45 protein-coding genes (2 of these 45 running past the window's edge) are annotated in these 57671 nt (G+C 64.5%); 33 read left to right on the forward strand and 12 right to left on the reverse strand.

The features are described from left to right. Nucleotides 1-319 carry the 3' portion of a hypothetical protein gene (locus Q0316_RS04240; protein WP_298670086.1) on the forward strand. The gene continues 164 nt to the left of window position 1, outside the view, so 319 of the gene's 483 nt are visible here — the last part of the coding sequence; its start codon lies off the left edge, out of view; the stop codon is at nt 317-319. Nucleotides 320-400: 81 nt separating this feature from the next. On the opposite strand, the gene Q0316_RS04245 is transcribed toward Q0316_RS04240, so the two are convergent. Then, entirely contained in the window at nt 401-1621 is a 1221-nt protein-coding gene (locus Q0316_RS04245) for an NADP-dependent isocitrate dehydrogenase (RefSeq protein ID WP_298670088.1), read from the reverse strand. A 141-nt stretch (nt 1622-1762) separates the two neighbouring features. Between Q0316_RS04245 and Q0316_RS04250 the strand changes: the two genes are divergently transcribed. The 15 genes from Q0316_RS04250 to Q0316_RS04320 all read left to right on the forward strand — a co-directional run bounded on the left by Q0316_RS04250 (nt 1763) and on the right by Q0316_RS04320 (nt 15625). Then, nucleotides 1763-2497 carry a phosphatidylserine decarboxylase gene (locus Q0316_RS04250; RefSeq protein ID WP_298670090.1) on the forward strand — a complete coding sequence of 245 codons (735 nt, stop codon included), beginning with the start codon at nt 1763-1765 and terminating at the stop codon, nt 2495-2497. 37 nt (nt 2498-2534) lie between these two features. After that, on the forward strand, nt 2535-3326 hold the full coding sequence (locus tag Q0316_RS04255; RefSeq protein ID WP_298670092.1) for a phosphatidylcholine/phosphatidylserine synthase: 792 nt from the start codon (nt 2535-2537) through the stop codon (nt 3324-3326). Between the two features lie 424 nt (nt 3327-3750). Further along, entirely contained in the window at nt 3751-4518 is a 768-nt protein-coding gene (rpsB, locus tag Q0316_RS04260; protein WP_298670094.1) for a 30S ribosomal protein S2, read from the forward strand. Nucleotides 4519-4655: 137 nt separating this feature from the next. Continuing rightward, a complete protein-coding gene (gene tsf / locus Q0316_RS04265; RefSeq protein WP_298670096.1) occupies nt 4656-5603 on the forward strand; it encodes a translation elongation factor Ts in 948 nt (315 codons plus the stop codon). A 259-nt stretch (nt 5604-5862) separates the two neighbouring features. Next, nucleotides 5863-6594 (forward strand): UMP kinase, encoded by a 732-nt coding sequence (gene pyrH / locus Q0316_RS04270; RefSeq protein WP_298670098.1) that lies wholly within the window; start codon nt 5863-5865, stop codon nt 6592-6594. After that, on the forward strand, nt 6594-7151 hold the full coding sequence (gene frr, locus Q0316_RS04275; RefSeq protein WP_298670102.1) for a ribosome recycling factor: 558 nt from the start codon (nt 6594-6596) through the stop codon (nt 7149-7151). The genes pyrH and frr overlap by 1 nt, the downstream gene beginning before the upstream one ends. 37 nt (nt 7152-7188) lie before the next feature. Further along, nucleotides 7189-7920, forward strand: a complete 732-nt coding sequence (locus tag Q0316_RS04280) for an isoprenyl transferase (protein WP_298670104.1) — start codon at nt 7189-7191, stop codon at nt 7918-7920. Next, nucleotides 7917-8708 (forward strand): phosphatidate cytidylyltransferase, encoded by a 792-nt coding sequence (locus Q0316_RS04285; protein WP_298670106.1) that lies wholly within the window; start codon nt 7917-7919, stop codon nt 8706-8708. Before Q0316_RS04280 ends, Q0316_RS04285 begins: the two co-directional genes overlap by 4 nt. Further along, entirely contained in the window at nt 8705-9862 is a 1158-nt protein-coding gene (locus Q0316_RS04290) for a 1-deoxy-D-xylulose-5-phosphate reductoisomerase (RefSeq protein WP_298670108.1), read from the forward strand. The genes Q0316_RS04285 and Q0316_RS04290 overlap by 4 nt, the downstream gene beginning before the upstream one ends. Beyond that, the gene (gene rseP / locus Q0316_RS04295; RefSeq protein WP_298670110.1) at nt 9859-10992 is read left to right on the forward strand and encodes an RIP metalloprotease RseP; all 1134 of its coding nucleotides are present in this window, start codon (nt 9859-9861) and stop codon (nt 10990-10992) included. Before Q0316_RS04290 ends, rseP begins: the two co-directional genes overlap by 4 nt. Nucleotides 10993-11101: 109 nt before the next feature. Continuing rightward, nucleotides 11102-13789: an outer membrane protein assembly factor BamA gene (bamA, locus tag Q0316_RS04300; protein ID WP_298670192.1), complete on the forward strand. Its 2688-nt coding sequence runs from the start codon at nt 11102-11104 to the stop codon at nt 13787-13789. Then, nucleotides 13789-14436, forward strand: coding sequence for an OmpH family outer membrane protein (locus tag Q0316_RS04305; RefSeq protein WP_298670112.1), 648 nt, complete (start codon nt 13789-13791; stop codon nt 14434-14436). The genes bamA and Q0316_RS04305 overlap by 1 nt, the downstream gene beginning before the upstream one ends. Then, nucleotides 14433-14915 (forward strand): 3-hydroxyacyl-ACP dehydratase FabZ, encoded by a 483-nt coding sequence (fabZ, locus tag Q0316_RS04310; RefSeq protein ID WP_298670114.1) that lies wholly within the window; start codon nt 14433-14435, stop codon nt 14913-14915. Before Q0316_RS04305 ends, fabZ begins: the two co-directional genes overlap by 4 nt. Before the next feature lie 102 nt (nt 14916-15017). Further along, a complete protein-coding gene (rpmE, locus tag Q0316_RS04315) occupies nt 15018-15248 on the forward strand; it encodes a 50S ribosomal protein L31 (RefSeq protein WP_298670116.1) in 231 nt (76 codons plus the stop codon). 44 nt (nt 15249-15292) lie between these two features. Next, nucleotides 15293-15625, forward strand: a complete 333-nt coding sequence (locus tag Q0316_RS04320) for a PilZ domain-containing protein (protein WP_298670118.1) — start codon at nt 15293-15295, stop codon at nt 15623-15625. Between the two features lie 121 nt (nt 15626-15746). Here the strand turns inward: Q0316_RS04320 and Q0316_RS04325 are convergent, their stop codons facing one another. Continuing rightward, nucleotides 15747-16211, reverse strand: coding sequence for an Hsp20 family protein (locus Q0316_RS04325; protein WP_298670120.1), 465 nt, complete (start codon nt 16209-16211; stop codon nt 15747-15749). 210 nt (nt 16212-16421) lie between these two features. Between Q0316_RS04325 and Q0316_RS04330 the strand changes: the two genes are divergently transcribed. The 4 genes from Q0316_RS04330 to Q0316_RS04345 all read left to right on the forward strand — a co-directional run bounded on the left by Q0316_RS04330 (nt 16422) and on the right by Q0316_RS04345 (nt 21699). Beyond that, nucleotides 16422-18851: a TonB-dependent receptor gene (locus Q0316_RS04330; RefSeq protein ID WP_298670122.1), complete on the forward strand. Its 2430-nt coding sequence runs from the start codon at nt 16422-16424 to the stop codon at nt 18849-18851. A 346-nt stretch (nt 18852-19197) separates the two neighbouring features. Next, nucleotides 19198-20448: a lipoprotein-releasing ABC transporter permease subunit gene (locus tag Q0316_RS04335; protein ID WP_298670124.1), complete on the forward strand. Its 1251-nt coding sequence runs from the start codon at nt 19198-19200 to the stop codon at nt 20446-20448. Then, nucleotides 20441-21124, forward strand: coding sequence for an ABC transporter ATP-binding protein (locus Q0316_RS04340; RefSeq protein ID WP_298670126.1), 684 nt, complete (start codon nt 20441-20443; stop codon nt 21122-21124). Before Q0316_RS04335 ends, Q0316_RS04340 begins: the two co-directional genes overlap by 8 nt. Nucleotides 21125-21219: 95 nt before the next feature. Continuing rightward, nucleotides 21220-21699: a glutathione peroxidase gene (locus Q0316_RS04345; RefSeq protein ID WP_298670128.1), complete on the forward strand. Its 480-nt coding sequence runs from the start codon at nt 21220-21222 to the stop codon at nt 21697-21699. Nucleotides 21700-21702: 3 nt separating this feature from the next. Here Q0316_RS04345 and Q0316_RS04350 read toward each other — a convergent pair whose 3' ends face one another. Next, a complete protein-coding gene (locus Q0316_RS04350; protein WP_298670129.1) occupies nt 21703-22245 on the reverse strand; it encodes an HdeD family acid-resistance protein in 543 nt (180 codons plus the stop codon). A gap of 89 nt (nt 22246-22334) precedes the next feature. Between Q0316_RS04350 and dnaE the strand changes: the two genes are divergently transcribed. Further along, nucleotides 22335-25832, forward strand: coding sequence for a DNA polymerase III subunit alpha (dnaE, locus tag Q0316_RS04355; RefSeq protein WP_298670131.1), 3498 nt, complete (start codon nt 22335-22337; stop codon nt 25830-25832). 9 nt (nt 25833-25841) lie between these two features. Here dnaE and Q0316_RS04360 read toward each other — a convergent pair whose 3' ends face one another. Genes Q0316_RS04360 through Q0316_RS04375 form a run of 4 tightly spaced genes read right to left on the reverse strand, consistent with a single transcriptional unit; the run spans nt 25842 to nt 32393 of the window. Then, nucleotides 25842-26519 (reverse strand): peptidylprolyl isomerase, encoded by a 678-nt coding sequence (locus tag Q0316_RS04360; protein WP_298670132.1) that lies wholly within the window; start codon nt 26517-26519, stop codon nt 25842-25844. A 52-nt stretch (nt 26520-26571) separates the two neighbouring features. Then, nucleotides 26572-28002, reverse strand: coding sequence for an efflux transporter outer membrane subunit (locus Q0316_RS04365; RefSeq protein ID WP_298670194.1), 1431 nt, complete (start codon nt 28000-28002; stop codon nt 26572-26574). After that, nucleotides 28002-31226 carry a multidrug efflux RND transporter permease subunit gene (locus Q0316_RS04370; RefSeq protein WP_298670134.1) on the reverse strand — a complete coding sequence of 1075 codons (3225 nt, stop codon included), beginning with the start codon at nt 31224-31226 and terminating at the stop codon, nt 28002-28004. Before Q0316_RS04370 ends, Q0316_RS04365 begins: the two co-directional genes overlap by 1 nt. A gap of 3 nt (nt 31227-31229) precedes the next feature. Then, a complete protein-coding gene (locus tag Q0316_RS04375; RefSeq protein ID WP_298670195.1) occupies nt 31230-32393 on the reverse strand; it encodes an efflux RND transporter periplasmic adaptor subunit in 1164 nt (387 codons plus the stop codon). Between Q0316_RS04375 and Q0316_RS04380 the strand changes: the two genes are divergently transcribed. After that, complete coding sequence (locus tag Q0316_RS04380; protein WP_298670201.1) at nt 32386-32532, forward strand: hypothetical protein; 147 nt, start codon at nt 32386-32388, stop codon at nt 32530-32532. The genes Q0316_RS04375 and Q0316_RS04380 overlap by 8 nt on opposite strands. 50 nt (nt 32533-32582) lie before the next feature. Here the strand turns inward: Q0316_RS04380 and Q0316_RS04385 are convergent, their stop codons facing one another. Next, nucleotides 32583-33356: an enoyl-CoA hydratase/isomerase family protein gene (locus Q0316_RS04385; protein ID WP_298670136.1), complete on the reverse strand. Its 774-nt coding sequence runs from the start codon at nt 33354-33356 to the stop codon at nt 32583-32585. Between the two features lie 233 nt (nt 33357-33589). Between Q0316_RS04385 and Q0316_RS04390 the strand changes: the two genes are divergently transcribed. From Q0316_RS04390 to Q0316_RS04440, 11 genes are all read left to right on the forward strand, one after another. Further along, on the forward strand, nt 33590-35587 hold the full coding sequence (locus Q0316_RS04390; RefSeq protein ID WP_298670197.1) for an autotransporter assembly complex family protein: 1998 nt from the start codon (nt 33590-33592) through the stop codon (nt 35585-35587). Beyond that, a complete protein-coding gene (locus tag Q0316_RS04395) occupies nt 35587-39804 on the forward strand; it encodes a translocation/assembly module TamB domain-containing protein (protein WP_298670138.1) in 4218 nt (1405 codons plus the stop codon). The genes Q0316_RS04390 and Q0316_RS04395 overlap by 1 nt, the downstream gene beginning before the upstream one ends. Before the next feature lie 69 nt (nt 39805-39873). Then, a complete protein-coding gene (locus tag Q0316_RS04400; protein ID WP_298670140.1) occupies nt 39874-41352 on the forward strand; it encodes an NAD(P)/FAD-dependent oxidoreductase in 1479 nt (492 codons plus the stop codon). A 779-nt stretch (nt 41353-42131) separates the two neighbouring features. After that, complete coding sequence (locus Q0316_RS04405) at nt 42132-43346, forward strand: EAL domain-containing protein (RefSeq protein ID WP_298670142.1); 1215 nt, start codon at nt 42132-42134, stop codon at nt 43344-43346. After that, complete coding sequence (locus Q0316_RS04410) at nt 43343-45733, forward strand: ATP-binding protein (protein ID WP_298670144.1); 2391 nt, start codon at nt 43343-43345, stop codon at nt 45731-45733. The genes Q0316_RS04405 and Q0316_RS04410 overlap by 4 nt, the downstream gene beginning before the upstream one ends. 53 nt (nt 45734-45786) lie before the next feature. Beyond that, nucleotides 45787-46173 (forward strand): response regulator, encoded by a 387-nt coding sequence (locus tag Q0316_RS04415; protein WP_298670146.1) that lies wholly within the window; start codon nt 45787-45789, stop codon nt 46171-46173. Between the two features lie 121 nt (nt 46174-46294). Next, the gene (locus Q0316_RS04420; RefSeq protein ID WP_298670148.1) at nt 46295-46627 is read left to right on the forward strand and encodes a hypothetical protein; all 333 of its coding nucleotides are present in this window, start codon (nt 46295-46297) and stop codon (nt 46625-46627) included. Nucleotides 46628-46752: 125 nt separating this feature from the next. Beyond that, nucleotides 46753-48171: an MATE family efflux transporter gene (locus tag Q0316_RS04425; RefSeq protein WP_298670150.1), complete on the forward strand. Its 1419-nt coding sequence runs from the start codon at nt 46753-46755 to the stop codon at nt 48169-48171. Between the two features lie 125 nt (nt 48172-48296). After that, on the forward strand, nt 48297-48584 hold the full coding sequence (groES, locus tag Q0316_RS04430; protein WP_298670152.1) for a co-chaperone GroES: 288 nt from the start codon (nt 48297-48299) through the stop codon (nt 48582-48584). Between the two features lie 50 nt (nt 48585-48634). Further along, entirely contained in the window at nt 48635-50272 is a 1638-nt protein-coding gene (groL, locus tag Q0316_RS04435; protein ID WP_298670154.1) for a chaperonin GroEL, read from the forward strand. Nucleotides 50273-50495: 223 nt separating this feature from the next. Continuing rightward, nucleotides 50496-52283: an ABC-F family ATP-binding cassette domain-containing protein gene (locus Q0316_RS04440; protein WP_298670156.1), complete on the forward strand. Its 1788-nt coding sequence runs from the start codon at nt 50496-50498 to the stop codon at nt 52281-52283. On the opposite strand, the gene Q0316_RS04445 is transcribed toward Q0316_RS04440, so the two are convergent. The 4 genes in view from Q0316_RS04445 to prsK are tightly spaced (at most 38 nt apart) and all read right to left on the reverse strand, a layout consistent with a single transcriptional unit that may run on beyond the window. Beyond that, nucleotides 52280-53089 carry an ATP-binding protein gene (locus Q0316_RS04445; RefSeq protein WP_298670158.1) on the reverse strand — a complete coding sequence of 270 codons (810 nt, stop codon included), beginning with the start codon at nt 53087-53089 and terminating at the stop codon, nt 52280-52282. The two genes, Q0316_RS04440 and Q0316_RS04445, sit on opposite strands and share 4 nt — an antisense overlap. A gap of 38 nt (nt 53090-53127) precedes the next feature. Next, the gene (locus tag Q0316_RS04450) at nt 53128-55206 is read right to left on the reverse strand and encodes a tetratricopeptide repeat protein (RefSeq protein WP_298670161.1); all 2079 of its coding nucleotides are present in this window, start codon (nt 55204-55206) and stop codon (nt 53128-53130) included. A gap of 28 nt (nt 55207-55234) precedes the next feature. Next, nucleotides 55235-56581, reverse strand: a complete 1347-nt coding sequence (gene prsR / locus Q0316_RS04455; protein WP_298670163.1) for a PEP-CTERM-box response regulator transcription factor — start codon at nt 56579-56581, stop codon at nt 55235-55237. Continuing rightward, nucleotides 56578-57671, reverse strand: partial view of an XrtA/PEP-CTERM system histidine kinase PrsK gene (gene prsK, locus Q0316_RS04460; protein WP_298670165.1) — the 3' portion only. Its footprint extends 961 nt past the window's final position; only the last 1094 of its 2055 coding nucleotides appear in the window; its start codon lies beyond the right edge, outside the window — the gene reads right to left on this strand; it ends in the stop codon at nt 56578-56580. The genes prsR and prsK overlap by 4 nt, the downstream gene beginning before the upstream one ends.

The following is a 57671-nucleotide window of genomic DNA, read 5'->3' on the forward strand; positions in this document are numbered from 1 at the left end:
GGCCTTGTGGGTGTCGCCGCGCGGCCCGGCGAGTTGGCGACAGAATATGATGGAGGCGCCGGCCGATGAATGCGTGCCGCAAAACGCATTCCGGAGCACCACCTCGAACGAACTGAATGTGCAATTGAATGTCCTGCCATCGGCTGATCCTGCCGGCGACGGGCGAATATCGGTGAGCGTGCGATGGAGCCGGCCGGGTTCGTCGCCATGCGGCGGAATCCGCACGGTCGAGTTGCAGGAGCAGGCCCGGCTCGATCGGCGTGGGCCGACGATCCTGAAAGGGGATGGCGGCCTAGTGGTGGAATTGCGCCGGGATTGATCCGGCGGGCCTCAACGAAAAAGCCGGCGCCCACGATCGTGTGAGCACCGGCCTTTTCCTGATTTATCATGTGGTTGGCGATCAGGCCCAGCTGGCCATCTTCGCTTCGAGATTCTGGCGAACCTTCTCGAAGAACTGCTCGGTGGTCATCCACTTCTGATCCGGGCCGATCAGGATCGCGAGATCCTTGGTCATGTCGCCCGCCTCGACCGTCTCGACGCAGACCTTTTCCAGCGTCTCCGCGAAGCGCGTCACATCCGGCGTGTTGTCGAACTTGCCGCGATACTTGAGGCCGCCGGTCCAGGCAAAGATCGACGCGATCGGGTTGGTCGAGGTCGCCTTGCCCTGCTGATGCTGGCGATAGTGGCGCGTGACGGTGCCGTGCGCCGCTTCCGCCTCGATCGTCTTGCCGTCCGGCGACATCAGCACCGAGGTCATCAGGCCGAGGCTGCCGAAGCCCTGCGCGACCTGATCCGACTGCACATCGCCATCGTAATTCTTGCATGCCCAGACGAACTCGCCGTTCCACTTCAGCGCGCTGGCGACCATGTCGTCGATCAGGCGATGTTCGTAAACGATGCCAAGTTCCTTGAACTGATCCTTGAATTCATTTTCGAAAACGTCGGCGAAGATATCCTTGAAGCGCCCGTCATAGGCCTTGAGGATGGTGTTCTTGGTCGACAGATATACCGGCCACTTGCGGTTGATGCCGTAGTTCATCGAGGCGCGGGCGAAATCGCGGATCGATTCGTCGAGGTTGTACATGCCCATCGCGACGCCGGCGCCGGGGAAATCGAAGACTTCCTCCTCGATCACGTCGCCGTTCTCGCCTTCCCACTTCATCGTGAGCTTGCCCTTGCCGGGCACGAGGAAATCGGTGGCCTTGTACTGATCGCCGAATGCGTGGCGACCGACGACGATCGGGTGGGTCCAGCCGGGGATCAGGCGGGGCACGTTGCGCATCACGATCGGCTCGCGGAACACCACGCCGCCCAGGATGTTGCGGATCGTGCCGTTGGGCGATTTCCACATCTTCTTGAGGCCGAATTCCTCGACGCGGGCTTCGTCCGGCGTGATCGTGGCGCACTTCACGCCGACGCCATATTTCTGGATCGCCTTGGCGCTGTCGATCGTCACCTGATCGTTCGTCGCGTCGCGATGCTCCACGCCGAGATCGTAATAATCGAGATCGATATCGAGATATGGCTTGATAAGGCGCTCACGGATCCATTCCCAGATGATCCGCGTCATTTCGTCGCCGTCGATCTCCACGACGGGGGTTTTCACCTTGATCTTCGCCATGCCCAGTTCCTTGTAAGGGGAGGTTTGGCGAGCGCGATAGGGGGAAGGGCGCGGGGGATCAACCACCGCGCGCCGCGATCGGCCATGCAAAATGCGCACGTCTGCGTTGTGCGCGACGACTCGCGCGGCTACATCGCGGCAATGCCATCACTAGATAAACCGGAAGGCCAGGGCCTTCCCGTCACCACCACCGTCAAATGGCGCTTTCCTGCCGTTCATCCCGAGGGGCAGAAATTCGTCGCGATCGCGTTCGCGCTCACGCTGTTGCTGACGATCCTTTCCAATATCTTTTTCTGGCCGATGCTTGGGCTCACTGTGTGGGTCGCGGCATTCTTCCGCGATCCGGTGCGTACCACGCCGCGCGGCGACGATCTGGTCGTCGCCCCCGCCGACGGGCTGATAACGATGATCCAGCGCGTGCCGGTGCCGCGTGAACTGGTTGGCGAGCTTGGCACCGATCCGATGGTGCGGGTGTCGATCTTCATGTCGGTGTTCGACGTGCATATCAATCGCGCCCCGATCGCCGGAACGATCAGGCAGGTCGTCTATATTTCGGGCAAATTCCTCAACGCGGATCTCGACAAGGCGTCTGAAGACAATGAGCGCCAGCATTTCGTGGTCGAGGGGCATGACGGCCGCCGCGTCGGCTTCACGCAGATCGCCGGGCTGGTTGCGCGCCGTATCGTCGGTTTCGCCAAGGTGGGCGATATCGTCACCGTGGGGCAGCGTGTCGGGCTGATTCGCTTCGGCAGCCGCGTCGATGTCTTCCTGCCCGACGGGTGCGAGCCGCAGGTCGCGCTCGGCCAGCGCTCGGTTGCCGGGGAGACGGTGATCGGCCGCTATGGCGTTTCGGCTGTTACCGGGATCGCGCAATGACGTTTCTTGCCCCGGCCTCCTGGCGAGGCGCCTTCGGATGAGCTTGCCGCCTCGCCGGTTGCGCGGTTTGCCGCTGCGCGCGGTATTGCCCAATGCGGTGACCGCGCTCGGGCTTTGCGCTGGCCTTTCGGGCATCAGGTTCGCCATTTCCGGCTGGTGGGAACTCGCGGTGGCGATGATCCTGCTGGCGGGCGTGCTCGACGGGCTCGATGGCCGCATCGCCCGCATGGTGCGTGGGCAAAGCCGGTTCGGTGCGGAACTGGATTCGCTGGCGGACGCGATTTCGTTCGGCGTTTCGCCCGCACTCATCCTCTATCTCTGGTCGCTCTCCGCGTTGCCGCGTTTCGGCTGGACGGCGGCGTTGATGCTGGCGGTGTTCTGCGCGCTCCGCCTCGCGCGCTTCAACGCGAATATTGATGTGGCGGAACAACCCCATAAGTCGGCGGGCTTCCTCACCGGGGTGCCCGCGCCGGCTGGCGCGGGGTTGGCCCTGCTGCCGATGTTCCTGTGGTTCTGGACCGGGGAGCCGCTGCTGCGCTCCCCTTATATCGTCGCGCCATGGACCGCGCTGGTGGCGGTGTTGATGGTTTCGAGTCTGGCGACTTACTCTTGGGGGTCGTTGCGTTTGCGCCGGAACATCCGGTTCGAGGCGCTGGCCGTGGTGGTGATCTTCGGCGCGGCGGCGATTTCCGCGCCGTGGCACGCCCTTACCGCCTTGTGCGGCGCCTATCTGCTAGCGATCCCGTTCAGCATGGCGAGCTACGCGCGCGTCAGGCGGCTGCGCGCCACGATGCCGCCGATCGATCCCGAGGTGTCGCCTGAGGTCTGACCCGGATGCGGCGCTCTCCTCGCGCCATTTCGGGGGCGGGGACGAACGGCATCGGCGACTGCCCGATCAGGGCGAGCCGGATCCTGTGCAGGTTCGGCCCGACCGTTTCGGCGATGGCATAGGCCGAAATGCCCAGCGCGGCGCCAAACGTCGCGATTGCGAGCAGAAACATCATCTTCGCCTCCTGTCCGGTCGGCGTGCCTGGCGGCGCGTGGACCCGTTCACGTGCTGGAGGGGTGTTCGCCCTCCGTTCTCGTGATATGTTCCATATATGTTCCGGCGCGTCAAGCGATTGCTTTTCGTCTGCGCTTGCGCTATCGGCGCGCCCTCAACCCCGCATGGGAAGCATCATCACCGGTGCGCAGGCTTGCAGCCCTAGCGTCATTCCCGCTTCCCAGAGGCTTAACCGGAAAGGAATTATCCTATGGCGGCACCCGTCGTCACCATGCAGCAGCTCATCGAAACCGGCGCGCACTTCGGCCACCAGACTCACCGCTGGAACCCGAAGATGAAGCCCTACATCTTCGGTGACCGTAACGGCGTCCACATCATCGACCTGTCGCAGACCGTGCCGCTGTTCGCGCGCGCGCTGGAATTCGTCTCGTCGACCGTTGCCGCTGGCGGCAAAGTTCTGTTCGTCGGCACCAAGCGCCAGGCGCAGGAGCCGATCGCCGATTGCGCGCGTCGCGCCGGCCAGCATTTCGTCAACCACCGCTGGCTGGGCGGTATGCTCACCAACTGGAAGACGATCTCGAACTCGATCAAGCGTCTCAAGAGCCTTGAGGAGCAGCTCTCGGGCAACACCGCCGGCCTCACCAAGAAGGAAGTGCTCCAGCTCACCCGCGAGCGCGACAAGCTCGAGCTGTCGCTCGGCGGCATCCGCGACATGGGCGGCATCCCGGACGTGATGTTCGTGATCGACGCCAACAAGGAGGAGCTGGCGATCAAGGAAGCCAATACGCTTGGCATCCCGGTCGTCGCGATCCTCGATTCGAACGTGTCGCCGGACGGCATCGCCTTCCCGGTGCCCGCGAACGACGACGCGAGCCGCGCGATCCGCTTGTATTGCGAAGCGGTGGCGATCGCCTCCACGCGCGGCAATCAGGAGCAGCAGCGCCGTGGCGGCGCCGATATCGGCGCCATGGCGGAGCCGCCGGTCGAGCAGGCGGTGGCTGTCGAAGCTGAAGCGTAATTGAAACATGGCCGGCCTACGGGCCGGTCTTCTTCTCCGTTTAGCTGAGCTTGTCGGCGCGCCGTGCGACCCCATTTTGGGTGGAGCGCCCGTCGACCGGAACGGGCGAAACGGATTCATAAATCGAGGACACGAACATGGCCGATATCACGGCTTCGATGGTCAAGGATCTGCGCGAGAAAAGCGGCGCGGGCATGATGGATTGCAAAAAGGCGCTCGGCGAGACCGGCGGCGACATGGAGGCGGCGCTTGACTGGCTGCGCACCAAGGGGCTCGCCGCGGCTGCCAAGAAATCCAGCCGTACCGCAGCCGAAGGGCTGGTCGGCATCGAGGTGAGCGGCACCAAAGGCGCCGCGGTCGAGGTGAATTCCGAGACCGATTTCGTCGCGAAGAACGATCAGTTCCAGACCTTCGTGCGCGATGTCACCTCGGTCGCGCTCGAACTGGGTGACGATCTGGCGACGATCAAGGCGGCGCCGCTGGGCGGCAAGACCGTCGAGGACGTGCTGACCACTAATATCGCGACGATCGGCGAGAATCAGAACCTGCGTCGCGCGAAGCGGCTTGAGGTGTCGAAGGGCGCGGTCGTGGGTTATGTCCACAATCAGCAGTCGCCGGGCCTCGGCAAGATCGGCGTGCTCGTCGCGCTCGAGAGCGATGCGGCGGACGACGTGTTGCAGAGCCTCGGCAAGCAGCTTGCGATGCATGTCGCGGCGGCTTTCCCGAAGGCGCTGAACGAGAACGATCTCGATGAGGAGGAGATCGAGCGCGAGCGCGCGATCGCGACCGAGAAGGCGGCCGAGAGCGGCAAGCCGGCAGACATCATCGCCAAGATGGTGGAAGGCTCGATCGCCAAGTATCGCAAGGAGCACGCGCTGGTCAGCCAGCTATTCGTGATGGATGGCAAGACCAAGATCAGCGACGTTGTGGCCAAGGCCGGCAAGGATGCCGGCGCGACGATCGTGCTGAAGGATTATGTCCGCTTCCAGCTCGGCGAAGGCATCGAGAAGGAAGAGTCTGACTTCGCCGCCGAAGTGGCCGCCGCATCGGGCGTGCCGCAGAAGCAGGCCGAGCCGACCGCATAACTTTTGAACAAAGGGGAGGGCGAGGGCCTTCCCCATTTGTCGCCCCGGTTTCGTGTCGGGGTTCATCGCGAAGCGAGCCCGTGGGCAGGGGATTCCTGCCGTCGCGTTCGTGGCGCGTGGACCCTGCACGATGCCGGGGTGACGCTTGTGTGGGGGCTGCGGCCCACCCGCACATTCGACGCCTGTGCCATTCGGCGGTTGCGACCGCCCCACGCCCCGCCTAAGGTTCGGCGCCTTGTCTCCAGCAGCTTCGGAACGCATGACCCGCCCACACTATAAACGCATCCTCCTGAAACTTTCGGGCGAAGTCCTGATGGGAGAGGGAGGCAAGACGATAGACCCGGAAGTCACCGCGCGCGTGGCGGAGGAGATCGCGGGCGTTAAGGCTGAGGGATACGAATTGTGCGTCGTGGTCGGCGGCGGCAATATCTTTCGCGGGCTTGCCGCTGCGGCGCAGGGCTTCGAGCGCGGCACCGCGGATTATATGGGAATGCTCGCCACGGTGATGAACGCGCTCGCCGTGCAGAACGCGCTGGAGCAGATCGGCGTCGATACGCGCGTCCAGTCCGCGATCCCGATGCAGTCGGTGTGCGAGCCTTTCATCCGCCGCCGTGCCGAGCGACATCTGGAAAAGGGCCGGGTCGTGATCTTCGCGGCGGGCGTCGGCTCGCCGTTCTTCACCACGGACAGCGGCGCTGCCTTGCGCGCGGCGGAATTGAATTGCGACGCCTTGTTCAAGGGCACCTCGGTCGATGGCGTCTATGATGCCGATCCCAAGAAGGTGAAAACGGCAAAGCGTTATGAAACCGTGAGTTATGACACGGTGCTTTCAAAGAATCTGAAAGTTATGGACGCAAGCGCGGTCGCGCTGTGCCGAGACAGCAATATCCCGATCGTCGTCTTCAACATCCGCGAGCATGGCAATTTCGCCGCCGTGCTGCGCGGTGAGGGCGTGTCGACGGTCGTTCGCAACGAACAGGAGACAAAGTGATGGCGGCCTATGACAAGGCGGATCTGGAACGCCGTATGCACGGCGCGGTGGAATCGCTGAAGGGTGATCTCAGCGGTCTGCGGACTGGCCGCGCCTCCGTTTCGTTGCTCGATCCGGTGACGGTTGAGGTCTATGGCGCCCATATGCCGCTCAATCAGGTGGCGACCGTTTCCGCGCCGGAACCGCGCATGTTGTCGGTGCAGGTGTGGGACAAGTCGAACGTCGGCCCGGTCGAAAAGGCGATCCGCTCGGCGGGGCTTGGCCTCAATCCGATCAACGACGGGCAGACGCTGCGCCTGCCGATCCCCGATCTGACCGAGGAACGCCGCAAGGAACTTGCGAAGCTTGCCGGGCAATATGCTGAAAAGGCGCGCGTTGCCGTGCGCAACGTGCGTCGCGACGGGATGGATGCGCTCAAGACCGACGAGAAGAAGGGCGTGTTCGGCGAGGACGATCGCAAGCGCCACGAAACCGAGGTGCAGAAGCTGACCGACAGCACGATCGCCGATATTGATGCGACGGCGGCGTCGAAGGAAAAGGAAATCCTCGGCAAGTGATCGTGCGTTCCGGCCCGGTTTCAATCAGGTGGTTTCGGTGAGCAGCGCCCCTGCTCTCGCGAGCGGCGGCGCCGTGCTGCCCCGCCATGTCGCGATCATCATGGACGGCAACGGGCGCTGGGCGAAGAAGCGTTTCCTGCCGCGCGTCGCCGGGCACCGCGCGGGCGTGGAGGCCGTGCGCGCGGTCAGCCGCGCCGCGCGCGCGATGGGGATCGAGGCGCTGACGCTTTATGCCTTCTCCAGCGAGAACTGGCGGCGGCCGGAGGAGGAGGTGGGCGACCTCATGGGTCTGCTGCGCCTGTTCATCCGCTCCGATCTGGCGGAGCTGGTGCGCGAGAATGTCCGCCTGCGCGTGATCGGCGATTTCCGGCGCTTTCCGGGCGACGTGGTGAGCCTGATCGACGATGCGATCGGGCGCACCGCGGGGAATACCGGCCCGTTGCTGGTGATCGCGCTCAATTATGGCGGGCAGGCGGAATTGACCGCCGTGGCGCAGCGGCTGGCCGCGCGCGCGGTCGCGGGTGAACTCGATCCAGCGGCGATCGACGTGGGCACGATCGAGGCCGAACTGGAGACGCGCGAGCTTCCCCCGCTCGATCTGCTGATCCGCACTTCGGGCGAGCATCGTCTCTCCAATTTCCTGCTGTGGCAGGCGGCCTATGCCGAATTGCTGTTCGTCGATGCGCTATGGCCTGATTTCGGCGCAACCGAGCTTGAGGCGGCGGTGGCCGATTTCGGGCGGCGCCAGCGGCGGTTCGGGGGCTTGTGACGGCGGGCAACTCCGACCTGCCGAAGCGGGCGCTGGCCGGCGTCGTGATGATCGGTGTCGCGCTTGGCGCGCTGCTGCTTGGAGGCATCGCCTTCTGGTTGCTGGCGGTGATCGGCGCGCTGGTGATGCTGTCGGAATGGGGCGGGCTCCACGGCGCCTCGGCGCGCGAGACGCGGCTGGCGCAATTCGCGCTTTCCGTGCCGCTTGCGACCATGGCGCCGGCATCGCTGACGATCGTGCCGCATGACTTTTTCTCGCTTGGCCTGATCGGCGGCGCGGCGTTTTTCATCATCATCGTCACGCGGCGACCGCAATTGGCGACCGGCGTGATCTATTGCGGCCTCCCGGTGCTCGCGCTGGTGTTCATCCGCCACCAGCGTGAAGGGATCGTCTTCACGCTCTGGGCGCTGGCGCTGGTCTGGGCATGCGACATCGGCGCCTATTTCGCGGGGCGCGCGATCGGCGGGCCGAAGCTCGCGCCCGCGATCAGCCCGAACAAGACCTGGGCTGGCCTGATCGGTGGCGTCGTCGCCGCGAGCGCGTTGGCGATCTTCATGCACTGGCAATATGGCCTGCCCTGGCGGATGACGCTCGCCACGCCGGTGCTGGCGGTGTTGGCGCAGGGCGGCGATCTCTATGAAAGCTGGCTCAAGCGGCGCGCGGGCGTGAAGGATTCGGGCACGCTCATTCCGGGGCACGGCGGGGTAATGGATCGTCTCGACGGGCTGGTGCCGGTGGCGCCGGTCGCCGCCTTCCTCATCGCGCTGCCGCGCTTTTATCCGTCATGAAAAAGGTCACGATCCTTGGCGCGACAGGCTCCGTCGGCACGTCGACGCTGGACCTGATCGAGCGAGCGCCCGAGCAGTTTCACGTCGTGGCGCTGACCGCCAATCGCGACGTGGCGAAGCTTGCCGCCGCAGCGATTCGCACCCGCGCCGAACGCGCCGTCGTCGCCGACGAAGCCTGCCTGCCCGCGCTGCGCGAGGCACTGGCCGGCACGGGGATCGTCGCGGCGGGCGGCGCGGCGGCGGTGTGCGAGGCGGCGTCGCTGGGGGCGGACGTTACGGTCGCGGCGATCGTCGGTTGCGCGGGGCTGAAACCCGTGATGGCCGCGATCCGCGCTGGCGGCACGATCGCGCTCGCCAACAAGGAAGCGCTGGTTTCCGCGGGTGACGTGATGAAGGCGGCGATCGCCGATCATGGCGCGACGCTGCTGCCGGTCGATAGCGAGCATAACGCGATTTTTCAGTGTTTCGACGCGCGGCTGGCGCACCGGGTTCGCCGCATCATCCTGACCGCGAGTGGCGGCCCGTTTCGGGACCGTTCGCTTGCCGAAATGGCCGCGATCACCCCGGCGCAGGCGGTGGCGCACCCCAATTGGTCGATGGGCGCGAAAATCTCGGTCGATTCGGCGACGATGATGAACAAGGGGCTGGAACTGATCGAGGCGTTTCACCTCTTTCCGCTCTGGCATGAGCAGATCGACATCGTGGTACATCGCCAGTCCGTGATCCACTCGATGGTGGAATATGTCGACGGGTCGACACTGGCGCAGCTCGGCACGCCCGATATGCGCACGCCGATCGCCTATGCGCTGGCTTGGCCGGATCGGATGGCGACGCCGGGCGAACCGCTGGATCTGGCGCGGATCGGGCGGCTCGATTTCGAAGCGCCTGATGTCGCGCGATTTCCCGCGCTCGCGCTGGCGCGCCTGGCGCTGGAGGCGGGCGGCGCACGCCCGGCGATCCTCAACGCGGCGAACGAAGTGGCCGTTGCGGCCTTTCTCGATGGCCGTGCCGGGTTCCTCGAAATTGCCGCAATCGTTGACGATACGTTGCAACGCTTCGATCCGCCCGCGCCTGAAACGCTCGACGCGGTGCTTGATATCGACCGCGAGGCGCGGCGATTGGCGGTGGAGCGGGTGAGGGAACGCGTCGCTTGATCCAGACTCCGGGCTTCCTGCTGACGCTGCTGGCATTCGTGCTGGTGATCGGGCCGCTCGTGTTCGTGCACGAGATGGGGCATTATCTCGCGGCGCGCGTCTTCGGTGTGAAATCGGATGCGTTTTCGATCGGCTTCGGTCGGGAAATCGCCGGCTGGACCGATCGGCGTGGCACGCGCTGGAAGATCGGCTGGCTGCCGCTTGGCGGTTATGTCCGCTTCGCGGGAGACATGAGCGTGGTCAGCCAGCCCTCGGTCGAGTGGCTGGCGTTGCCGGCGGAGGAGCGTCAACGCACCTTTCAGGCCAAGCCGGTGTGGCAGCGCGCGATCATCGTCGCCGCCGGGCCGTTCGTGAATTTCCTCGCCGCGATCCTGATCCTCGCCGGATTCGCGATGGCTTATGGCGATAGCGTGACCCCGACGACCGTGGGCGCCACGGTGCCGGGATCGGTCGCGGCGAAGGCGGGGCTGGCGCCCGGCGATCGCATCACCGCGCTGGGCGGTCGTTTCGTCGAAACCTTCGACGACATGGTCCGCTATGTGAAGATCCGCCCCGGTGAGGCGATCCGCGTCGATTTCGTTCGCGATGGCGCGGCGCGTTCCATGGCCGTGACGGTTGGCGAGTTGCATCAGCGTGATCGGTTCGGCAACGATTTTCGTGTCGGGCTGCTCGGCGTGGTGCCGACCACCCCCGTTTTCCGGCAGGTCGGCCCGCTGGAGGCGCCGCTGGTCGCTGTGCGGCAGACGCGCGATATCGTTTCGATGATGGTGGAAACGGTCGGGCAGGTCGTGTCGGGCCGCCGCTCGGTGAAGGAACTGGGTGGTCCGCTGTCGATCGCAAAGGTTTCGGGCGAGCAGATCACGCTGGGGCCGGAGGCGTTTGTTTTCCTGATCGCGCTCGTGTCGATCAATCTAGGGTTCATCAATCTGCTGCCAGTTCCGATGCTGGATGGCGGACACCTGCTTTTCTATGCCATCGAGGCGGTGCGGCGCAGGCCGGTGGAACCGGAGGTGCAGGAATGGGCCTATCGTGGTGGACTGGCGGCGATTCTTGCGCTGATGCTGCTGGTTACGTTCAATGATCTGGGCAATTTGGGCCTGTGGCGCAGCCTCGCCGGCTTGATCGGTTGACCAAGGTGGGGCAGGGCGCGCGGCACGCGGTCGATAAGGGTGTGGATTGGTGACGGCTTTGACTATTACTCTGCGCCCGCAATCGGTGGCGTTGCTCCTCGCCGGGTCGATGCTCGCGGGAGTGCCGATCGCGGCGTCCGCGCAAGCCGCGTCGCCCAAAGCATCGGCGGCCAAGCCGGCGCCCGCGGCAAATGCGCCCGTCGCAGCGCCGACGGTGACGACCGCTCCCGCCGCCACGCCGCCGGTGGTACGCACGATCCGTTCGTTGCGGGTCGATGGCTCGCAGCGCATCGAGCCCGAGACCGTGCTGAGCTATACCAAGCTTCGCATCGGTGAGCCTTATACAAACGAGACGCTCGATCAGGCGATCAAGGATCTCTACGCCAGCGATTTGTTCGCCGACGTTACCGTGGCGGGTGCTGAGACCGGCGATATCGTGCTGCGCGTGCGCGAAAACCCGATCATCAACCGGGTGATCCTTGAAGGCAACAAGCGCCTGAAGGAAGACAAGATCACCAAGGAGATCAAGCTCAAGCCGCGCCAGATATTCACCCGCACTGCCGTGCGGCAAGACGTGGCGCGGATCATCGAGCTTTATCGCCGTCAGGGTCGCTTCGCGGCCAGCGTCGATCCGAAGATGGTCAACCTCGACCAGAACCGCGTCGATGTCGTGTTCGAGATCAGCGAGGGGCCGAAATCCAAGGTCCGCCAGATCAACATCATCGGCAATGAGGTGTTCTCGGACGACAAGCTTCGGTCGCAGATGGTGACCAAGCAGTCGCGTTTCTTCCGCTTCATGTCGTCGAACACATCCTACGATCAGGATCGGATGGCGTATGACCAGCAGAAGCTGCGCCAGTTCTACCTGACCAACGGCTATGCCGATTTCCGCGTCACCAGCGCGGTGGCCGAACTGACGCCGGATAAGCGCGATTTCATCATCACCTATGTCATGGAAGAAGGCCCGCGCTACAAGTTTGGCGACGTGACGGTCGACAGTGATATCCGCGATTTCGACAACAAGCGCATGGCGAGCACGCTCTCGATCAAGAAGGGCGATTGGTATGACGCGAAAAAGGTCGAGGACACGGTCGACAGCCTGAGCCAGACGGCGGGCCTGTTCGGCTATGCCTTCACCGACGTGAACCCCGAATTCCAGCGCGATCGCGACGCGCTGACCATGTCGATCAATTTCCACATCGGCCAGGCGCAGCGCACCTATGTCGAGCGGGTGGAGATCACCGGCAATACGCAGACGCAGGACAAGGTGATCCGGCGCGAGGTTCGCCTTGCGGAGGGCGATGCGTTCAACAGCTTCCAGGTGAAGCGTTCGACGGACCGCATCAACAGCCTGGGCTATTTCCAGGACAAGTTCGAGATCAAGCAGACGCCGGGCTCCGTATCCGATCGCGTGGTGCTTGAGGCGAACGTCGAGGAAAGAGCCACCGGTCAGTTGCAGCTTTCGGCCGGTTATTCGAGCCTTGAACGGTTCATCATCCAGGCGAACATCACCCAATCGAATTTCCGCGGCAAGGCGCAGGAGCTTCGCGCGGGCGTCAATTATTCGGCTTATTCCAAATCGGTGGAGCTTGGCTTCACCGAGCCATATCTGTTCGACAAGAATATCGCGCTGGGCGTGGACCTGTTCCGGCGTGATTATAACGCGTTCAATTATCTCGGCACCAATCGCCAGACGACCTATAGCCAGACATCGACCGGCTTCCAGGTGCGCGCGGGCGTGCCGCTCACCGAATATTGGTCGCTCTCCGGGCGTTATGGCCTGTCCTACGATCAGGTGGGGCTGGATCAGACGACCTTCTATACGAACGGCGTGTGCGATCCGCTGAAGGCGGGGCGCTATCTTTGCGATTCGCTCGGCAACCGGCTCACGTCGTCGGTCGGCTATTCGCTGATCTACAACAGCCTCAACAGCCGCCTGCGCCCGACGGCGGGCACGCGCTTCTCGTTCAGCCAGGATTTTGCCGGGCTGGGCGGTGATGTGCGCTATATCCGCACGCGGGCGGAAGGCGCGAAATATTGGGGTGTCGGCAAGGGCTTCGTCCTGTCGGTGGTCGGCGAGGGCGGCTTCATCAAGTCGCTGGAAAAGAGCCGTGGGCCGGGCATTGATTCGGTGCGCATCACCGATCGCTTCTATCTGGGCGAGCCGCAGTTCCGCGGCTTCGACATTCGTGGCGTCGGCCCGCGCGTGCTGCGGCAATATTATACGACCGATTCCAGCGGCAAACAGGTGCTGGTCACCGACAGGAATCAGGTCGTCGACGATGCGCTGGGCGGCAATGCTTATTATCTCGGGCGGCTTGAGCTAGAGCTTCCGCTCGGTTCCGGCGCGCGCGAACTGGGCTTGCGCCCCTCGATCTATATTCAGGCCGGCAGCCTGTGGAGCATCAAGGAGCCGCTGAAAACCGCGACCTTCCCGGTCGCGCCGGACGGCACCGTGCTGCCGCTGCCGCAGATGGACGCCAATCAACATGCGCTCTACAGCTACACGCTGGCGAGCGGCGCCGTCGCCACCACCACCTGCGCGGCTGGCCTGCCGGGGCCGAGCGGGAAGTTCGGCGATTGCAACGGCATCATCCCGAACAGCGCGCTGATCGCGTCGCAGCCGTTCCTGGAAACCTTTTATGGCGGGTCCGCCAAACCGCGCCTGTCGATCGGTTTCGGCGTGAACTGGACTTCGCCGTTCGGCCCGCTCCGCATTGATGTTGCCAAGGCGCTGGTTACCCAGCCCGGCGACGACAAGAAGCTCGTAACTTTCAACGTAGGGACCCAGTTCTGATGAATAGCACGAAGATCATGTTGATCGCCGCGTCGCTGGTGGCGCCGGGCGCACTTCTCGCGGGCGCGGCCCAGGCACAGGTCGGCGGGGTCGCGGTTGTGGATCCCGATGGCGCGGTAGCGGGCAGCAACGCGTGGAAAACGGCTGCCGGCCAGCTCCAGACCACCTACAAGGCCACGCTGGATCAGGCCGAAGCGCGTCGTCAGGCGATCTCGAACGAGCTTCAGCCGCTGGTGACCAAGCTGCAGAACGACCAGAAGGCGAATGTGGCGCAGGCGCAGCTTCAGACGCAGGTGCAGTCGATCCAGAGCAAGGAGCAGGCGGGGAACGCCGAGCTTCAGCGGATCACCATGCCCTATGCCCGCGCGCGCGCTTATGCGATCGAACAGATTCAGCATCAGTTGAAGGCGGCGATCGACGCAGCCGCGACGCGCAAGAAGGCCAGCATCGTGCTCGCCCCGAACGATGTGGTGCATCTCGATCCGGCGGGCGACCTGACCGCTGACGTGACGACCGAGCTTAATCGCCTTGTTCCGAGCGTGAGCATCGCGCCGCCGGCGAACTGGCAGCCGGGCCAGCAGGGCCAGGCAGCGGCACCCGCCCCGGCGCCGGCGCCCGCCAACACGAAGCAGCCGCAGGGCCGGTGAGCCAGGCGGACGCAACGGGCGGGCCGATCGGCCCGCTCGATATCGGCCGGGTGATGGCGGCACTGCCGCATCGCTACCCGATGCTGCTGGTCGATCGCGTCGAGGAACTTGTCCTCGATCGGTCGATCGCGGCGATCAAGGCGGTGACCTTCAACGAAGGCTTCTTTCAGGGGCATTTCCCCGGTCGCCCGATCATGCCGGGCGTGCTGATCGTCGAGGCGCTGGCGCAGGCCGCCGGTGTTCTCGCGGTGGAAAGCCTCGGCCTCGCGGGATCGGGCAAGCTCGTCTATTTCATGGCGATCGAGAATGCGAAGTTCCGCAAGCCGGTCGAGCCGGGCGTGCTGCTCCGTTTAGAGGTGGAATTCGTACAGAAGCGCAGCAGCGTGTGCAAATTCGCTGGCGTCGCGAAGATCGACGGCGCCGTTGTCGCGGAAGCGAATTTCACCGCGATGATCGCGGACCCGCCGAAAGCGGCCTGAGCCTCGGCGAGCCGTGATTTTGACTTTGCGGCGCGCCTGCGCTAGGCGCGCCGCTTCCTTTTTCGGCTGGTCGGTAACCAGCCAAGCCCAAGGACGGATGACGTGAAGAAAGATATCCACCCCGACTATCACATGATCAAGGTGCAGATGACCGACGGCACCGTGTTCGAAACCCGCTCCACCTGGGGCAAGGAAGGCGACACGATGCAGCTCGACATTGATCCGCTGGCGCATCCGGCATGGACCGGCGGCCGCGGCCAGATGCTCGATAGCGGTGGCCAGGTCGCGCGCTTCAACAAGCGTTTCGGCGGCGGGCTTACGCTGCGCAAGTAACGTCGTTAACGCGGCATTAGGCATGTCGGGCTAACCTGCCCGGCATGTTTGCAGCCGAGTTCGAACCCGCTCCCAATGATATCCGGCGCCGCGGCCCGCGTGCGCCGGTTTCGTTTGATTCCGCCGTTGAACCGGGCGGGATCGCCCGCGCCTTGTGCAAGGTGATAGATCTTTCGATCCATGGCGCGCGGCTCAGCACTTATTCCGCCCTGCGAAAGGGCATGGCGATCTGGCTGACGCTTCCTGAAATCGGGCGCGTCGGCGCGGATGTGATGTGGGCTGACGATTTCGCCGCCGGCTGCCGCTTTCACGCGCCGCTCGATCCGGACACGTTCGAACAATTGCTGCACCGCGACGGCCATTTGGCCGCGCATTGAGCCGGCGGCATGTCGCCCGCCGTTCGCGATCCCTCAATTACGAAATTGGCGCCCGGACCTTTCGGTCCGGACGCCCGACGCCTCGGAAAGGGAGCAAGGAGGCGCCGATCTTCTCTGGCAGTTACGCCGCTTTGGCGCTGCCCCCATCGGATTCGACCGCGGCTAGCGGCGCGCCCGATTTGATCGCGATGGATTTCGGCTTCATCGCCTCGGGCACCTCGCGCACCAGATCGATCACCAGCAACCCGTCGTTCAGCCGCGCATCCTCGACGAACACGAAATCGGCGAGTTCGAACCGCCGTTCGAAGCTGCGATTGGCGATGCCGACGTGCAGGAAATGCGCGCCATCGTGCGTTTCGTTCTTCCGCCCCGCGACGAGCAGCAAATTCTGGTGCGCGGTGATTTCGATCTCGTCGCGGCTGAACCCGGCGACCGCGAGGGTGATGCGGTAACGATCCTCGGCGAGCCGTTCGAGGTTAAAGGGGGGATAATTGTCCGCAGCCGAGCGGGCATTGGTTTCCAGCAGATCGAACAGCCGATCAAAGCCGATCGTCGAGCGGCGATAGGGGGTAAGGTCGAGTCGCATATCAAAGCCTCCAGTATGAGCGAATTGACGACATGAAACGCCCGGTAACCGCGGCGTTCCGCGCGGCCCGATCAGTGGCGCCGCGCAACCCGAAGATGGTATGGGGTATGAAGTTTTCAAGCAGGTGGCCTTAAATCCTACTTTCTTGGTCGGAATTAGGGTGTGGATTAGCATCGGTATCGACAACCAGCTCCGGTTGAGGGGAAAACCATGTCGATCACGTTCGCTTTGCTAGCTGTCGCCGCGCAGGCCGTTCCGGCCACCGATCAGTCGCTTCCCGTCCCCCCGGCGGCGGACGAGCAGCAGGATGAGCCGGGGCGGCTCGGCCCGGCGCAGCAGGGCGGCGGCGATATCGTCGTCACCGCGCGCCGCCGCGCGGAGACGGTGCAGCGCGTGCCGATCGCCATATCGGTGATCGGTGGTACGGCGCTCGCCGATACCGGCGCCTATAACGTCGGGCGGCTGACGCAGCTTCAGCCCTCGCTGCAATTCTATTCGAGCAATCCGCGCAATTCCGCCGCGAACATCCGCGGCCTTGGCGCGCCGTTCGGGCTGACCAACGATGGGATCGAACAGGGCGTCGGCATCTATGTCGATCAGGTTTATTACAGCCGCATCGCCTCCGCGACCTTCGACTTCACCGATACCGAGCGGATCGAAATCCTGCGCGGCCCGCAAGGCACGCTGTACGGCAAGAACACTACCGCCGGCGCGATCAACATCACCACGCGCAAACCGAGCTTCGACACCGAGGCGCGGTTCGAATTGACCGGCGGCAATTACGATTTCCTTCAGGCGAAGGGATCGGTTTCCGGCCCGCTGGTCGGCGATGTGGTCGCGGCGCGCTTTTCGGCTTCGTTCACCACGCGACGCGGCACGATCTGGAACAGCGCGCAGAACCAGTGGCAGAACAGTCAGGATAATCTCAGCCTGCGCGGGCAGATGCTATTTCAGGCAGCGCCAAGCCTCGATATCACGCTCTACGCCGATTATAACCGGCAGGCGCCGAATTGCTGCGTGCAATATTATGCGCGCGTCGCGCCGACACAGCGCCCGCTCAACCGACAATATGCGGCGCTGGCGGCGGCGGCAGGCTATACCGTGCCGTCGACCGACGCGTTCGATCGGGTGACCGATGCCGATACGCCGCTACGTGCCGAACAGAAGCTGGGCGGCGCCTCCGCCGTGGCGAATTGGGATCTGGGGCCGGCGACGCTAACCTCGGTCACGGCGTGGCGCTTCTGGAACTGGAATCCGTCGAACGATCGCGATTTCACCGGCCTGCCGATCACCACGGTTTCGGCCAATCCCTCGCAGCAGGATCAGTATAGCCAGGAATTGCGGCTCGGTTCGAACGGCAGGCACGCGGTAGATTACACGGTCGGCCTGTTCTATTTCCACCAGAAGATCGACACGCAGGGCCTGCAGGTGCAGGGGCCGGCGGCGAGCGCCTGGCTGCTCAACCCCACCGGCGCGGGTGCGAAAAATCCGGCGACGCTGAACGGCCTGACCGCGCGCAACACGATCCGGTTCACGAACACGTCGGCGGCGTTGTTCGGCAAGTTGACATGGCATGTGTCGGATCGCTTCCATCTCTCGCCCGGCGTGCGGCTGAATTATGATCGGAAGGAAGGTTCCTATATCTCCGTCGTCACGAACGGGCAGGGGAGCCCGAACCTGACCGTCGACCAGCTAAGCGTGCTTGCCCCGCAGAGTTACGCGCCGAAATTCGATAACTGGAATCTCTCCGGCGATATCACCGCGGCTTATGATTTCACGACCGATATCCACGGCTATGCGACCTATGCGCGCAACTATAAATCGGGCGGGATCAACCTGTCCGGCCTGCCGCTGGACAAGGATAACAATCCGATCCTTTCCACCGAGACGGTGAAGCCGGAAAAGGTCAATCACTTCGAACTTGGGCTGAAGACGCAATTGTTCGATCGCCGCGCGACGATCAACCTTGCCGGTTTCTGGACCGACATCACCGATTATCAGGCGACGGTGAATAATTATCAGCTTGCCGTGCTGCGCGGTTATCTCGCCAATGCCGGGAAAGTGCGGACGCGCGGGATCGAGCTGGACTCGGCCTTCCGCCCCACCGCCGGGCTGAACATCTATGCCAATGCGGCTTTCACCGACGCGAAATACGTCAGGTTCACCAATGCGCCGTGCGCGCCCGAATTGTCCGGCGGCACCGCGCTGCCGATCGTGAACGGTCAGATCGTCGGTACACCGGCGGCGCCCGGAACGCCGGGCAGCAGCAGGCCCTATTGCGACATTTCCGGCCAGCGACTGCCCGGCGTATCGAAATGGGCGTTCAGTTATGGCGTGGAATATAACCTGCCGGTTGGCGATGGGCAGGTCTATTTCGGTTATGATGGCAGCTATCGCTCTGATTTTTCGTCCAATCCGTCGCCGTCGCCCTATACCGACATCAACGGTTATTCGCTGTCGAACTTTCGCCTCGGCTATCGCAAGGGCGACAGGCTCAACCTGTTCGCCTGGGTGCGCAATGCGTTCGATCAGAATTATTACGAACTGCTCGCCACCCAATCGGGCAGCACGGGCCTGATCGTGGGGCAGCCGGGCGATCCGCGCACTATCGGCCTTACCCTGTCGCTGGGGGTGAAATGAGAGCGCATCGCCTGCGGTTCGGGCGGTGCGCTGAAGGGAACTGAGCGCGCTGCCCGCCACAACGGCAAACGCCCGGATCGGTATTCCGACCCGGGCGCCTGCGTGACGATCGCTCGTCAGCCCCCTCATCCAGTCGCTGCCGACATGCTTCGATAACGAAGCGAGGCTGCGACATTCCCCGAACCACGGCCGTATTCGCCTGTGTGCCAGTGCCCGTACTGCTACCGGCTAAGCACAAGGGGTGTCGATGAAAATGAACCTCAGTTAAACAGATTGTCCATCCCCTGTTGTGATTCCGCCACAGCCCCCGTTGCAAGCCATGCGATGGGCGGATAGATGACCGGCCATGATGCTGTCGCGTTACGAACGGATGATCGCGCGGCGCTATCTCCTCCCCGGCAAGGGCGAGCGGTTCATCGTTCTCGTCGCGGGCTTCAGCCTTGGCGCGGTGATGCTGGGCGTGGCCGCACTGGTCATCGTGATGAGCGTGATGAACGGTTTCCGCGCCGAATTGTTCGACAAGATCGTCGGGCTGAACGGCCACGCAGTCGTGCAAAGCGTCGACGGGCGCCTCGCCGATTGGCAGCAGGTGGCGCGTTGGGCGAAGGAGACGCCGGGGGTCACCAGTGCGGTGCCGCTGATCGAGCAGCCGCTGATGTCGTCATATAATGGCCGGGTCGAAGGGGTGCTGGTGCGCGGGATGCGCGTATCCGATATCCGTTCCAATGCCACGATCGGGCAGAAGGTCGTCGCGGGGTCGCTCGCCGAGCTGAAGCCGGGCAGCAACCGGGTGGCGATCGGCGCCCGGCTGGCGGAGGCGCTGGGCGCCACGGTCGGCTCCGAGATCACCCTCATCAATCCCGCCGGCCAGTCGACACCTTTCGGCACGGTGCCGCGCTATGTGAATTATACCGTGGCCGCGATCTTCGAGATCGGCGTGTACGATTATGACAAGGCCTATGTGATAATGCCGATGGAGGATGCGCAGACGCTCCTCCTGATGGGCGACAATGTCGGCATGATCGAATTGCAGACCGACAATCCCGACAAGGTGGGCCAGATTCTCGCTCCGCTGGCGAAGAAGATCGGCCATCTGGCGGTGATTTCGGACTGGCGACAGATGAATGCGCAATTGTTCGACGCGCTGGCGGTAGAGCGGGTCGCGATGTTCACGGTGCTGTGCATCATCATCCTTGTCGCGGCATTCAATATCGCCAGTTCGCTCATCATGCTGGTGCGTGCCAAGACGCGCGACATTGCGATCATGCGCACGATGGGCGCGACGCGGGGCGCGATGATGCGCATTTTCATGACGGTGGGCGTGACGATCGGCGCGCTGGGCATCGTTGCCGGCCTGGTGCTCGGCGCGATCTTCCTGTTCTACCGGCAGGCGGTGGTGAATTTCGTGCAAATGGTTACCGGGCAGAATTTGTGGGATCCCTCGATCCGCTATCTCACCGAACTGCCGTCGAAGCCCGATCCGGTAGAGATCGTCGCGATCGTGCTGATTACGGCGCTGATGACGCTGCTGGCGACGCTCTATCCGGCGTATAAGGCGGCGAGCACGGATCCGGTCCAGGTGCTTCGCTATGAGTGAGGCGGGGGGAGCGATCCTCGAAACGCATGGCCTTGCCCGCAGTTTCACGCAAGGCGACCAGACCATCCATGTGCTGCGCGGCGTGAACCTGAGTGTGGCGCCCGGCGAGATCGTCGCGCTGCTCGGCCCTTCCGGCTCGGGCAAATCGACCTTGCTGCAGGCGGTTGGTTTGCTCGAAGGCGGTTTCGAGGGCTCGATCCGCATCGCCGGAGAGGAAGCGGCAAGGCTTGATCCGCATGGGCGCACCGTCGTGCGGCGCGATCACCTCGGCTTCGTCTATCAGTTTCACCATTTGCTGCCCGATTTCGATGCGCGCGAAAATGTCGTGTTGCCGCAATTGATCCATGGCGCGACGCAGGCGGCGGCGGAGGCGCGCGCCAATGCGCTGCTCACCGCGCTTGGCCTCGGGCACCGCCTTACGCACCGGCCAAGCCAGCTTTCGGGCGGCGAGCAACAGCGGGTCGCCGTCGCCCGCGCGCTCGCCAATCGCCCGGCGCTGGTGCTGGCCGATGAACCGACCGGCAATCTCGACGAGCATACCGCTGATGTCGTGCTGGTCGAGTTCCTGCGGCTGGTCCGCGAGGAAGGCTCGGCCGCGCTGGTCGCCACGCACAATGAACGGCTGGCGGCGAAGATGGATCGCGTCGTCCGCCTGCATGACGGGCTGTTGCGGTGAATCCTGGGCGCGATCGCGCTTGCGAATGGCCCGGCGCGCGTGTCAATCTGAAGCACCTGCTGGCGCGCCATCAGGCTTGAGCAAAGGAGCGGGCGATGGGGGCGATCACCGATTTCGAGGTCAAGGCCGCGGATGGGGGTGTCGCCCCGCTCGATACCTGGCGCGGCAAGGTTCTCCTGATCGTCAACACGGCATCGAAATGCGGGTTCACCCCGCAATATGAGGGGCTGGAGGCGCTGCACCGCAAATTCGGCGAGCGCGGGTTCGAAGTACTGGCGTTCCCCTGCAACCAGTTCGGTGGGCAGGAACCGGGGGACGCCGCGGAGATCGCGAGTTTCTGCTCGCTCACCTATGACGTCACTTTCCCGGTTTTCGCGAAGATCGACGTGAACGGCCCGAACGCCGATCCGCTGTTCGAGCGGTTGAAAGGCGATGCGCCGGGTCTGCTCGGGTCAAAGGCGATCAAGTGGAATTTCACCAAGTTCCTGATCGACCGCGATGGCCGGGTGGTGGCGCGCTACGCGCCAACCACGAAGCCGGACGACATCGCCGCCGATATCGAAAGGCTGCTGTAGCCTTTAGAGATCAATCCGCACCCTCTCGCCACGATGCTCGATCGCGAACATCGTCCAGGTCGCGCCCGAGAACAGAAAGCTTATGCCGAGCACGATCCCCGGCAGCGTCAATGCGGATAGCGGGATGGTGTAGATGATATAACCGGCGAGCAGCAGGTTCACCACGCCAAGCGCGATCATCAATCCGCGCCGGTGGGTGAAGCGAACGCCCCAGATAAGTTCCAGCACCCCGCGCGCGATCAGCCAGATCACGAGGATCAGCGTAAGCGAAAGAGCGCCGGTCGCCGGCTCGAACACCATGATCGCGCCGGCGATCAGCGAAATCGCGCCGAACAGGATCACATAACCACGACCGTGGTGCCCCTGACCGAACACGCCGGCGAGCAGCGAGAATATGCCCGCCGCGATCAGATAGGCGCCGGCCACGAGCGTCGCGGCGAACGTCGCCGGAACCGGCATGAAGATCGCCAGCGCGCCAAGGATCAGGCTTGCGATGCCATAGGCGAGAATCCAGCCCCAGCCGATCCCGCGTGCCGAACCCGCCATGCTCGTCTCCTCGCTTCAAGAGCGTAACGAGTTGCGGGAGTCCCGGTTCCGCACTGGTCGAATCATGTGGCAGCGATTAGGTTTGACGGATGCCGCATTCAGGTTTCGTGCCGCTCCGTATCTTCTCCTCATACACGATGCTGGATGGGGCAATCGAGCCGAAGGTGATCGCCAAGCGCGCCGCCGCGCTCGGTTTTCCGGCGGCGGCGCTTACCGATCGCAACGGGCTGTATGCGGCCATGTCCTATTCCGATGCCGCGTGCGATGCGGGTATCCAGCCGGTGATCGGGGTGATGCTGGGGATTGCCCGGCCCGATCTGCCAGATGGCGTGGCGCCAATCGTCGACTGGCTGGCGCTTTATGCGCAGAATATGGCCGGTTATGACAATTTGTGTGCGCTGGTCAGCGCCGCGCATCTCGATCGCCCGATCGAGCAGGCGCCGCATGTCGATTTCGCCGTGCTCGAAAGGCACGCCGAAGGGCTGATCGCCCTGACGGCTGCGGGGGAGGGCGCGCTCGCCCGCCTATATGCCGAGGATCAGCCCGATCGCGCCAATGCCTATGCCGCGCGATTGCAGACGATCTTCCCCGATCGTCTGTATATCGAGCTTGTCCGGCGGCTGGACGAGGTGGAAGGCCGCGCGGAGCCGCATCTGCTGGATCTCGCTTATTCACAGAACCTGCCGCTCGTCGCGACCAATCCGTGCTGCTTTGCCGAGCAGGACTTCGTTGAGGCGCATGATGCGATGCTATGCATCGCCAATTCGACCTATGTGGAAAGCGTCGATCGTCCGCGAAGCTCGCCCGATGCGTGGATGAAGCCGGCGAACGACATGCGCGCGCTGTTCGCCGATCTGCCCGAAGCGATCGCCAACACGCTCGTGGTCGCGCAGCGTTGCGCCGTCGCCGCGCCGAAACGCAAGCCGATCCTGCCCAGCCTCGCGGGGGATCGTGATGGCGAGGCGGCGATGCTGCGCAGCGACGCCGCCGCCGGGCTGGAGGCGCGGCTCGATCGGATCGCGCAAATCAGGGCGCCCGCCGGCGACGAATGGCGCGATGTCTACCGCAAGCGGCTCCAGTTCGAGCTGGATGTCATCATTCAGATGGGCTTTCCCGGCTATTTCCTGATCGTTGCCGATTTCATCAAATGGGCCAAGGAACGCGATATTCCGGTGGGGCCGGGGCGCGGTTCGGGCGCGGGATCGGTCGTCGCCTGGGCGCTTACGATCACCGATCTCGATCCGATCCGCCTTGGCCTGCTGTTCGAGCGTTTCCTCAATCCCGAACGCGTCTCGATGCCGGATTTCGATATCGACTTCTGCGAAACGCGGCGCGGCGAGGTGATCCGCTACGTGCAGGAGAAATACGGTCGCGATCAGGTGGCGCAGATCATCACCTTCGGTAAGCTGAAGGCGCGTGCGGTGCTGAAGGACACCGGGCGCGTGCTCCAGATGAGCTATGGCCAGGTCGATCGCCTCGCCAAGCTCGTCCCCAATCATCCGACCGATCCGTGGACGCTCGAACGCGCGCTCAACGGCGTTTCCGATCTCGCGCGCGAATATGCCAACGAGAATGATGTTCGCCGGCTGCTCGATCTGGCGATGAAGCTGGAGGGGTTGCCGCGCCACTCCTCCACCCACGCCGCCGGCGTGGTGATCGGAGATCGGCCGCTGGCGCAACTCGTGCCGCTCTATCGCGATCCGCGCTCGGACATGCCGGTCACCCAGTTCGACATGAAATATGTAGAAGGGGCGGGGCTGGTTAAGTTCGACTTCCTCGGCCTCAAGACGCTGTCGGTGCTCAAGAAAGCGGTCGAGATGCTGGCGAAGCGCGGCATTTCCGTCGATCTCGATGCGCTTGGCTGGGACGATGTGGAAACCTACGAACTGCTCCAGGCCGGCAACACGGTGGGCGTGTTCCAGGTGGAATCCGAAGGGATGCGGCGCACGCTTTCCGCCGTGAAGCCGACGGTGTTCGAGGATATCATCGCGCTGGGCGCGCTTTATCGCCCCGGCCCGATGGACAATATCCCGATGTTCGGTCGCCGCAAGAACGGGCAGGAGGAGATCGAATATCCGCATCCGCTGCTTGAGGATATCCTCAAGGAAACATACGGAATTTTCGTCTATCAGGAACAGGTGATGCAGGCCGCGCAGGTGCTGGCGGGCTATACGCTCGGCGGCGCGGACCTGCTCAGGCGCGCGATGGGCAAGAAGATCAAGGCGGAAATGGACGCGCAGCGCGCGATCTTTGTCGAAGGCTGCGCCACGGCCAACAAGATCGCGGCGGCCAAGGCGAACGAACTGTTTGATTTGATCGACAAGTTCGCCGGCTATGGCTTCAACAAGAGCCACGCGGCGGCCTATGCGTTGCTCACCTATCAGACGGCATGGTTGAAGGCGCATTATCCGCACGAATTTTTTGCAGCATCAATGTGTTACGATATCCACCTGACCGACAAGCTCGCGGTGTTCGTCGATGATATGCGGCGGATGGGCATCGAATGCCTTCCGCCCGATATCAACGCCAGCGAAGCCGAGTTCGAGGTGGAGGTGGACGATCATGGCGCGCCCGCCGTCCGCTTCGCGCTTGCCGCGCTCAAATCGGTTGGCGAAGGGGCGATGGAGAAGCTGGTCGCCGAGCGCGAGGAGCGGGGTCGGTTCATCAGCCTCGACGATCTCGCGCACCGCGTCGACCCGCGGCTGCTCAACAAGCGTCAGTTGGAAACGCTGGCGGCGGGCGGCGCGTTTGACGCGCTGGAGCCGAACCGTGCCGGCGTGTTCGCGATGGCCGAAACGATCCTCGCCGTCGCGGCGCGGACGCATGATGCGCGGATCACCGGGCAGGGCGGCCTGTTCGGTGAATCGAGCCATGCGGGGGACACGATCAAACTGCCCCGATCCGTGCACTGGACGATGGCGCAGAAGATGGAGCAGGAGAGAGAGGCGTTCGGCTTTTACTTCTCCGCCCATCCGGTCGATCGCCACGCCCATCTCGCCAAAATGCACGGCGCGCGGCAGTTCGCGGCGCTGGGCGAGCTTTCGATCCCGGATGACGGCACGCGCGCCGGCGCGGCCATGGCGGTGCTGGTGGAGGATGCGCGCTGGCGCACGTCGGCTCGTGGGCGGCGCTATATGATGGCGACGCTCTCGGATCAGAGCGGGCAATTCATCGCGACCTGTTTCGACGATCAGGTTGCCGCCGATCTTGAGGAAGCCGCGAAGGCGGGGGCCTGTGGTCTCGCGACAGTGGAGCTTGATCGCCGACCGGGAGAGGATCAGCCACGCGTCTCGATCAAGCGGCTCCAGCCATTCGAATCGCTCGCCTCGATGGCGCGGTTCGTGGCGGAGATCACGATCGACAGCGCGGATGCGATCGCCCCGCTTGCCGATCTTCTCGCCGGGCAACGCGGCGCGCGTGGTGAAGTGCGGCTGAAAATTCGCCTGCGGAGCGGCGGCGAGGTGACGCTGTTGCTTGGCCGCGATTTTCTGCTCGATGCCGAGATGATCGAACGCGCCAATGTGCTGCCCGGCGTGCTGAGCGCAACGCTGGGACGGGCCGAGGCGATGCTCACCCTGGCGGGATAACGGCTTCGATCAGTTGATCGGCGTGCCGGGCGTTGCGGCAGGCTCCGGCTTCGTGGCGGCGAGCGGCGGCGAGCGGCGCACCGTCAACACCTTGATCGTCGGTTCCAGCATCTGCCCCTTCATCACGCCTTCGCCGCGGGTTTGCGAGGTGGGCGCGTCCATGATGCGGTGGACGATATCCATGCCGCGCACCACCCGACCGAATACGGCATAGCCGGGATCGGTCGTGGTCGCGTCCATCGAGCTAAGATTGCCGACGATGATGAAGAAATCGCCAGCGGCGGTGCCCGGCTTGCCCATCGCCATGGAGATCGCGCCATCGACGTGGCTGAGGCCGGTCTTGCTGGTCGGCTCGTGCGGGATCGGGGGCAGCGTGCGCTTGGGATCGTTCCCGGTGCCGAACTGGATGAAGCCGAAATTATCCTGAATCTTCACCGCCCGATAAAAATTCACCCCGTCGAGCCGCTTTTGATCGACATATTTGAGGAAATTGGCGGCGGTGATCGGCGCATGTTCCTTGTCGACCGCGATCACGATCGGCCCGAGGCTGGTGGTAACCGTCACGTCCACCATGCCGGCTGGATTTGTAACGCCGGTGGTTGGGGCGGGCATCGGTGCCGCGTTCTGGGCAAAAGCGGCGACGGGTGAAAATGCCAGCAGCGCGGCGAGCGGGAGAAAGTTGCGCATGGCCTCACCCTAACATTTCCGCGGTGATTGTGTCAGCCGCCGACAGTTTAAATCACGGCGTTTTCGCAAGCTCCGGCCCAGCCGGACCGGCATCGAGCAATGAATCCCCGCCCAATGCGCGATAGAGCGTTACCAGATTGGTGGCGCGTGTCAGCTTGGTCTGAACCAGCCCGCGTTGCGCCGAATAGAGCGAACGCTGCGCGACAAGGGTGGCGAGGAACGTGTCGATCTCGCCGCGATAACGCGCATCCGCCAATTGATAATTGTCGAGCGCGGCATCGGCGTTGCGCTGGTTCGCGGCCAGCTCATCGGCGATCGTGCCGCGACGTGCGAGCGCGTTCGCCACGTCGCGAAACGCCGTCTGGATCGCCTTTTCATATGTGGCGAGCGCCGCATCGCGCTGCGTCTGGGACTGGGCGACCGCCGCGCTGCCCGCCCCGCCGCTGAAGATCGGATAGGCCGCGTTGGCGGTGCCCGAATAGTTGAACGCGCCGCCGTCGAACAACGAATTGAGCGCGCCACTGGCAAAACCGAGCAGCCCGGTCAGAGAAATTTTCGGGAAAAGTTGCGCGCGCGCCGCACCGATCTGGGCGTTGGCGGCGCGCAGGGCATATTCGGCGCTTACCACGTCGGGGCGGCGCAGCAGAACACTCGAATCGAGCCCCGCGGGCAATTCCGCAATGGCGGCGCCGGCCTCATCGACCGATGCGGGGAGCAATACGAGGTCGACCGGCGCGCCGATGAGCAACTGAAGCGCGTTCACGTCCTGCGCCAGCGCGGTTTTCTGCGCGGCCAGATCGGCTTCCGCGCTTGCCAGCACCTGTTCGGCCTGCCGCAGATCGGTGCGCGGCGCGACGCCGCCTTTCAGTCGCGCATCGGTTAGCGAGACGCTGCGGCGGGCGTTGGCGGCGGTTTCCTCCGCGATCGCAAGCAGGCTGCGATCGGCGGCGTAGCTCAGCCACGCGCCGGCAACATCGCCCACGAGCGTCAGCCGCGTCGCACGTGCGGTCGCTTCCTGCGCGAAATAGCGGTTGAGCGCGGCGCTGGTCAGCGAGCGGACGCGGCCGAACAGATCAAGTTCGAACGCGGTTACGCCGATGCTGGTGGAAAGCGATTCCGTGTTGGCCGTGCCGGTCGCAATGGGGGTGTTCCTGTGGCTGTAGCCATAGGCGCCGCTCGCGCCGATGGTCGGGAACAATTCGCCGCGCTGGATGCGATATTGCGCGCGCGCCGCCTCGATATTGGCCGCCGCGATGCGCAGATCGCGATTGTTGGCGAGCGCCTGGCCGATGATCCGTTGCAGCCGCGGATCGCGGAAGATGTCGCGATAGGTGACGCTCGGCAGCGATGCCTCGCTCTGCCGCAGATAAGCGTCGCCGATCGGCCAGGACGCGGGGACCGGCGCTTCCGGGCGCACATATTTCGGCGCCATGCTGCACGCGGATAGCGATGCGCCGGCGGCCAGCAGGATGGCGCGGCGCATCATGATTGCGCGCCCGATGGCGATGCGGCGCCGGCTTCGGGCGGGTGATATCCCGGCTCCTCGCCGCGAATGCGCGCCAGCGTGTCCCGGAAGCCGCGGCGGACGATGACGAAGAACATCGGGATATAGAAAACCGCAAGGATCGTCGCGGTCAGCATGCCGCCGATCACCGCCGTGCCGATCGCGATCCGGCTGTTCGCGCCCGCGCCGGTGGAGATCGCCAGCGGCAGCACGCCGAAGATGAAGGCGAAGCTCGTCATCAGGATCGGGCGCAGGCGGATGCGCGCCGCCGCGAGCGCCGCCTCGATCACGCGCTTGCCCTTCCGTTCCTCCTGCTCGGCGAATTCGATCATCAGGATGGCGTTTTTGGCGGCAAGGCCCATCGTCGTCAGCAGCCCGATTTGCAGATAAACGTCGTTGGTAAGTCCGCGCAACGTGACGAACAGGATCGCGCCGATCAGCCCGAGCGGGATCACCAGCAGCACGGCGAGCGGGATCGACCAGCTCTCGTACAATGCGGCGAGGCAGAGGAACACCACCACCAGCGAAAGCGCGTAGAGCAGCGGCGCTTGTCCCGACGACAGGCGCTCCTGATAGGAAATGCCCGACCAGGCGATGCTGGTGCCCGGAATCTTCGCGGCAAGCTCGGCAATGCGCTGCATCGCATCGCCCGAACTGACGCCGCGCGCACCCGAGCCCTGAATCTCGAAGGACTGAACGCCATTGAAGCGCGACAGCGTGGTCGGCGCCTGCGACCAGCTTGTCGATGAGAAAGAGGAGAAGGGCACCATCTGCCCGCCCGATCCACGCACGAACCATTGATCTATATTGTTCGGCGCGGAGCGAAACGGCGCGTCCCCCTGCACATAGACACGCTTCACACGGCCGCGATCGACGAAATCGTTGACATAGCGCCCGCCCCAGGCGGTGGAGAGCGTGGTGTTCACGTCATTCTGGGTCAGGCCGAGCGATGCGATTTTCTGCGCGTCGGTATTCACCTGAAGCGTGCCGATATCGGGCAATTCGGACAGGCGCACGCCCTTCAGCTTCGGGTCGGCGCTCGCCAGCGCCACCAGCTTGTCGCGCGCCGCGGCGAAATCCTGTTGCGACAGCCCCCCGGTGTTCTGGAGTTCGACCGTGAAGCCATCCGATTGGCCCAGTCCGCGGATCGCCGGCGGGATCATCACGAAAACCTGTGCGTCGCGGAAGTTGCTGAACGCGGCGGATGCGCGCGCGGCGATCGCGTCGGCGCTGTTTTCCTTGCCCTCGCGTTTGGACCAGTCGGTGAGCGTCATGAAACCCTGGCCCGTGTTCTGGCCGCTCGCACCACCACCGCCGCCGCCTGCCACGGTGAGCAGGGTCTTCAGGTTTTTCTCTTCGCTTTCCATGAAATAGCGTTCGACGTCGCGCTGCACCGCGGTGGTGCGGTTGAGCGTTGCGCCGGCAGGCAGGCGGATCTGGACCATCGCGCCGCCCTGATCCTCGGTCGGGAGGAAGCCGGTCGGCAGGCGCAGGAACAACACCGCGAGCAAGGCGACAATCACCGCATAGATCGTGAGGAACAGCCACTTGCGCTCCACGACCCGCCCAACCGCGCCGGTATAGCGTTGCACGCCCCGATCGAAATTGCTGTTGAACCAGATTTTGGCGCGCTCGCCGCCATCGATCAGCCACGGCGCGTGGCGCCCGAGCCATGTATCGCGCGGATCGGGCTCCATGCTTTTCTGCCTGAGCAGATTGGAGGTGATCGCGGGGGAAAGGATGATCGCAACGGCAACGGAAAGCACCATCGCGGAAATGATCGTGAGCGAGAACTGGCGATAGATCACGCCGGTCGAGCCGCCGAAAAACGCCATCGGCAGGAATACCGCCGACAACACCAGCGCGATGGCGACCAGCGCGACGGTGATTTCCTTCATCGATTCGATGGTCGCCTCGCGCGGCGTCATCTCCGGATTTTCGTGCATCAGCCGTTCGACATTCTCGACCACGACGATCGCGTCATCGACGAGCAGGCCGATCGCCAGCACCAATCCGAACAGCGTGAGCGTATTGATCGTGAACCCGGCGAGATAGAAGATCGCGAACGTGCCAAGCAGCACGACCGGCACCGCGATCGTCGGCACCAGTGTCGCCCGCCAGCTTTGCAGGAAGACGAACATCACGATCACGACGAGGATGATCGCCTCGATCAGCGTCTTCACCACCTCGCTGATCGACAGCTTGATGAAGTCCGTCGAATCATTGGCATAGGAAACGCGCAGATTGGGCGGGAAGGTTTTGGAGATGCGCGCGATCTCTGCCTTCACCAGTTCCGCCGTCTTGAGCGCGTCGGCGCCCGGCGCGAGCAGCACGGCCATCCCCGCGCCGGGGTGGCGATTGACCCTGCTCGACGAGGCATAGTTTTCCGCGCCCAGCTCGATCCGCGCGACATCGGCCAGCCGCACCGTCGCGCCGGAGGGAAGCGTCTTCAGGATGATCTCGCGAAACTGCTCCGGCGTCTGAAGGCGTGATTGCGCGGTCACTGTCGCGTTCAGCATCTGGGTCTGCGGCATCGGCTGGGCGCCGATCTCGCCCGCCGCAACCTCGGTATTCTGGTTCTGGATCGCGGTGATGACATCGCCCGGCATCAGCGAGAAGCTGGCGAGCTTGCCCGGATCGAGCCAGATGCGCATCGCATATTGCGCGCCGAACACATTCGTATCGCCAACCCCCGGCACCCGGCCAAGCGGCTCCTGCAAATTGGCGACGAGATAGTCCGAAACGTCCTGATTGGTCATCCGGTCGGTGATGTCGTAGATGCCGGCGATCAGCAGATTGTCCGGGTTCGATTTGCGAACCACGATGCCCTGCTGCTGCACCTGCGCCGGGAGCCGGCTCACCGCCTGCTGAACCTGATTTTGCACCTGCACCTGCGCGATATCGGGATTGGTGCCCTTGGCGAAGGTCGCGGTGATGGAAACCGATCCGCGCGAGGATGAGGATGAACTGAAATAGAGCAGCCCGTCGATCCCGGTGAGCTGCTGCTCGATCACCTGCGTGACCGAATTCTGGATCGTCTGGGCGTTGGCGCCCGGATAGGAGGCGCGGACCGATACCTGGGGCGGCGCCACATCCGGATATTGCGCGATCGGCAGCCCCATGATCGCGCCGATGCCGGCCATCATCACGATGATCGCCAGCACCCAGGCAAAGATCGGGCGATCAATGAAGATACGCGACATGGATCAGGCGGCCTTCCGGCCCTGACGCCGCTGGTCCATCTCCGCTTGCGACGGCGCCTCGATGCGCTGCGGGGAATCCGCTGCCACCGCGCGGATTCGGGCGTCGGCGCGCAGCTTGCTCGTTCCCTGCGTGATGATCCGGTCGCCGGGCGAAAGCCCGCGCGTGACGACCCAGAATTCGCCCTGCGTGCGCGGCGCGACGATCGTTTTCTGGATCGCCTTGTCGCCGGGGCCGACCACCCAGACCGAGGCATTGCCCTTGGGATCGCGCGAAACGGCCGCCTGCGGGACGAGGATCGCGTTCGGATCAATCGCCTGATCGAAAACGGCGCGCACGAACATGCCCGGCAGCAGCATCCCGTCGGGATTGGGGAAGCGCGCGCGCAGCGTCACCGTGCCGGTGCTCGGGTCCACCACCGCTTCGGCGAATTCCACGCTGCCCCGCCGTGCATATTCCTCGCCATCCTCCAGCTTCAGCCGGACAGGCGCGCGCGTCGGGATCGCGCCGCCGGATGCAAGGCTGCGGCGCAACGAAAGGAGTGCTGAGGCCGATTGCTGGATGTCGACGTAGATCGGATCGAGTTGCTGGATGGTCGCCAGCGGATTCGCCTGGCTGGTGGTGACGAGCGCGCCAACGGTGAACAGCGATCGCCCGATCCTGCCGGAAATGGGCGCGGGGACGGTGGTGAAGCGCAGGTTGATCCGCGCGGTTTCCAGTTGCGCGCGGTTTTGCAGGATGGATGCCTGTGCCTGCCGCTGGGCGGCGAGCGCATCGGTGTAATCCTGCTTGCTCACCGCCTCGATTGCGGCGAGCGGGCGATAGCGTTCGGCTTTCGTTTTCGCCGCCGCCGCCGTGGCTTCCGCGCTGGCGAGATTGGCCGAGGCCTGATCCGCCGCCGCGCGATAAAGGCTGGAATCAATCTGATAGAGCGGCTCGCCCTGCTTGACGATCGAGCCTTCGGCGAAGAAGCGGCGCTGGATCACGCCCGCCACCTGAGGGCGCACTTCGGAACTCTGGAACGCCACCGTGCGGCCCGGCAATTCCACGGTGATCGGCACGCTGCTGGTCCGCGCCACGACGTAGCCGACTTGCACCGGATTGCGCCCACCGTGATCCCGGTCAGCGCCAGCGTCCTTTCCTCCCGTCCCGCATCCCGCAATGAGCAGCGCGATCGAAATAATACTCGCCGTTCCGCCGATCGTCCTCGTGCGCAAAATCCTGATCCTGCCGAAGGTGGAACACAGCCGCGGCCTGAGAAAGATTCCCCCGCCCCGTTTCGACCCGTTCGATAGCGGGGTCGAATAAAAACTTGAAGTCATCCGTGAACGAAAAATGCGTTTGACGGCATAGTTATTTCATTGACGGATAAAATTGCCCGGACGCCGCTCCGCCACCGCCTTGATGCCTTCGTGGAAATCGGCGGTTGCCATCAGCCGATCCTGTTCGGCGCGTTCGTGCTGGGTCTGTCGCTCCACGGCGGCGGCGAGATCGCCGCGCAGCGTCGCGCGGGTCGCTTCCACGCCGAGCGGGGCCGCCAACGCGATTTCCCCGGCGAGCGCGCGTGCTGCATCGCGTAGTCGCTCGGCGGGAACCACTTCGTCAACCAGGCCGTAGCCCAGCGCCTCCTGCGCTTTCACCCGCCGCCCGGTCAGCAGCATCAGCGATGCCTTCTGCACGCCGATCACCCGCGGCAGGGTGTGCGAAATGCCGAAGCCCGCATGAAAGCCAAGGTTGACGAAATTCGCCGAGAAGCGGGCTTCCGGCGAGGCGACGCGGAAATCGGCCACCAGCGCCAGCCCAAGCCCGGCGCCGACTGCCGCGCCCTGGATCGCCGCGACGATCGGCTTGCGCGTCGCGAACAGGCGCACGGCATTGCGATAGAGGATCGGGGTTTCCGCTTCGCCGGTGTTGGTTGTCAGCGGCTTGTCGCCCGACAGGTCCGCGCCGCCGCAAAAGACCCGTCCGCCGGTCGCCAGCACGATCGCGCGGCAGCGGTCGTCGCGGTCCAACTCCTCGAATATGTCGGCGAGCGCCCCGATCAGCGCGGCGTTGACGTGATTGTGGGGAGGGCGATCAATCACCACGGTCGCGACATGGCTCTCCAGCGACACCTCGATATGCTTTTTCATGCGATCCTTCCGCCTGGCCGGGTGGCGGGCGTTTCATCGCCGCGTTCGCGGGTGAAAGACAAGCCCCCAACGCGGGTGCGCGGATGAAACTGATTGGAAAACGGCGCGTTGCCCTTGTTCGGGGAAATCATTGAATTCTATTGTGCGCCCCGAACGAGAAGGGGGCGTGCGTGAGTTTTGCGGTTGGACGGGTTCGCTGGGCAGCCGCCGTATTGCTCGTTGCGACATCGTCGCTGGCGCACGCTCAATCCACGCAATCCGGCGCGCCGGGCGATGCGTGGATCGTGCCGGACGCGGAGTTCGACAAGGCGCTGCCGCCGCTTTCGGGGGATTTGAACGCGCCGCTGGAGGCGATGCCGGCGGCTGAGCAACCCGCGCCGACCGGCACCTTGCCGCCCCCCGCGCCGGACGACGCGCAACTCGCTCAGCCGCTGCCGCCGATCACTACGTTCGAAAGCACCCCGCTGGAAACTACGGTTGATGTAAAGGATAAGGCAGCGCCGACGATCCGTTACGAAACGGTCGTTCGCGGGCTGGATGCGATCGGCCTCGCCGATCAGTTCAATGCGCTCTCATCGCTGAAGAAGGACGGCGGCAAGGCGGCAAACGCGATCCAGATCGCCGCCCGCGCGCGTGAGGACGAGGCGCTCGCGGTGCGGCTGATGAAGTCGCTCGGCTATTATGACGGCGCGGCGCATTCGGCGATCGAGCGGCCCACCGCGCAGGACGCGGCCACGCGCGCCATCATCACCGCCGTGCCGGGCAAGCTCTATCGGCTCGGCGCGATCAATGTCGTGGCGCCGCCCACCATCCCGCCGGGGCTGGCGCGCGAGCAACTGCCGCTCAAGCCGGGTGATCCGATCGAGGCCGCGCGGATCGAGGCGGCGGAGGCCAATGTCAGCCTCGTCCTGCCCCAGCGCGGCTATCCCTTCGCCAAGGTCGGCGATCGCGATATCCTGCTCGACGAGCAGACGCTGACCGGGGATTATACCCTGCCGGTGGAAACCGGGCCGCGCGGTTCCTTCGGGAAGCTGCGCACCAGGGGGCGCCCGGTGTTCGCGCTTAGGCATCTGAATGTTTTCCCGCGCTTCAGGCCCGGCGATCTGTATGACGCGCGCAAGGTGGACGATCTGCGGCACGCGCTCACCGCCACCGGCCTGTTCAATTCGGTCTCGGTCGAGCCGGTCGCGACCGGGGAGCCGGGGCCTGACGGGACGGAACTGGTCGATCTCGTCGTCAATCAGCGCAAGGGCAAAACCCGCAGCATCGCCGCGCAGGCGGGCTATGATACCGGCGAGGGGATCAAGCTCGAAGGTGCCTGGACCAGCCGTGACATGTTCCCGCCGGAGGGCGCGCTGATCGCGAGCGCCACGGCGGGAACGCAACAACAGGGAGCATCCGCCACATTCCGCCGCGCCAATGCCGGGAAGCGGGATCGCACCTTCTCGATCATCGCATCGGCCAATCACCAGAATTACGATGCGTTCAACGCGATCACCGGCACGCTGGCGGTGCGTTTCAGCTATGATTCAACGCCGCTTTGGCAGAAGAAATTCACCTATGCCTATGGCGTGGAACTCACCGGCACGAATGAAAGCGTCTATGATTTCGCGCGTGTGGAGCGGGTGCGGCGCACCTATGGCATCGTCGCACTGCCGGCGCAGGCGCAATGGGATACATCGGACAATCTGCTCAATCCCACGCGCGGCTATCGGCTGAAACTAAATCTCAGCCCGGAAACGTCGGTGCGCGGCTCGATTGATCCCTATGTCCGCGCGATGCTGGAGGGGACGTTTTATTATCTGGTATCGGAAAACCTGGTGATCGCCGGGCGCGCGCGGGCCGGCTCGATCATCGGGATTTCGCGCGACGATCTCGCGCCGTCGCGGCGTTATTATGGCGGGGGTGGCGGATCGGTGCGCGGCTTTGGCTATCAGCGACTCGGCCCGCTCGATCCGCAAGGCAATCCGGTCGGCGGGCGCAGCATCAACGAATTCGCGCTGGAGGCGCGGTATCGCTTCGGCGATTTCGGGATCGTGCCGTTCATTGATGCCGGCAACGCCTATGAAAGCGTGCTGCCCAAGGGCGGCGATTTGCGTTTCGGCGCCGGCATCGGCGGTCGTTTCTACACCAATTTCGGGCCGATGCGGGTGGACATCGCGACGCCGCTGAACCCGCGCAAGGGCGATAGCCGCATTGCGCTCTATATCTCGATCGGGCAGGCGTTCTGATGGCCGATGAGGCACCTGTCGCGGTGGAGCCGCGCGCGGTGACGCCCCCGTTGTGGCAGCGCATCGCGAAGCGGATCGGCGGCGCGATCGCCGCGCTGCTGCTGCTTGTTCTGGCGGTGGTGTTCGGGATCAACACCGATCCGGGGCGCCGCTTCGTCGCCGATCAACTGGGCAATTACAGGACGGCGGCTGGCCTCAATATCCGCGTCGGGAGGATCGACGGATCGCTCTACGGTCGGATGACGCTTTCCGATGTTCGGGTCAGCGATCCCAGGGGCGTGTTCCTCACTTCCCCGCGCATCGACGTGGACTGGCGCCCGTTCGCGTTCATCAACAACCATGTCGACGTGCGGAGCCTTGAGAGCGCACTCGTCACGCTGGCGCGCAATCCCCAGTTCATTCCGCAGCCGAGCGAGCCCAACGCGCCGTTCCTGCCCGATCTGAATATTGATATCGGGCAACTTCGCGTCGATCGCTTCGTGATGGAGCCGCCGGTTGCCGGCGCGCGCCATGTCGGGCGCATCACCGGCGCGGCCCATATCGCGGATCGGCGCGCGACGCTTGATGTCGATGCGGTTGCGTTGCGCGGGCCGGGTATCGCAGGCGGCGATACGCTGCGGCTGCGGCTGGATGCGGTGCCGGATGATGACAAGCTCGATCTGGATGCGAAGCTGGTTGCGCCGGTGGGCGGGCTGGTTTCGTCGCTGGCGGGTACGAAGGCGCCGCTGACCGTGACGATCGGCGGCAAGGGAAGCTGGAAATCATGGTCGGGCAAGGCACTCGCCACGCTCGGCGGTGGTCGGTTCGCTGATCTGGGCGTCACGGCGCACGATGGCCGTATCGCGGTTCGCGGCTTCGCCCGGCCCGGCCTCTATCTGGAAGGCCCGGTCGCGCGGCTGACGGCGCCCCGGCTCGACGTGGCGATTGATACCACGCTTGCGCAGCGCAGGGCCGACACGCGGGTCAAGCTCAAATCCGATGCTCTGGCGGTGGACGCGGGCGGCATCCTTGATCTGGCGGGCAATCGCTTCGGCAATTTCGCGGTGGATGCACAATTGCTCGCGCCGGGCGCGATCGCCCCCAATGTGCGGGGAAGGAACGTGCTCGCGCGGGTTGTTCTCAACGGCCCGTTCGCCCGGCCCGAGGTGGATTACAAGATCAGCGCCACCGCGCTCGGCTTTGGCGAAACCATCGTCGAAAATCTCTACGCCGAAGGGCGCGCGCGCGTGAATGCGGATCGCATTCTGGTGCCAATACATGCGCGGGCGAGGCGGGTGATCGGGCTGAATGCGGCGATCGGCGGGTTGACCGGCAATGTGCGGATCGACGGCGATTTCGCGATCACCATGCCCTCGTTCATGTCGGACAATCTGCGCATCCGATCGGACAATGTTGATGCCACCGCGATCATCGCCGCGAACATCAAGACGGGGCGCTACACCGGCGCGCTCAAAGGCCGGATCAACAACTATCGCATCGAGAGCATCGGCATCGTCAACCTGACGACGGACGCGAAGCTCGTGCCGGCGGCGCGTGGCGGCTTCGGTATCACCGGCAAGGTGGTCGCGCAGACGCGCGAGATTTTCAATGCCGGCGCGCGCGGATTCCTGGGTGGAAACGCCGTCATGCGCGCCGATATCGGCTATTCGCCCGATGGCCTTGTCACCTTCGCCAATCTACGGCTCAACGCGCCGCAATTCCGCGTCACGCGGGGCGAGGGGCGTTACGCGCTTGGGAGCGGAAAGCTCGCGGCCTCCATTGATGCCAGTTCGGCGCAATATGGTCCGCTGTTCGCACGCGTGAGCGGCAGCGCGAGCGATCCGGTGCTGCTGTTGCGCGCGCCGAGGCCGGGTCTAGGCGTTGGGCTGGTGAATCTCGATGCGCGCATCGTAGGGAAGGGCGGCGCCTATGCCGTTACCGCGACGGGCGGGACGACTTATGGGCCGTTCAACGCCGATGTGGTGGCGCATGTCGGCAAGCAATTGGTGGTCGATGTCCGCAAGATGCTGTTCGCTGGTGTGGGCTTCGGCGGCCGCCTCGTGCAGACCGCAGCGGGGCCGTTCGCCGGGCAGCTCCGGTTTGCCGGCTCGGGGCTGTCGGGAACCGCGCTGCTTGGCGCGGAGGGCAAATATCAGCGTGCAGACCTCACCGTCCGCGCCGATGCGGCGAAAATCCCCGGCGCGGTGGATTTCACGATCGGGCGTGCGCTCATCGCCGCGAATATCGTTCTGTACGATCAGCCGAAGGTGGTGGCTGACGCGCAGGTGGCGGATATGCGCTATGGCCCCACGGTGATTGATGCCGCGCGGGTGAAGGTCGATTATGCCGGCGGCAAGGGCATTGCGCAGGCGCTGTTGACCGGATCGAGCGGCGTTCCGTTCCGCATCGCCGCCAACGCGCGGCTCGCGCCCGGCGATTATCTGGTTGCACTTGCCGGTCAGGCGAACGGGATCGGCTTCAAAACCGGGAACCCGGCGCATATCATCGCCGCGCACGGCGGCTACCGCCTCGAACCGACTCTGATCGTGTTCGACAAGGGGCGGGCGAGGATCGCGGGCAGCTATGGCGACAGATTGGTCGCGCAGGCGCGGCTCGACAGCCTCGATCTGTCGATCCTCAACGCCTTCGTTCCTGATGCTGGGATCGGCGGGCGGGCGACGGGCAGCCTGGATTTCACGCAGGCTGGTGCCGGGGCCTTCCCAGAGGCGGACGCGCGGATAACGATCAGCGGCTTCACCCGTTCAAGCCTGGCTGCGGTTTCGGAGCCGGTCGATATGGATTTTTCGGCGCGGCTGATGGGTGAGGGCGGCGAGGCGCGCGCGCTGGTGAAGCGCGACAGCGTCGCCGTCGGGCGGATGGTCGCCACCTTGCGGCCGATCCCGCCGGGCGAGGGGACGTGGCTGACGCGCCTGTCGCAGGCGCCGCTGGGTGGTGGCATTCGCTATAACGGGCCGGCCGGGGTGTTGTTCAGCTTCGTGGGCCTTGCAAACCAGCAGCTTTCCGGCCCGATCGCGATCGCTGCCGATTTCGGCGGGCGGCTTGCGGCGCCCCAACTCAACGGTCTGGTGCGGGCGGATAGCCTCACCTACGAGAATGGCGCCTATGGCACGCGGTTGACGCAGATGCGGCTGCGCGCGCGGTTCACCGCGGATCGGCTCGAACTGGATTCGTTGCATGCACAGGCGGGCGAGGGCACGGTTGAGGCAAAGGGCTTTGTTAGTCTGTCCGCCGAGCAGAACTATCCGATGAATGTCTCCGCGACGCTCGCCAATGCGAGTCTCGCGAAATCGGATGCGCTGGGCGCCGCCGCGAGTGGGACGATCACCCTCACCAACGGGCCGGGTGGCGGTCAGATCAAGGGCAATCTAACGATCCCCAACGCGCGCTACGAAATCATCCGCGAAGGCGCAGCGGAGGTGCCTGAATTGACCGGGGTGCGCCGCAAGCGCGACATTCGCATCGCGAAGCCGACAGACCGCCCGCCTGCCGCCGCGCCGGCAGGGCTGTTCAAACTCAACGTACGCATCCGTGCGGACAATCAGTTGTTCGTATCCGGGATGGGGCTGGAGAGCGAATGGCAGATGGACCTCCGCATCGGCGGCACGTCGAGAGCGCCTGTGGTGACCGGCGGGCTCGATTTGATCCGTGGCACATATTCTTTCGCGGGCACCCGCTTCGACGTTACGCGCGGGCGCATCCGTTTCAGCGGCGGCGCGCTGACCGATCCCGATATCGACATTCAGGCGACGACGACCAAGGATAGCACGACGTTCAATATCAATATCGCCGGCACCGGACAGAAACCGCAGATCGCCTTCACCTCCACGCCGCAATTGCCGCAGGACGAAGTGCTCAGTCGATTGCTGTTCGGCACCAATCCGGAAAATCTTTCGGCGACGGAGGCGATCCAGCTTGCCGCCGCGCTCAATTCGCTGCGCGGTTCGGGGGGCGGGATCAACCCGTTGGGTAAATTGCGCTCCGCAACCGGCTTTGATCGCCTGCGCGTACTCGGCGCGGATGAGGCAAGCGGGCGCGGCACGGCGTTGGCGGCGGGCAAGTATCTGACGAACAACATCTATGTTGAAATCGTCACTGATGCGCGTGGCTTCACGGCGACGCAGCTTACCATCGCGCTCACCAAATCGCTGAGCGTTCTGACGCAAGCGGGCTCGTTCGGCGGCTCGAACGCGACGTTGCGTTACTCCAGGGATTACTGACAAACCTGTAAACAGGTCTTCCACAATGCGCTGGAATCGAATATTCGGTATTGTGAGAGAGGATCCTGCATGACCGAGCATTTCGATGTGATCGTGGTGGGCGCCGGGTTATCCGGCATCGGCGCGGGGTATAACCTGCAAACGCGCTGTCCTGATCGCAGCTATGCGATTCTCGAAGGGCGGGACGCGATCGGCGGCACATGGGATCTGTTCCGCTATCCCGGCATCCGTTCCGATTCGGATATGCACACGCTTGGTTACAACTTCCGTCCGTGGACGCAGGCGAAGGCGATCGCGGACGGGCCTTCGATACGAGAGTATGTTTCGGATACGGCGCGTACCTATGGCATTGATCGCCATATCCGCTTCGGGCACCGGGTGGTCAGCGCCGCGTGGTCGACGGCGGATGCGTGCTGGACGGTCGGGTATAGGCTCGCAGATGGCACGACGCACGAACTGACCTGCAACTTCCTTTATATGTGCTCGGGTTATTACGATTACGCTGAGGGCCATGCCCCTGAATTTGCCGGTTCGGACGATTTCCGGGGGCGGATAGTTCATCCGCAATTCTGGCCGGAGGATCTGGATTACACCGGCAAGAAAGTGGTGGTGATCGGCAGCGGGGCTACCGCCGTGACGCTGGTGCCGGAGATGGCCCGGACGGCCGCGCACGTCACCATGCTGCAGCGCTCGCCCACCTATGTCGTGTCGCGCCCCGCGCAGGATCGGTTCGCCAACTCGCTGCGCCGCGCGCTGCCCGCCAAAATGGCTTACGGCATCACACGCTGGAAGAACGTGCTGATGCAGATGTTCTTCTATCGGATGACGCGTAAGCAACCGGAAAAGGCGAAGGCCCGGCTGATCCAGATGGTGCGCGAGCAGCTCGGCCCCGATTATGATGTGGCGACCCATTTCACGCCACGCTACAACCCATGGGATCAGCGGCTGTGCCTCGTCCCCGACGCGGATTTATTCGATTCGATCAAGGCCGGGAGTGCTTCGGTCGAAACCGGGACGATCGAGACCTTCACCGAGAATGGCATCAGACTGTCTTCGGGAAAGACGCTGGACGCGGATGTCATCGTCACTGCCACGGGTCTGAAGATGCAGTTGATGAGCGGCGTTTCCTTCACGGTGGACGGCGAACCGATCGACCCATCGAAGACGATCAATTACAAGGGCATGATGTATTCGGATGTGCCGAATCTCGCCTCGTGTTTCGGCTACACCAATGCCTCGTGGACGCTGAAGGCGGATTTGACCTCGATGTATGTCTGCCGCTTGCTGGAGAAAATGCGCAAGCGCGGGATGCGGCAATGCACCCCGCGGATCGGCGATGAGCCGATCGAGGCGGAACCGTTTTTGACGTTCAGCTCAGGCTATGTTCAGCGCGCATTGGAGCATTTGCCGAAGCAGGGCAATCGCAAGCCATGGAAAGTCAATCAGAATTATGCCCTTGATGTGATGGCGCTGCGGTTCGGATCGCTGGACGACAGCATGGAGTTTTCCAATCCCGCAGAGGCCAGGCCGAAGGCGACCGCAGCCTGAACGATCGCGCCTGATTTTTCGAAATCTTGGCGCCGCCGCGGAGTTGCAGCGGTTCTATACCAGCGCGCTCTTCACGGGGCGACGGCAAATGATATTTGATCGCGCTATCGAGCGCCTGCATTCAGAGCGTATCTGACGGCGGGAGCGTGGCGATGCGCGCGAGCGGAATCGGGCCTGCGCTCGTGTTCGGCGATCCAGCGCGCGGAAGGCGCTCTTTTCGATTTTGCCTGCGTGCGAAGCTGTGGCGCCTCGCATCCAAATCAGCCGGGAAAGCGTCTGGGCGCCAATCGCATTGGCGGGGTTCTTGCCGTTAACCATTGCGCTCGCGAATCGAACGGAGCGTTAAGGCTTAACCACAATGCGACGCCAGAAATCCGGCTTTCGAAAGGGTCGTGAAACGTAAGGCTTCGGCCCGAACCATTGAATTTATCGGCGAATAAAGCGACGATAATTCAATGGTTTCGAGCCGAATCCCCCTGTTACCAGGGCTTGATGTCAGTGCCGTAGATAAGTGCGAGAATAAACGCGAGCATGGCTTTCTCCATTTATGGGCAACCGCAAAGGGTTGCGCTTGATGCTTAATGGATCGTCAACCATTCGGCAATGGGGTGAAATGCGCGCGCACCGCCTGCTTCGTTGATTAACAATATCTTCAGCCATTCCGGATACCGCGGGGGGTGATGGTACAGCGCCGCTCAGACATGCTTCGCGAGAAGGTTCAGTCGCCCGACATTGAACAGGCGGCCTCGGCAAACGCAGGCACAAGCGGCTGGCGTGTGATGGTCCTGGCCGAGATTACCAACTTCGTGCCGTTGCGGCGGCTGCTGGGGCGTGAGGGGGCGGCGTCGCTGGTTAACGAAACCGCGCGCCGCCTGGCTGCGACCGTACCGGGCGGCAGGGTCACGGTTGTCGCGCAGGAACGGATCGAGTTGGAGACAGCGGTTGGCTCGCGGGGCGAATATGAGGCGCTCCTGCCTCGTATGCGCAGCGCCAGCGCGACCGGGATAGAAGTCGGCGATTACTCCTATACCGTCTCGTTGCTGCTCGGTGGCGCTCTCTTGCGGGCAGAAGAATATGACGGCGTGACCCTGGTTGAGCGGGCAGAAGCCGCGCTCGATCACGTTCGCGCTGCGGCGGGCGATGGCGCGAACCCCGAGCCTGGCCCGGTTTACAGCCAACTCGCGGACGATCTGGAAGAGGCGATCGGGCGTGACGAGTTCACGATGCTCTATCAGCCGAAATTCCACGTCCGGCGGCAGAAGGTTACCTGCGCTGAGGCGTTGATCCGGTGGCGACACCCCGAACGCGGGCTGATTCCGCCGATGGAATTCATCCCGGTCGCGGAGCAGGCGCATCTTATTGACCGCCTCACCTTGTGGACGATCCGGCGAGTGATCGAGGATCAGCGGCAGATGCGTGCCGCCGGGCACGATCTTCGCCTGTTCGTCAATATCTCGGGTCAATTGCTCGCCGATCCGGGGTTCGTGCGGGAAGCCTGCGCGCTTGTGGCATCCAGCGGGGCGACGCTCGGATTCGAGGTAACGGAAACCTCCGTGATCCGTGATCCGATCAGCGCGATCGCCAATTTGCAGGTGTTCGCGGATATCGGCATCAAGATCGCGATAGACGATTACGGCGCGGGGTTGTCGAGCCTTGCTTATCTGAAGCAATTGCCGGCAAGCGAACTGAAGATCGACAAATTGTTCGTCACCCAGCTCACCAGCTCAAATCGTGATCCGCTCATCGTCCGTTCGACGATAGACCTCGCGCACGCGCTCGAAATGGAAGTCGTTGCGGAAGGGGTCGAAAGCCATGCGGCATTGGCGCTGCTTACGGTGATGGGTTGCGATATGGTGCAGGGGTTCCTCGTCAGCAGGCCGGTTTCCCCCGAAGCACTGGTGATTTTTCTTGAGGACGACACCTGGCGGCAGGCGGGTGGCCCGGAGGGCGGGGGGGCTTTCAACCGCCTGGCTGCCGCCTGGAAACGCGGGTGAGGATATCGCGATTTGCCGCGGCGCTGGCGTTGCTTGCCGCAGCAGCAGCAAACGGCGCCGGGCCATCCGATCGGTCGGATCATTTCGATGAGATGACGGCCAGGGTGAAAGCCCAAATGCTCTCGGAGCCCGCGAGTGCGATCGGGGCCGGGCAAGAGGCGCTGGCCTATGCCCGTGGGCAACATTCAGCCCATAAGATCGCAACGGCGCTATGGCTTCTTGGAGAGGGCTATAGCCGGATCAACGAGCCTGTCCGCGCGAAGGCGCTACTCGCGCAGGCATTGTCGATCGTGCAGAAAGTTGAGCGGAACTCGGTGTTACATGCCGATATTCTTTTGTCTCAAGGCGGGGTTCTGACAGCAACAGGAGATGTCGGCGCCGCGCTGGTCGATTTGCAAAAATCGTACGAATTATTCTCCGAAAACAAGGAGACGCGCAGCCAGGCGAAGGCGCTGATCCTGATCGCGCTGCTGTATTATGGTGGAAATGACAATAATTCGGCGTTGCGCTATTTCGCTCAGGCGCGGGAGACATATTCCAAAGATCAAGGGCTGGCGCTGGCGATCTACAACGGAATGGGCAATGCACTGAAAGAAACTCAACGCTTTGCCGCCGCGGAGCAGCAATATGCGCAGGCGCTTCGTCTCGCGCGCGGCATGTCCAGCGACCTTCTTGTCGCGCAGGTGCTCAGCAATATCGCCCGTGTTCGATTGATGCAGAAGGATTTGCCGCGCGCGGATCAGGCGATCGCGGAGGGGCGAAAGCTGACGCAGCGAAAGGCGGCGGCGCCATATCGGCCATTGTTTCAGGTGCTGGGGGCGCAATCGGCTTTTCTACATCATCGGCTGGAAGCGGCGCACGCGCTGATCGACGCGCGTTTCGATGGCGTGGATCTGGAGCGGACCGAACTCAGCGATCGGGACGGTCATGAGATCGCCTATCGGATTTACAGTGCGCTGGGATATGATCGTCTAGCGCTGGACCATCTCGCCGCGCTCAAGCGGTTGGATGACCGCGCGACCGAACTCGCGCGTTCAAACAGCGCCGCGCTGGCGGCGGCACGGTTCGATTTCGCCAACCAGGAATTGCGGATCGCCACGCTGAAGGCGAACGACCTCCAGAAAACCGTGGCGTTCGAGCGCGACAAGGCGCGCACCCAGCGTTTCATATTCATCGGCGCGGGCGCGGCCACCGCACTGATTATCGCGATACTGGCGTTCGGCATCGTCACGCTCCGGCGCAGCCGCAATCGCCTGGCGGTGACCAATATCGCGCTTGGTAAGGCGCTCGCGGCGAAGACTGAATTCCTGGCGACCACGAGCCACGAAATTCGCACGCCATTGAACGGCATTCTGGGCATGACGCAGGTTATGTTGGCGGATGACCGTCTCGACAGCGCGACGCGCGGGCGGCTCTCCGTGGTGCATGGGGCGGGCGTTAACATGCGCGCGCTGGTCGATGATATTCTCGATGTGGCCAAGATGGAAACCGGGCGCATGACGATCGAGGAGGCGCCGTTCGATCTGCGCACGACCATTCGCGACGCCTCCGGAATGTGGGCAGAGCAGGCGCGCGAGAAGGGGTTGTCGTTCGACATCTCGCTTGAGGAAGGGCCGGAATGGATTGTCGGCGACACCACCAGGCTGCGCCAGATCGTGTTCAACCTGCTGTCGAACGCGGTGAAGTTCACCCATACGGGCGGGATCACCATCGCCACGCGCGTTGTCGGTGATCGCTGGGTGTTGTCGGTCGCCGATTCCGGGATCGGCGTCGCCGCCGGCAAACACGAGGAGATTTTTGAAGCCTTCCGTCAGGCTGACGCGGGAACGACGCGGCAATATGGCGGAACAGGGCTGGGCCTCGCCATTTGCCGTAATCTGTCGCGGGCGATGGGGGGCGATGTCACGGTTCGCAGCGAACTCGGCGGCGGCGCCACCTTCGTCGTCAATCTCCCGCTTTGCGTGGCGGAGCCACCGGCGGCGGCGGTGGCGAATACCGCCAGTGGAATCCTGGTGATCGACCGCAGCCCGATCACCCGCGCGATGTTCAAAACGCTGTTCGAGCCGCGTGCTGGCCAGGTCGCCTTTGCCGGATCGGTCGCGGAGGCGCTGGATTTGCTTGCCGCCGGCGCGCCGGGCACGTTGTTGCTCGATGATGCGACGCTGCGCCTGATGCCCGACGCGCACGCCGCGATCGCTGATATCCGCGCGGCGGCCCCTGATGCGAGGTTTGCCATCCTTGGCCCGGCCTCCCTGCTGGAGGATCGGGCAGCGCTGGAACTGGCGGGGGTCGACCGCGTTATATCCAAACCAATCGCCAAAGATGCTTTGTTAACCGAACTATTCGATGAACCGAGCGCGAGGCTGCTTGTGTCGGCAGCGGCATAACGCGATAATGCTACGGAAATGAAACGACCGCCGCGCGATCCGGGCTCACGGCCATGAATGTCCTTTTTATTGAAGATGACCGGATGAACCGCAGGGTTGTCAACGACATGCTCGAGGTTGCGGGCGCGTCGATGGTTGGCGCGGAAAGCGCCGAGGAGGGCCTGGAGGTTCTCGACCATTCCGATTTCGACATTCTGCTGGTAGATTTGCGGATGCCGGGAATGGATGGCATCTCAGCGATCAAGGCGATCAGGGCGCGCGGCGATGCGAAGGCACGCTTGCCCGTGATCGTCGTCACTGCAGATACGGCCCCGGATTTGCGCGAGCGCTGTCTCGCGGCCGGTGCAGACGACGTGATCTTCAAGCCGGTTGCGATGGACATTTTGTTCGAGGCGATGGGGCGTGTGCTCGCGGCGGGCGACGACGGGATGATAGGGTAAAATCGAATCCGGCGCCTTGCTTTTCCTCTCGGGCAGGCGTGCGAGTGAAACGCAGCATCCGGTTGCGCGCGATCCTGCGGCTTCCTAAATTCAGTTGGTTGACCGGCGCGAGAGGATGAAGATGAAAACCGCCATCGCGATAATTCTGGCGGGCTTTCTCGCCGCCTGTTCCCACGAGCCGGACAATATCGTCGCCAACGAGGCGGTTGCTGCCGCGAATTTACAGGACACCGCGGCGCTCGTCGCCAAGCTGCCGGCGGGGCAGCAGCGCGGCGTATTCATGCGCGCGATCCGCGACGCAGGCCTGCCGTGTCAGGACGTGACCGATTTCACGCGCTTTCCCGACGAGCATGGAAGAAGCATCTGGCGCGCCGAATGCAGCAATGGAAGCCAGCATCTGATAGCGATCGGCAAGGGCGGCATGGCCTCCGTGACGAGCCGCCCGAGCAGTTGATCCTTACCTTGCCAGCATAACCCGCAAACGGTAGATCGCCGGGCGTTCGTCGACTACAGGCGGCAACGCTGGTGTGCGACCCGGCGCTCGTTTTACCTCACGAACCACCGGCATCCGCACCAATCATGTCCGCGCCATCTTCTTTCGCGCCGCTTACCGGCTCCGCTCCCGCTACTGCGGGAGAGGAGTTTCGCGCGCTGTCGAAGCTCGCCGGGCCGTTGGTGGGCGCCAATCTGTTGCAGATGGCGGTGGCCGCGGTCGACGTGATCTTCGTCGCGCGGCTCGGCACGATCGAACTGGCCGCCGCGACTCTCGGCGTGTTCCTGTTCAACATGCTCATGTATGCCATGATCGGGCTGACCAGCGCCGCCGCACCGCTGATCGCAGCAGAGCTTGGGCGGCGCAAACATGCGGTGCGCGATGTGCGGCGCAGCTTCCGCATGGCGTTATGGGTGGGGGCGGCGGGCTGCGCGGTCGTCATCCTGATCCTCGCCCATGGCGAAACGCTGCTACTGTTCGCCGATCAGGATCCGGATGTGGCGCGGCGTGCGGGCCATTTCCTCGACATCCTCCTGATCGCGATCATCCCCGGTGTAGCGGCAGGCGTGATGCGAACCACCGCTGCCGCGCTTGGGCGGCCCGGCTGGGCGTTCGCGGTTACGGGCATGGCGCTTCTGCTCAGCATTGCCGCCAATTGGTGTCTCGTGTTCGGCAACGCGGGCTTCCCGCGACTGGGGCTGGAGGGATCGGCGCTGGCGAGCGTCATCAGCCTGTCGGCGATGGCGATCGCTTACTGGCTGATCCTCCATTTCGATCCGAAGCTCAGGCGTTACCGGCTGTTCGGGCGGTGGTGGCGCACCGAATGGCCCCGCTTTCGCGAGATCGTCCGGCTGGGCCTGCCGATCGCGCTGACCTGGATGTTCGAAGGCGCGCTGTTCGGCGGCGCTTCGCTGCTGATGGGGCTGCTCGGGGTGGATCAGGTGGCGGCACATGCCGTTGCGCTCAACATCGCCGCCATCGCCTTTCAGGTTCCGTTTGGCGTTTCTCAGGCGGCGACGATCCGGGTGGGCATGGCGTTCGGCGCTGGCGACGCGCGCTGGATCGCGCTGGCGGGCAAGGTGGCGCTGATGCTTGGCATTGGTTTCATGGCCGTCAGCGCGATCGCGATGTGGAGCGCGCCCCGGCTGTTCGTCAGCGCATATCTTGATGTTGGCGATCCCGCCCATGCGACGGTCGTGAACCTCGCGGTGAGCTATCTGGCGGTGGCGGCGGTATTCCAGCTTGTCGATGGCGCGCAGGCGGTGGCCGCCGGCATCCTGCGCGGGCTTCAGGATACGCGCGTGCCGATGCTCGTGGCGCTGTTCGGCTATTGGGTGGTGGGCTTTGGCACTGCGATCGCGCTGGGTTTCTGGACGCCGCTTGCCGGGGTGGGAATCTGGATCGGGCTCGCGGCCGGGTTGCTCGCCGTGTCGATCCTGTTGACGTGGCGATGGATCGCGCGTGAGCGATTGGGCCTGACCGGAGCACGCGCCGCCGCGCGTTAGGCTTCCAAAAATTTGGCGGTGTCGCCATTGACGCTGTGGAGCGCCGACCACATATGCGGGGCGCTGGCACTCGACCCGTTCGAGTGCCAACAATTTGTCACATTACCTTTAGAGAGGGTATCGCAATGAGCTTTCGTCCGTTGCACGACCGCGTTCTCGTTCGCCGCATCGAGGCGGAGGGGAAGACGGCCGGCGGGATCATCATCCCCGACACCGCCAAGGAAAAGCCGCAAGAAGGCGAAGTAGTCTCCGTCGGCACCGGCGCCAAGGCCGAGGATGGCAAGGTCACCCCGCTTGACGTCAAGACCGGCGACCGCATCCTGTTCGGCAAATGGTCGGGCACCGAGGTCAAGGTCGATGGCGAAGACCTGCTCATCATGAAGGAAAGCGACATTCTCGGCATCATCGGCTGAGCCTGTTTTCCTCCACCTTCCACATCTGATCTTTTGAAAGGGTAGCCAACATGGCAGCCAAGGACGTGAAATTCGGCCGCGACGCGCGCGAGCGCATCCTGCGCGGCGTCGATATCCTCGCCGACGCGGTGAAGGTCACGCTGGGGCCGAAGGGCCGCAATGTCGTGATCGACAAGTCGTTCGGTGCACCGCGCATCACCAAGGACGGCGTTTCCGTCGCCAAGGAAATCGAACTCAAGGACAAGTTCGAGAACATGGGCGCGCAGATGGTCCGTGAGGTCGCCTCGAAGACCAACGACGTTGCAGGCGACGGCACCACCACCGCCACCGTGCTCGCCCAGGCGATCGTGCGTGAAGGCATGAAGTCGGTTGCCGCCGGCATGAACCCGATGGACCTGAAGCGCGGCATCGACCTCGCGGTCCACAAGGTTGTCGACGATATCAAGTCGCGCTCGAAGGCCGTTGCCGGATCGAACGAGATCGCGCAGGTCGGCATCATTTCGGCCAACGGCGACAAGGAAGTCGGCGAGAAGATCGCGGAAGCGATGGAGAAGGTCGGCAAGGAAGGCGTCATCACCGTCGAAGAGGCCAAGGGTCTCGAATTCGAACTGGATGTCGTTGAAGGTATGCAGTTCGACCGCGGCTATCTTTCGCCGTATTTCATCACCAACCCGGAGAAGATGCAGGTCGAGCTTGCCGACCCGTATATCCTGATCCACGAAAAGAAGCTGTCGAACCTGCAGTCAATGCTGCCGGTGCTCGAAGCGGTGGTGCAGACGGGGCGTCCGCTGCTCATTATCGCCGAGGACATCGAGGGCGAAGCGCTGGCTACGCTCGTCGTCAACAAGCTGCGCGGCGGCCTGAAGGTCGCCGCCGTCAAGGCGCCGGGCTTCGGCGATCGTCGCAAGGCGATGCTGGAAGACATCGCGATCCTCACCAAGGGTGAAGTCGTCAGCGAGGATCTGGGCATCAAGCTCGAATCAGTCACGCTCTCGATGCTCGGCACCGCCAAGCGCGTCACGATCGACAAGGATAACACCACCATCGTCGATGGCGCTGGTGAAGAGGCCGCGATCAAGGGCCGCGTCGAGGCGATCCGCCAGCAGATCGAAGTGACGACCAGCGACTATGACCGCGAGAAGCTCCAGGAGCGTCTGGCGAAGCTGGCCGGCGGCGTTGCCGTCATCAAGGTCGGCGGTGCGACCGAGGTTGAGGTGAAGGAGCGCAAGGATCGCGTTGACGATGCGCTGCACGCGACCCGCGCGGCCGTGGAGGAGGGCATCGTCCCTGGTGGCGGCACGGCGCTGCTGTACGCGACCAAGGTGCTCGACGGCCTCAAGGGCGAGAACGACGATCAGACCCGCGGCATCGACATCGTTCGCAAGTCGCTGACCTCGCTGGTGCGCCAGATCGCCGCCAACGCCGGTCAGGACGGCGCGGTGGTGTCGGGCAAGCTGCTCGATCAGAACGACACCTCGTTCGGCTTCAACGCGGCGACCGACACCTATGAGAACCTGGTTGCGGCCGGCGTGATCGACCCGACCAAGGTGGTTCGCACCGCGCTGCAGAACGCGGCATCGGTTGCCGGTCTCCTCATCACGACCGAGGCTACCGTTTCCGAAGTGCCGGAAGACAAGCCCGCGATGCCGGCGATGCCGGGCGGCGGTATGGGCGGGATGGACTTCTGATCCGGATGCGGCCCCGGCCAACGTGGCTGGCCGGGGACTCGCATCGGATCGGACAGCCGGTCGGCGTCGCCGATCCGGTCTGACGTCTAAGCGGCGGCTTTGCCATCGCCCGTTCAAAACCGAAAAGATCAGGCCGGGGGCTTCGCGCTCCCGGCCTTTTCTTTTCGCCCACATGCCCGCGCCGGCTTGGCGCACGCCGCCCATGCCCCTATCTGCCGCCGTCATGGCAGCCCCGATCCTAGCATATGAAGACCTTGGCCTCGTTCAGGGGGCCGGCTGGCTGTTCCGCCACCTCGATCTCTATATTCAGCCGCGCGACCGGCTGGCGCTGATCGGGCGCAACGGCGCGGGCAAGACGACGCTGCTCAAGCTGATCGCCGGGCGCATCGACGCCGACGAGGGGCGCCGCGTGATTGTTCCCGGAACCAAGGTGATCCTGCTGGAGCAGGAGCCGGACCTCACGGGCTTCACGAGCCTTGCCGATTACGTGCTCTCGGCACCTGATGCGCCGGCGCATTTCGAGGCGGAGGCGATCGCCGGGCAGTTGGGCATCGACCTGACGCGCGAGGCTGCGACGGCCAGCGGCGGCGAGCGGCGGCGTGCCGCGATCGTCCGCGCGCTGGCGCAGTCGCCCGACGTGCTGCTGCTCGATGAGCCGACCAACCACCTCGATATCGCCGCGATCGAATGGCTGGAGGATTGGCTCCAGCGGTTCAACGGCGCGTTTGTCGCGATCAGCCACGATCGCACCTTCCTGACGCGGCTGACGAAACAAACGCTGTGGCTGGATCGCGGCGCGCTGCGCCGGGCCGAGATCGGTTTCGGCGGGTTCGAGGCGTGGACCGACCAGATCGCGGCGGAGGAACAGCGCGCGGCGGAGAAGCTCGACGCCCGGCTGAAGCTGGAGGAGCACTGGCTCCAGCGCGGGGTGACCGGGCGACGGCGGCGCAACCAGGGCCGCCTCACCAAATTGAAGGAGATGCGCGCGGAGCGGGCTGCGATGATGGGGCCGCAGGGCACCGCCGCGCTGGCGATCGGCAATGACGACGCACGATCGAAAGTGGTGATCGACGCGAAGCACGTCAGCAAATCCTTCGACGAGCGCACGATCATCCGCGATTTCACGTTCCGCGTGACGCGTGGTGACCGGATCGGCCTTATCGGCCGTAACGGCGCCGGCAAATCGACTCTGCTCAAGCTGCTCACAGGCGAACTGGAACCCGATAGCGGCAGCGTGAAGCTCGCCAAGACGCTTGAGGCGATCGTGATCGACCAGCAACGCAGCCTGATGGCGCCCGATAAACGCGTTCGCGACGTACTGGCCGATGGCGGTGACTGGATCGAGGTGCTGGGCGTGAAGAAGCACGTCCACGGCTATCTGAAGGAATTCCTGTTCGATCCGTCGATCGCGGAGGCGAAGGTGGGATCGCTGTCAGGCGGGGAGCGCTCGCGCGTGCTGCTGGCGCGTGAATTCGCGCGCCCGTCGAACCTGCTGGTGCTCGACGAGCCGACCAATGACCTCGATCTCGAAACGCTCGATCTGTTGCAGGAGGTGATCGCCGATTACGACGGGACCGTGCTGATCGTCAGCCACGATCGCGACTTCCTCGATCGCACGGTTACGGTGACGCTGGGCCTCGATGGCAGCGGCCATGTCGATATCGTCGCCGGCGGATATGAGGAATGGGAGCGCCAGCGCCGCCCTGAGGCGAAGAAGGGCGCCATCAGGGCCGCGAAGCCGTCGTCGGCCCCGCCACCACCACCGCGCCCGGCGCGCGCCAAATTGAGTTACAAGGATCAGCGCGATTACGATCAGCTTCCGGCCCGGATCGAGGCGCTCGACGCGCAGATCGCGCGCGACGAGGCGGCGCTCGCCGATCCGGGGCTGTATGCGCGCGACGCGGGGGCGTTCGATCGACTGACCAAGGCGATCGGCGTTGCGCGCGACGAGAAGGAGACTGCCGAACTGCGCTGGCTGGAACTCGCGGAACAGGTGGAGGCGCTGGGTTAAAGCGCCTTGCCGGTACGTCCGGCGAGTTCGGTGACATATTGCCACGCCACGCGACCCGATCGGCTACCGCGCCGCGTCGCCCATTGCACGGCCTCCGCCGCGTCAAACGGAAGGCCGTAGCGATCGGCATAAGCGCGCACGATCGCGAGATAATGATCCTGATCGACGACATGGAAGCCGATGCTTAGCCCGAAGCGATCGGCGAGTGCGAGATGGTCATCGACCGAATCGCGCGGGTTGATGGCGTTTTCCTGCTCATGGATATCGCGCGGGATCAGGTGACGGCGATTGGAGGTGACCACGAGCCGCGCGTTGGCGGGCCGGGCTTCCGCGCCGCCCTCCAGCAAGGATCGCAGCGCACGGGATTCGGCCGCCGCGTCAATGCCCAGATCATCGAGGAACAGGACGAAGGCGCGCGGCAGGTCGGCGATCGTGCCGAATAACTCCGGCAGGGTGTCGAGCCGATCGGCACCGACCTCGACCAGCGCCAGCGCGCCGCCCTCCGCCTGGATCGCGGCGACGCTCGCCTTGACCAGCGCGGATTTGCCGGTGCCGCGTGCACCCCACAGCAACACGTCCTGCGCGGCATGGCCGGCGGCGAGGCGCACGAGATTGTCATGCAGCAGCGCTTTTTGCGCGTCGACGCCCCGCAGCAGGTCGATCGGGACGGGCGAAAATGCCCGCGTCGCGACGAGCCGGTGTTCGCGCCAGACATAGGCCGGGTGCGCGAGCGGATCGGCGGCGGTTGGAAGGGGCGGGGCGAGCCGCTCAAGCGCGGCGGCGATGCGGGCGAGGGTCGCTTCCATGCGATCGGCTACCGCAGCATTGGTGGGGATGCAAAGGGTCAATCGGCACCGAGTGATCGCTCCAGCGCCAAAGCCTGATCGCGATCGGGGAATGCGGGATCGCGCAACGCCTGCGCGATCTCTGCTCGTGCCTCCGAACCGAGGCCCGCTTGCGCGAGCGCCTGTGCCAGATGCCAGCGAATATCCGTGCGGGCTGGTGCGAGCGATATGGCTTTTCGCAGGAGCGGGAGCGCGCGGTCCGGGTCTCCGCCGCGGTGGATCGCCCAGCCATAGGCATCCGCCGCCGTGGCGCTCATCGGCGCGATCGCATAGGCGCGGCGCCCGTAGCGAAGCGCCGCCATCGAGTCACCCGCATCGGCATAAGCGCAAGCGAGTTGAGCGAGCAGCACCGCGTCGCGCGCGCCGATCGTCCGCGTCAGCCCCTGAAGCGTGGCGATCGCCGCATTCCATTGCCGCGCGGAGAGCTGAAGGTTCGCGAGCATCCGCCGCGAGGCGATGTCTTCGGGGTTCTGCTCCCTGAACAATGCGACGGCGCGGGCGCCATCGGTGATCGCGCCGGATTGCGCGGCAGCTTCGACGAGACGGAGGAAGACCGGGGAATCAAAGCGCAGATTTGCCGCCTCGGCATAGGCGCGGAACGCCGGTGCGTGGTGGCCCGAAATCGCGAGCGCATCGCCAAGCAGCAATTGCGCCGCCGGCGCGCCGGGGGAAAGGCTCGCAAGCGACTGGGCACGGCTGAGCGCTCCCGCTCGATCGCCGTCTTCCAGCATGGCGCGGACGAGTTGGACGATTGCGGCGGGGTCACCAGGTGCGTCGCTGACCTGATTGGCGAGCACCGGAACGCTCGCGTCGCTGGCGAACGGCGCGGGGTGAGCGAATCCGGGGTGCGCCGCTCGATCGAGGAAGCGCGCCGACCAGTCGCGCTCCCCCGTCGCTTCGAATGCCCGGCCAACCAGAGTGAGCGTGTAACTGTCCGCATCGTTGCGTAACGCGACGGGGCGGAGCACGTTGAGTGCGCCACGCAAGTCGCCCGAACGCACCAGCGCCGCCCCGAGTAGGCGGCGGGCGACGATATTCATCGGCTGCCGCCCAACCAGTTCGCGCCAGCGCGCAACGGCCTGCTCATAATCGCCGGCGGCATAGGCCAGCGCGCCGCCGAGCAGGACGACGCCGGGCACACCGTCGATCGCCCCGTCGGTCTTCGCGAGCATCGCGCGGGCAAGCTCGATCCGCCCGGCGCGCGCCGCGAGCACGGCCTGGAGATATAGCGCCTGCGGGCTGCCCGGACGGGCGACAAGCGCGCGCCGGGTGGCTTCAAGCATTTCGCCGTACCGCCCGAGATCACCCAGCGTGGCCGCATATTCGATTAACGCGGGGTGATAATAGGCATCCCGCGCGAGCGCCGCGCGGAACCACGGGAGCGCCGCGACAAGGCCGTAGCGCCCGCGCACGATCTCCCCCTTGAGCGTAAGCGCGGCGGGGTCGCTGCGGCTGATCGCAATTGCGGTTTGGGCGGCAGTATCCGCGCCCGCAACATCACCCGCATCGAGGCGGATGCGGCCAAGGCTGGTCCATGCCGCCGCATCGTCCGGATGAGTTGCGAGCAGCCGATCGAGCATTTGCGTGGCCGCCACCGGATCGCCGGTTGCGGCCAGCGCCCGCGCGTGAACGCGCTGCCCTTCCGCGCGCTCGTGGTTGCTGGCGGTCGCGCGCAGGGCGCGCTCCGCATCGCCCTGCCGGAGCCATGCGTCGGCGAGCAACGGGCGGACGGCTTCGCGCCCGACGCCAGCGCGCACGGCCCGGTTGAGCGCGCCTTCCGCGCGGCCTCCTTCGCCGAGCGCCAGGTCTGCGCGGGCGAGCAGCAGCAGGGCATCGGGCAGACGCGGCGATACGGAGAGCGCGGTTTCAGCGTGACGGCGGGCGGCGCTGTAATTGCCGTTGGTTAGCGCATTTGTCGCGGCTTTCAATTCGACTTGCGGATCGGGCGCGTCTGCCGCGCGCGCGATGGCGACGATGCCGGACACGATCGTTATGCTGCCGAGCGCGATCAGGCCGAGGCGGAGAAAGCGCGAGCGTGCCGCCCGGCGCAGTTCGCGCCGCGCCGGTTTCCGTTTCATGCGCAGCAGCGGGTAGGTCGCCGGGCCTTCAATCATTCAGATTGTAGCCCTTCAGGAGATCGTAGAGCGTCGGGCGGCTGATCCCGAGCAGGCGCGCGGTGTTCGAGATATTGCCGTCGGCGCGGGCCAGCGCGCGACGAATCGCGGTGCGGTCCGCCGCCTCTCGCGCCGTGCGCAGGTTGATCGGCGCGTCATCCGGCTCGGCGAGATCGAGGTCGCTTGCGGTCACCAGCTTGCCGTCCGCCATGATTACCGCGCGTTTTGCGCGGTTTTCGAGTTCCCGGACATTGCCGGGCCAGCCCCAAGCATCAATCGCGGCGCGCGCGTCGGCGGAGAGGCCGGTTACCGCCGGGTTCATCGCCTTGGCGTATTTCGTCACGAAATGGCGCGCGAGCAACGCCGCATCGCCGACGCGCTCGGCGAGGGAGGGGATGCGGATGACGATTTCGGCGAGGCGATAATAGAGATCGTCGCGGAAACCGCCGTCCGCCACCATCGCGTCGATATCGCGGTGCGTGGCGCAGACGATGCGCGTATCGACCGCGATCGCGCGGCGCCCGCCGAGCCGCTCGATCGTGCGTTCCTGAAGGAAGCGCAGCAGCTTGACCTGAAGCGGGAGCGGCACGTCGCCGATCTCATCGAGGAACAGCGTACCGCCATGGGCCTGCTCGATCTTGCCATGGGTGGTTTTCACCGCGCCGGTGAAGGCGCCCTTCTCGTGCCCGAACAGCTCGCTTTCCAGCAGCGTTTCGGGGATCGCGGCGCAGTTGATCGCGACGAACGCGCCGTCGCGGCGCGGCGAGGCATCGTGCAGGCCGCGCGCGAGCAATTCCTTGCCGGTGCCGCTCGCGCCGAGCAGCATCACCGATACGTCCGCCGGCGCGACCCGCTCGATCGTGCGGGTGACCTTCAGCATCTCCGGCGCGGCGGTGATGAGCCCCGCCATTGCCGCGCCCTTGACGCTTGCCGCCAATCGGCGATTTTCCGCTTCCAATTCATGGACATGGAAGGCGCGGGCGACGATCAGGCCGAGCGAATCTATGTCGATGGGCTTTTGATAGAAATCCCATGCCCCGTCGGCGATGGCGCGCAAGGCACTTTCGCGCGCGCCATGACCCGATGCGACGATCACCTTCGTATCAGGTTTGAGCGCGAGAATCTCCATCAACGTGGCGAAGCCCTCGGCGGTGCCATCGGGATCCGGCGGCAGCCCGAGATCGAGCGTCACCACCGCCGGTTCGTGCAGCCGGAACGCCTCCATCGCCGCCGGACGATCCCCCGCGACGATCACTTCATACCCCTCATAGGCCCAGCGCAACTGGCGCTGGAGACCAAGATCATCCTCCACAATCAACAACTTGGGACGATCACTCATGCCGCCTGCTCCAGTTCGTCCGCCGCGCGCAACGTGACGCGGAAACGCGTGCCTTCCCCCAGCCGGCTATCCACCGACACCGCGCCGCCCATCGCCTCGGCAAGCTGGCGCGCCTCGAACGCGCCCAGCCCGAACCCGCCTTCCTTGCTGGAGACGAAAGGCTTGAAAAGCTGATCGCGCATGAACGCGGGGGCCATGCCGCAGCCGGCGTCGATCACCTCCACGGCGACCTGCCGCGATTCAGGCAAAGCGACGATGTTCAGGGTTACCGGCACGTTCACGGCGCTTGCCTCGATCGCATTCTGGACGAGGTGGCCGAGCAACGTCTCCAGCCCGGCGGCATCCGCCACCGCCACGGCATTCGCCGTGCCACTCACGGCAACCGGATGCTGCGCCCGCCGCGCCGCCGCGATCCGCTCCGCCAGCGGATGCAGCGGCACCGCGCGCAACACCTCGCCGCGCCCGCCATGATGCTGCGACAGCCGCGCGAGCAGCTTGTTCATCCGCTGCGACGAATCACGCAGCGTTTCCACCATATCGGCGCGGAACGCGGGATTATCCGCATGGCGCTCCGCATTGCGGGCGAGGAGCGTGAGCTGGCTCACCAGATTTTTCAGATCGTGCATGATGAAGGCGAAGCGGCGGTTGAATTCATCGAAACGCCGCCCGTCGGCCAGCGCATCATGCGCGCGATCCTCCGCCAGATAGCTTGCGACCTGCCGCCCGGCGACGCCGAGCAGATCGAAATCCTCCCAATCGAGCGCGCGATCGAGCGGCGGGCGGGCCAGCACCAGCGCGCCGGTGAGCCGATCGAAGTGGACGAGCGGCACGATGGCCCAGGCATCGGCGCATTCGAGCAGCCACGCGGGCGTTGCGCCTGCGTCCGCCGGGCTCGCGCTGCCCGCGCGCACCGCATCCAGCTCGATGATGCGATGCGTCGCGGCGAGGTGCACGTGGAGCGCGGCATTGGTATCGACCGGCTCGGCTTCCTCGCCCGCCCAGTTCCACCCGGCGCCGCGCTCCAGCGTGCCATCGCGCGCGGCGAGCAACAGGCCGGCGGGCGAATCCGTTACGTCGGCCACCGCCTTCA

This window comes from uncultured Sphingomonas sp. (genome assembly GCF_937871615.1).
Classification (GTDB): Bacteria; Pseudomonadota; Alphaproteobacteria; order Sphingomonadales; family Sphingomonadaceae; genus Sphingomonas.

Coding starts and splice junctions, on each gene's coding strand:
- Q0316_RS04245 (WP_298670088.1), bottom strand. CDS start 1,621: ATGGCGAAGATCAAGGTGAAAACCCCCGTCGTGGAGATCGACGGCGAC.
- Q0316_RS04250 (WP_298670090.1), top strand. CDS start 1,763: ATGCCATCACTAGATAAACCGGAAGGCCAGGGCCTTCCCGTCACCACC.
- Q0316_RS04255 (WP_298670092.1), top strand. CDS start 2,535: ATGAGCTTGCCGCCTCGCCGGTTGCGCGGTTTGCCGCTGCGCGCGGTA.
- rpsB (WP_298670094.1), top strand. CDS start 3,751: ATGGCGGCACCCGTCGTCACCATGCAGCAGCTCATCGAAACCGGCGCG.
- tsf (WP_298670096.1), top strand. CDS start 4,656: ATGGCCGATATCACGGCTTCGATGGTCAAGGATCTGCGCGAGAAAAGC.
- pyrH (WP_298670098.1), top strand. CDS start 5,863: ATGACCCGCCCACACTATAAACGCATCCTCCTGAAACTTTCGGGCGAA.
- frr (WP_298670102.1), top strand. CDS start 6,594: ATGGCGGCCTATGACAAGGCGGATCTGGAACGCCGTATGCACGGCGCG.
- Q0316_RS04290 (WP_298670108.1), top strand. CDS start 8,705: ATGAAAAAGGTCACGATCCTTGGCGCGACAGGCTCCGTCGGCACGTCG.
- bamA (WP_298670192.1), top strand. CDS start 11,102: ATGCTCGCGGGAGTGCCGATCGCGGCGTCCGCGCAAGCCGCGTCGCCC.
- Q0316_RS04305 (WP_298670112.1), top strand. CDS start 13,789: ATGAATAGCACGAAGATCATGTTGATCGCCGCGTCGCTGGTGGCGCCG.
- Q0316_RS04320 (WP_298670118.1), top strand. CDS start 15,293: ATGTTTGCAGCCGAGTTCGAACCCGCTCCCAATGATATCCGGCGCCGC.
- Q0316_RS04325 (WP_298670120.1), bottom strand. CDS start 16,211: ATGCGACTCGACCTTACCCCCTATCGCCGCTCGACGATCGGCTTTGAT.
- Q0316_RS04330 (WP_298670122.1), top strand. CDS start 16,422: ATGTCGATCACGTTCGCTTTGCTAGCTGTCGCCGCGCAGGCCGTTCCG.
- Q0316_RS04335 (WP_298670124.1), top strand. CDS start 19,198: ATGATGCTGTCGCGTTACGAACGGATGATCGCGCGGCGCTATCTCCTC.
- Q0316_RS04340 (WP_298670126.1), top strand. CDS start 20,441: ATGAGTGAGGCGGGGGGAGCGATCCTCGAAACGCATGGCCTTGCCCGC.
- Q0316_RS04345 (WP_298670128.1), top strand. CDS start 21,220: ATGGGGGCGATCACCGATTTCGAGGTCAAGGCCGCGGATGGGGGTGTC.
- Q0316_RS04350 (WP_298670129.1), bottom strand. CDS start 22,245: ATGGCGGGTTCGGCACGCGGGATCGGCTGGGGCTGGATTCTCGCCTAT.
- dnaE (WP_298670131.1), top strand. CDS start 22,335: ATGCCGCATTCAGGTTTCGTGCCGCTCCGTATCTTCTCCTCATACACG.
- Q0316_RS04360 (WP_298670132.1), bottom strand. CDS start 26,519: ATGCGCAACTTTCTCCCGCTCGCCGCGCTGCTGGCATTTTCACCCGTC.
- Q0316_RS04365 (WP_298670194.1), bottom strand. CDS start 28,002: ATGCGCCGCGCCATCCTGCTGGCCGCCGGCGCATCGCTATCCGCGTGC.
- Q0316_RS04370 (WP_298670134.1), bottom strand. CDS start 31,226: ATGTCGCGTATCTTCATTGATCGCCCGATCTTTGCCTGGGTGCTGGCG.
- Q0316_RS04380 (WP_298670201.1), top strand. CDS start 32,386: ATGAGCAGCGCGATCGAAATAATACTCGCCGTTCCGCCGATCGTCCTC.
- Q0316_RS04385 (WP_298670136.1), bottom strand. CDS start 33,356: ATGAAAAAGCATATCGAGGTGTCGCTGGAGAGCCATGTCGCGACCGTG.
- Q0316_RS04395 (WP_298670138.1), top strand. CDS start 35,587: ATGGCCGATGAGGCACCTGTCGCGGTGGAGCCGCGCGCGGTGACGCCC.
- Q0316_RS04400 (WP_298670140.1), top strand. CDS start 39,874: ATGACCGAGCATTTCGATGTGATCGTGGTGGGCGCCGGGTTATCCGGC.
- Q0316_RS04405 (WP_298670142.1), top strand. CDS start 42,132: ATGGTCCTGGCCGAGATTACCAACTTCGTGCCGTTGCGGCGGCTGCTG.
- Q0316_RS04415 (WP_298670146.1), top strand. CDS start 45,787: ATGAATGTCCTTTTTATTGAAGATGACCGGATGAACCGCAGGGTTGTC.
- Q0316_RS04420 (WP_298670148.1), top strand. CDS start 46,295: ATGAAAACCGCCATCGCGATAATTCTGGCGGGCTTTCTCGCCGCCTGT.
- Q0316_RS04425 (WP_298670150.1), top strand. CDS start 46,753: ATGTCCGCGCCATCTTCTTTCGCGCCGCTTACCGGCTCCGCTCCCGCT.
- groES (WP_298670152.1), top strand. CDS start 48,297: ATGAGCTTTCGTCCGTTGCACGACCGCGTTCTCGTTCGCCGCATCGAG.
- groL (WP_298670154.1), top strand. CDS start 48,635: ATGGCAGCCAAGGACGTGAAATTCGGCCGCGACGCGCGCGAGCGCATC.
- Q0316_RS04440 (WP_298670156.1), top strand. CDS start 50,496: ATGGCAGCCCCGATCCTAGCATATGAAGACCTTGGCCTCGTTCAGGGG.
- Q0316_RS04445 (WP_298670158.1), bottom strand. CDS start 53,089: ATGGAAGCGACCCTCGCCCGCATCGCCGCCGCGCTTGAGCGGCTCGCC.
- Q0316_RS04450 (WP_298670161.1), bottom strand. CDS start 55,206: ATGAAACGGAAACCGGCGCGGCGCGAACTGCGCCGGGCGGCACGCTCG.
- prsR (WP_298670163.1), bottom strand. CDS start 56,581: ATGAGTGATCGTCCCAAGTTGTTGATTGTGGAGGATGATCTTGGTCTC.